This window comes from Chengkuizengella marina, assembly GCF_009910845.1.
GTDB lineage: Bacteria > Bacillota > Bacilli > Paenibacillales > KCTC-33759 > Chengkuizengella > Chengkuizengella marina.
Map to the genome: position 1 here is coordinate 1 of NZ_SIJB01000024.1, position 57,671 is coordinate 57,671.

The following is a 57,671-nucleotide window of genomic DNA, read 5'->3' on the forward strand; positions in this document are numbered from 1 at the left end:
TACCGTAAGGGGAGCATATCACTCTATAACGAGGCGTTTTTTTATAGTTAATTCCTAGTACTTTCAATAAAACGCATACATTAATTTCGTTGACAATTCATATAAACCAAGCTACAGTAAATATTAGTAAATTCATAGTATTCAGACTTCATCATTCTATCTTGGGAGGATTATAATGAGTGGAATTTGGATCGCTGTTTTTGGAATATTGATGTTCACAGTTGGTTATCGTTACTATTCCAAATTTGTAGCAGAAAGGATTTATCGTTTAGACCCTAATTATGAAACACCAGCACATAAGTTTCAAGACGGAGTAGATTTTGTTCCAACGAATAAATTTGTACTGTGGGGACATCACTTTACTTCTGTAGCTGGAGCCGCACCGATCGTAGGCCCAGCAATTGCAGTGTACTGGGGTTGGTTGCCTGCTTTAATATGGGTAACGTTTGGTACGGTTTTTGCAGCTGGAGTTCATGATTTTGGTGCGTTAGTATTGTCTGTCCGTAATAAAGGGCAATCCGTCGGTACGATAGCTAGCAAATTAATAGGTAAACGTGCAAAAACATTATTTTTATTCATTATTTTAATTCTAGTACTAATGGTTAATGCGGTATTTGCATGGGTTATATCTAGATTATTCATTTCATATCCTGCCTCAGTACTCCCCGTATTTCTTGAAATTCCTCTAGCAATATGGATTGGCTATAAGGTTTATAAGAAAAAAGGCAGCATGTTATTACCTTCCATTATTGCTTTAGCGGTTATGTATATAACAGCTGTTATAGCAAGCAATGTTCCAGCTTTACAAATTGATCTTGTTCATTACTTTGGGGGAGAAGAAAGTCAGACTTTGTTTGGATTAAATGGATTGTCCATGGCATTTTTTGTTTGGATAATAATACTTATGGTTTATGCTTACATTTCATCTACTCTTCCTGTTTGGAAGTTATTACAACCACGTGATTACATAAATTCTCATCAGTTAATAGTTGGTTTAGCAATATTGTACTTAGGTTTGTTATTTTCAAATCCAACTGTGACAGCACCGATGACCAATGGTAAAGCTGAGGTTTCTTGGTTCCCTCTTTTATTTATTACCATTGCATGTGGAGCCATATCTGGTTTCCATGGTCTTGTTTCCTCAGGGACTTCTTCAAAACAACTCAACAAGGAAACAGATGCTCGTTTTGTTGGATATTTTGGGGCTGTAGGAGAAGGTACATTAGCTTTAATTGCAATCATTGCTGTAGTTACATTCTTTGCAACCCCTGGTGACTTTACAGCAACTTATAGCAGCTTTCAAAATGCAAGTGCAGGAGGACTAGGTGCATTTATAGGTGGTGCAGGTCAACTTGCTACAGGTTTATTGATTCCTGAAGGTATTGCATCAACAATTGTAGCTGTTATTGTTGTAAGTTTTGCAGCTACAACGCTAGATACTTCAGTACGTTTAATGCGTTATATTATTGCTGAATTAGGTAGTGAATATAAAGTATCTGCATTAACTAAAACGCATGTAGCAACATCTATTGCTGTTATATCAAGTGCAGCACTAGTTTTACTTCCAGAAGGACCTAAAGGTTTTGGTTCAGGTGGCTACTTATTATGGCCTCTTTTCGGTACATCAAATCAATTACTAGCAGGTATAACATTATTACTAATATCAATTTGGTTAAAGAACCAAAACAGAAATTATCTAGTCACGTTAGCACCGATGATATTTTTATTATTTATGACTTTGTGGGCCATGATTCAGCAAGTTGTGTTTGACTGGTCAGGCCTTGGAGAAACAGAAGGAAATATGTTGCTCTTTATTTTTGGTTCTCTCATATTAGGATTTACTCTATGGATATTACTAGAGGCTATTTCTGCTCTTTCAACAAAAAACAAATTTTCAGATATAGATTATAAAGCATAATGTAAACAAAAACAGGATCAGACTATTCAATAACTGGTCCTGTTTTTTTAAAATAAATAAAGAAGGGGAGTTGAAATGAAAATTAAAAATTCCTTAAAAAAGCTAATGCAAGGATATGATGAGATGTTAAGTATATCTCATCGTACTGAAATAGCACGTGAATTAAGAGATGAAGATGATTTATTTTTATTTTTATGTTTTTCGGAAATGTTTGGTATTCCGAACCCAGCATTTTATTATACATTAGAGTTATATCCTTATATGCTTGAAAAATTTCATAAATGGCACCTTAGAATGGGGATGGATAATTCACCTCTAGATGGAGTTAGATGCTGTTAATTTTAATTGTAAGCGAAAGGTAAGGTAAACTGAATGAATCCATTGTTAAACAAAAAGATAATATTTGTCGGAGGCAAAGGTGGGGTTGGAAAATCTACGAGTGCTTCTGCTATTGCAGTAGGACTTGCGAATGCTAGAAAAAGAACACTTTTAATCTCTACAGATCCAGCACATAATACAAGTGATATTTTCCAGGTTAATATAGACAGTACTCCTACCAAAATATTTGAGAATTTATGGGCAATAGAAATAAATGCTGAAAAAGAAACTAAAAAATATATTAAACAAGTAAAAAAGAATATTCAAGATGTTGTGAAAGTAACCATGCTTGAAGAAGTACATCGACAGATTGATACTGCTGAAAGTGCACCAGGAGCTGAGGAAGCGGCTTTGTTTGATCGGATGGTTTCTATTATTTTAGAAGAACAAAATCAATATGATGTTTTAATATTTGATACGGCTCCGACTGGACATACGATAAGACTGCTTTCTTTACCAGAATTGCTTGGAGTATGGATAAATGGAATGCTGGAAAAAAGAAAATCAACAACAGATCGATATTCCAAATTATTAAATGATGGGGAACCGGTAGAAGATCCTATATATGAAGTTTTATTGAAGAGGAAAAAGCGTTTTTCTCGTGTACGCGATATTCTATTGGATGAGACTAGAACAGGGTTAGCATTTGTATTAAATCCTGAACGGCTACCCATTATAGAAACTGAAAAAGCAATTCATTTATTAAAAAAGTATGGTTTAAAAGTTCAATCACTTATCGTTAATAAAATTTTACCAGAGGATGTAGATGGACAGTTTTTACAACAAAGAAAAAGAATGGAGAAAAAGTATTTAAAAGAGATAGAAACACGTTTTAGTACACAATCAAAAATTTATGTTCCCTTGTTTGCCAATGATATTTCTACCATTAATGATATTCAAAAGATTACTTCTTTTGTAGTGAGTTAGCTTGATAATACCTAAGTAAGGTTTTTATATGTTGGAAATATTTAGTTGTTTAATAAAAGATTGAATGGGGTTACTCTAAATTTAGAAGTACAAAGTGGTAATTATATTTATAAAGAAGCATTTAGAATACAACTAGAAGGTGACACACACAATATGTACAAAATTTTCTTTTATCTAGTTCTTTTATTGGCTTTACCTTTTGTATTTGCAGCAGGAATTTTTCCTATTATAATTAGTTTGTTTTTTATTTCATTAGCCATCTTGATAGTTAAAATTATTTTGAAAGAGAAATAATTAAAAAAAACATATTCTCATTATCTAGTATGAGCTTTTAATATTTGTTTTTCATACATATAAAACTAATTTTTCAGTCTCTTAATAAAAGACATATAACATAACGGTAGCGCAATGATAGAGCAGACTACGTTATAAATAGTTTGAGCATGGGCTATCTGTTCTGATGGATTCGAAGAGATAGAAGTTGAAATACTCGCAAGCAACGACAGTAATGGGTAGAATAAAATAGCTCCTCCTACATTTAAAATAACATGTGACCATGCAACGAATTGTCCTGATTTACTACCTCCAATACTTGCAATCATTGATGTGACACATGTTCCAATATTTGCTCCAACAATAATGGCAATACCTAATTCAAGTGAAAAAGTATCTAATGTAATTAAACCCATTGTTATAGCAACCATTGCTGAACTACTTTGAATGATTGCGGTTATACAAGTACCTGCAATGATCCCCCATAATAAACTTTGTTGAGATTGTTCCAGAAACCAAGTGAACATGCCTCTTGATTGTAAAGCAGGCACCATGACTTGCATAATTTCCACACCTAATAATACACATGAAAATCCGATGATTGCCAAAGATAAGTATCTTAACATCAACACGGTATTCATGAAAATCGTTTTTTCTTGTTGTTGTTCTTTGAAAAACCAGCTGATCATCCAAACGATAAAAGACACAATAAGCATTGGGAATGCAAGGTGGCTAATATTTAACCCTATTAATTCCGTTGTAATACATGTACCGATATTTGTACCTAATATAATTCCTAATGTTCTAGGAAAGGTCATGATTCTTGCATTCACCATTCCAATCGTAATGACAGTAATCGCACTGCTGCTTTGTAAAAAAGCAGTTAAAGCAGTCCCCGTTACCATCCCCCTCAGTGGTGTTCTAGTAAACCGCTCTAAAATACTTTTAAGATGAGAACCGGCCCAGTTATGCAAAGCTAACTCCATTATTTTCATCCCAAATAAAAATAAACATAATCCAGTAAATAAAGGAAGTAATATATCATTTATCATTCTATGAAAATCCTCTCCAAAAAGATATACTTATAAAAGAACTTCAGCACCAGTACATCGTGTTCGTGTACTGGTTACTTAAATAAGCACTTCCTGTGCTGAAAGCCTATTGGTGGGGTGTAATTATATATATGAAAATGAATAGACAAGCATGACATTAACAACAAAACAATGAGAAAATATTACTAAATCAAATACATAAGTTAAAAGATAGTATTTTATTGAACTAGGGGGGATTTGGTTGTCAGTTCAATTTGTAATAGGAAGAGCAGGGACTGGGAAAAGTCAGTTTTGTGTAGATGAAATTTGTGAAGAGTTAAGAGAAAATCCAATTGGTGATCCTATTATTATGTTAGTCCCTGAACAGGTGAGTTTCCAAATGGAGCATGCAATTGTCACCTCACCAGATTTAACTGGTATGATGCGTGCTCAGGTGTTGAGCTTTCGAAGACTAGCTTTTCAAATTATGCAGGAGACAGGAGGTACTACACTCTCTCCCATTGATGATACTGGAAAAAAACTACTTTTATATAAAATATTAAAAGAACAAAATAGCAAGTTGAAATGTTTTCATCAATGTGCTAGACAGATTGGTTTTTTAGATGAGATCAATGAATTATTTAATGAATTTAAAAGATATTGTTTAAAATCTCGTGATATAAAAAATTATTTACACAAATTCGATGATTTGTTCAGTGGTAAAGAACAAACTTTTGAAGATAAATTACATGATATTTATTTGTTATATGAGCAATATGAGAACATGTTTCAATCACAGTATATTGATGCAGAAGACTATCTTGATATATTGGCTAATCAAATTAAAGATTCACAATACATACAAAAAGCAGAAATATGGGTAGATGGATTTCATGGTTTCACGCCACTTGAATATAAAATTTTAGGACAGATTCTTCAAACTGCAAAAAAAGTAAAGATAACATTAACAATTGATAAAAAATATCATGCACTTGATGAAGCAAAGGAATTAGATTTATTTCATCCTACAGCTAAAACAATGATTCAACTTCAGAAAATGATTGAGGAATTAAAACTTCAACAAGAAGAAACAATCACTTTAAATCAGACAAAACGTTTTATTCATAATGCACCTGTTTATCATTTAGAACAGCATTTTGCAACGGGTCTAAAATGGACAGGTCAAAATGTTGATGGACATATAGAAATATATGCTGCAGTTCATCGTAGAGCAGAAGTTGAAGGAGTAGCTCGTCAAATGGTCCGATGGGTTCGAGAGCAAAATTATCGATGGAAAGATTTTGCAGTATTAATAAGAAATATGCAAGATTATCAAGATATCTTCTCAACTACTTTTTCAGATTATGATATCCCATTTTTTATTGATGAAAAACGTGAAGTAATGAATCATCCAATAGTTGAATTCATTCGATCAGCATTAGAAATTGTGAATTATTATTGGAGATATGAAGCCGTTTTTCGTTGCATAAAAACTGGATTTTTCCAACAGATACAATCTGATGATGAAGAATATCAATATATTACATTTGACGAATTAGAGAATTATGTTTTAGCCTTTGGAATCCAAGGTTCTAAATGGACAGATAACATGCCTTGGGAATATAAAATTAAATCATTAGAAGATGAAGAACAGTTTACAAATGAAAAAGAAGAATCACAGTTTTTTAAACGTTTGAATTTGACAAAAGACTTAGTAGCACAACCAATCCTCCAGTTTCAAAATCAAATGAGTAAGGCTGTAAAAGTAAGTGAAAAAGTTTCAGTACTATTTGAATTGTTGGAATCCATGCAGATTTATGAGAGATTGGAGCAATGGAGTTTAGAGAGTATGGAGCAAGGTCAGGCAGAACAATCCAAAGTTCATACGCAAATATGGGGAAGTGTAATGGATGTGTTTGATCAGCTAGTAGAAGTGATCGGTGAAGAAGAAATCACAAACGAGTTATTTGCAGAGTTAATCGATACTGGATTAGAAGGGATAAAGATGGGACTTGTTCCTCCCTCTTTAGATCAAGTATTAATAGGAAGCATGGAGCGCACACGATCAAGTGATATTAAATATTGTTTTTTAGTTGGGGTGAATGATGGAGTATTGCCTGCTACAATGAAGGGAGACGGAGTGCTAACTGAACATGAACGTGAATATTTACTTGAAACCGGTATTGAATTAGCCCCCAATAGTAAAAAGAAATTAATGGAAGAGCAATTTTTAATATATACAACTTTAACAACGAGTAATGATAAGTTATGGATTAGCTATCCTATGTCTGATGAAGAAGGGAACGCTCTTTTATGCTCTGAGGTTATATTTAAAATCAAAAAAATGTTTCCTCATCTTGAGACAAAGCTTCTTTCAGCTGATCCAACTGCTTTAACAAAGATGGATGAAATCATCCCATTTTTTGAGCATCCAGACCGTGTTTTATCCTATTTGATGATACAATTACAGCAATGGAAAAATGGAATTCCGTTATCAGATATATGGCTGCAAGTTTTCCATTGGTTTCATACAAATGAAAAATGGAAAGGTAAATTACAACGTTTAAGTTACGGTGTTTTTTTTACTAATGAAGAACATTCTTTACCTATGGATACAGGTTTAAAAATATACGGGGATAAATTACATACTAGCGTGTCTAGAATGGAGAAGTTTATTTCATGTCCATATGCCCACTTTGTTTCTTATGGACTACGATTAAAAGAAAGGAAAATCTATCGTCTAGAAGCACCGGATATTGGACAACTATTTCATGCTGCGTTAAAGATGATATCTGAACAATTACTAGAGAGTAAGATGAAGTGGTCTGATTTAACTAGAGAGGACTGTATTTTACGTGCAGAACAATCCGTTAAGCTATTATCTCCCAAGTTACAGAGTGAAATCTTATTTAGCTCCAAAAGGTACCTGTACATTACAAAAAAATTAACGAACATTATTAGCAGAGCAACTATAATACTAAGTGAACAAGCAAAAAGATCAGATTTTGAACCGATTGGTTTTGAAATAGATTTTGGGTTAAACGGTATATTGCCTCCATTAAAGCTAGATTTAGTTCAAGGATATCAAATGGAATTAAAAGGGAGAATTGACCGTGTCGATCGTGCCTTCAGTGATCAGGGGGTTTTACTAAGGGTAATTGATTACAAATCTAGCGAAAAAGCATTAAATTTATCAGAGGTCTTTTATGGTCTTTCCTTGCAAATGTTAACTTATTTAGATGTAATTATTACACATTCTGAAAAATGGATAGGAGAGCAAGCTAAACCAGCAGGAGTATTATATTTTCATATACAAAATCCAATATTGAGTCTATCTAACCAACTTTCACCAGAGCAAGCAGAAAAGCAGTTATTTAATCGATTTAAAATGAAGGGGCTTTTGCTTGCAGATGAAGATATGGTGAAAAAGATGGACCTACAATTACAAAGTGGTCACTCTAACATGATTCCCGTTGCCGTTAAGTCTAAAGGTGGTTTTTATAAAACCTCTTCCGTAGTAGAAGAAAACCAATGGGAGCAATTAAGAGGTTATACAAGACAAATGATGGTCAGTATCGGATCAGAGATTATGAATGGAAATGTTGAAATCAAACCGTATCGAATGGCTAAGAAAATTGCCTGTACTTATTGTGAGTATAAATCTATTTGTCAGTTTAATACCTTATATGAAAATAATGAATATCGTGAATTACAAATGAAATCCAATGAAGAGGTACTAACAACAATAGAACAGGAGATTGAGGAAAGAGGTGAATCGAAGTGATATCAGTACCTAAACCAAAAGGTAGCTATTGGACAGATGATCAATGGTCTGCTATTTCAACAAGAGGAGACAATGTCCTTATTTCAGCAGCAGCAGGTTCAGGAAAAACAGCTGTTCTTGTAGAGCGAATCATACGTTTGATTTCTTCAGAAGCGGACGGTATTGATGTTGATCATTTACTTGTAGCAACATTTACGAAAGCCGCTGCTTCAGAAATGAGACATAGAATTAGAGAAGCACTGGAGAAAGAATTATCTAAAAATCCACAGTCAGATCATTTGAAGAAGCAGCTAACGTTAATTCATAAAGCCAATATTACAACTTTGCATTCTTTTTGTTTGGAAGTGATACAGCAAAATTTCCACTCTATTCAAATGGATCCCAAATTTAGAATAGGTAACGATACAGAAACAGAATTAATTAGACAGGAAGTTTTAGAAGACTTATTTGAAAGATATTATGAGAACAGTCATCCAGATAGTGATTTTTGGAAGCTTGTAGAAGCTTATACTGGAGAAAGGAATGATGATTTACTATTTCATTTAGTACTTCGTTTATATGATTACTCGCGAAGCCATCCATGGCCAGATCAATGGTTGCAACAAATGGCTAATCAATTTCAAACGGTAGGCACAAATCTTGAAGATGACAATATTGAATTTAGTCAGTTATGGATGCAAAGTTTAATGCAAAGTGTACAAATTGAACTGAAAGGTATTTTAGGTTTGTTAAAAGAAGCGCTAAAGTTGGCAAAAGAACCGAATGGACCTTTAATTTATGTGGATATGATTTTGGAAGATATTGAATTCGTAGACCAACTATTTTTGGATGCTAAAGATAGAGATTGGAAGCAATTATATCTTTCCTTTCAAAATATTCAATTTCCAAATCTCAAATCAACTAGGAATCAAGAAATAGATTCACAATTACAAGATCAAGTAAAGGAACTAAGAAATGAAGCGAAGAAACTAATTGGCGATATACGTGAAGAATTGTTTCAAAGATCACTAGAAACTTTTTATGAAGAGTTGAAAGAAGTTGCTCCATTAATGAAAGCACTGGTAAAATTGATCCAAGATTTTTCTGAGCAATATCAACTTGCTAAAGTAGATAAGGGGTTAGTTGATTATAGTGATCTAGAACATTATTGTTTACAAATTTTATGTGATGGAGATTCTGAACTTTATCATTTGCAGCCTTCTCAAATTGCATTGAATTATCAAAGTTATTTTGAAGAGGTATTAATAGATGAATATCAAGATACAAATATGGTTCAAGAAGCCATTTTATCTTTAATTTCAAAAGATAAACCAGGTAATCGATTTATGGTAGGGGATGTAAAACAAAGTATTTATCGATTTCGTTTAGCAGAGCCAGGTTTGTTTTTAGATAAGTATAAAAGATATGAGAGTGTGAATAAGAAAAGCCAATATCAAGACGGGATAAAGATTGATCTTTCAAAAAACTTTAGAAGTCGTAAAGAGATCATTAATGGCGTTAATTATATTTTCCAACAATTGATGAATGAATCTGTTGGAGAGATGACATATGATGAGAAATCTGCATTAATTTATGGTGAAGGTTTCTCTGAAATGAACCAGCTAGGACATACTAATTCATCGATTCAAATTCAGATGATTGATAGGTCTTTAGACGATCAACAACAGGACAACGAAAATGATGCAAATTTAAAACCATCTATAGACTCACAAGATGTTGAGACGGCTCAATTAGAAGTATTTCACATTATAAATCAAATAAAAAAATTAGTAGGTGGTAACGGAGCACCTTTTTATGTAACAGATAAACATGGAGATGAACGTCCAGCAACATATAAGGATATTGTAATTTTACTTAGATCAACTCAACAATGGTCTCCAATTTTTACAGATGAACTTAAAAAAGCAGGTATTCCTTGTTATGCGGATTTGGATTCAGGTTATTTTGATGCCGGAGAAGTAGAAGTAATATTGTCTGTCTTAAAAGTGATAGATAATCCATATCAAGATATTCCGTTAGCGGCAGTTTTACGTTCTCCAATCGTTCAACTTTCTGCTGATGATATGGCATTAATCCGTCTTTCTGATCCGAATAACTCCTATTTTGAAGCATTGAAGGCTTTTATAAATCAAAAGGAAAATAACGAACATGATCTAAAGAATAAGCTGGATCAATTTATGATTCAACTAGAAAGTTGGCGAATAAAAGCTAGACAAGGCTCTGTTTCAGAATTAATTTGGCACATATATCGTGAGACTATATTTTTCGACATGGTAGGTGGGATGCCAGGAGGGGTACAAAAACAAGCAAATCTACGTTTGTTATATGACCGTGCTAAACAATATGAGAAAACTTCTTTTAGAGGTTTATTCCGCTTTTTAAGCTTCATTAATCAAATGCGCGATAGAGGAGGAGACTTAGGGACTGCAATAGCAGTAGGAGAACAAGAAAATGTGGTTCGTTTAATGTCCATACATAAGAGTAAAGGGTTGGAATTTCCGATAGTATTTGTTGCTGGAATAAATAAAATGTTTAACTTTCAAGATTTACACAATCCTTTTTTAATGCATAAACAGTTGGGTTTTGGTCCTAAATATGTGGATATTATGAATAGAATATCTTACCCTACCTTACCTAGTTTAGCTATCAAAAGAAGACTGCAATTAGAAATGTTAGCTGAAGAAATGCGTATACTTTATGTTGCTTTAACACGTGCAAAAGAAAAACTATTTTTAGTAGGTACTATTAAACATTTAAAGAAGAAGTTATTGAAATGGAGTCCAATTATTGGAAGTGCTTCTTCACAGCTTCCTGATTATGTATTAGTCAGTGCTCGAAGCTATTTTGATTGGTTAGGTCCTGCATTAATACGTCATGATCATATGAAACCAATGAGGGAATTATTAGATCACCATTTGACCCCTAGATTCAAAGAAAATAGCTACAATTCAAAATGGGTGTTTGAGACTATGTCTACTCGTAATTTAATAGAGGAACAAAAAGAAAAGGATTTAATGACTGTATCTAGTTTAAAGTCTCTAACTCAGTTGCAAAACTATGAATATAAAACTGATCCATTCATAGCTGATTTATTATTTCATAAATTTAATTGGAAAGATGATAACAAATTATCTCAAACTTTGTTATCTAAAACCTCAGTTTCAGAAATGAAAAGGTTGACTGATTTAAAAATAGAAATGATGACTAGAAATGATGAAGAGATCCTATCAGCATCATTGTTAAAATCAATTCCTCAAAAAAATAATTTAAAAAGAAGACCTCGATTTATGGAACAAAAACAAGTGAATGCTGCAGAGAGAGGAACAGTGTATCATTCCATCATGCAGCACATTCCATTACAAAAAGTGATTACTTTAGAGGTAATACAACGAACTCTTGATGACCTACTAATGAAAAATATGATTTCTGCAGAGCAAAGTAAACTGGTTGATATTTCTGTTATTTATACTTTTTTTCAAAGTGATTTAGGTAGAAGGTTGAATTTGTCCAAAACCTTTTACCGAGAAGTGCCCTTTAGTTATGGAATACCTGCCAAAGATGTATATGTCACTCATGACTCTGTATCTTCTAGTGAAATAGTATTGATACAAGGGATTATAGATTGTTTATTTTTAGAAAATGACCACTTTATTCTTATCGATTATAAAACAGATGCAGTTTATGGAAATAAGTTAAATGAAATAAAAGAAAGATATAACATGCAAATTGAAATGTATACAAAAGCCGTTGAACACATATGGAAAATTCCTGTTTCTGAACAATATTTATATCTTTTTGATGGTGCACATACGGTAAAAATAAACTAGGTAAACACCCATTTTTTTTAATATAGTAGCCTTTTGCCCACAGGTGAATATCATGGTTGGTGTAGGAGGTGTTTACGAAAAATGAATAATACTAATGCTGGGGTATCGCCAATATCAAATAATAATGTAGGTCCGATCTCAAATAATGTAGGTCCAATCTCAAATCCTGGAGTATCTCCCACGACAAACGAAAACATAGCCCCGATATCAAAAAAAGGAGTATATCCAATATCAAATGAAAACATAGCCCCAATGTCAAAAGCAGGTGTAGCACCAGCACATATGAATGGTATGAAAGACGTTTGTTATCAAAATATGCATCGATATGTTATGGTTGAAATGATGGATGGAACTACTCAAGACGGATTTGTAGAATGTGTTGATGAGGAAAATTTATATTTGGCATGTCCAAACTGTGAGAATGTAATGGCAGCTGAAGAGATGATGATGCCAAATAATATGCATCATCATCAGCCTTATCATCACTCTCACCATATGAGACAATTTGGTTATGGTGGATTTGGATTTCCAGGGTATGGATTCGGATTCCCAGGATATGGTTTTGGCTTTCCATACGGTAGAAGATTAGGTTTCTTTAGAAGAAGATTTCCTTTTGGCTATATAAGAAGGTTCGGCAGATTACCGTATTATTGATAAGTTTAATTTTGAGAGATAACGTAATTCATGAGGAAAATTTAATAGTTAATTACTTTTTTAGAGATTAGGTCAATTTGATTTAGTCTCTTATTTTTTTATTTACGAATGATTTGAAGCATTGTAAAGTAAAATGTATAAGTCCTTATTTTGTAATTTATAGGAATATTGTATTAGAAGGAGAGAGCTTAATGGAACAATTTATATTAGCTTTGGATCAAGGGACAACAAGTACGAGAGCGATTTTATTTAACCATAAAGGACAAGTAGTTCAAACTGAACAAAAGGAGTTCACACAACATTTTCCAAAACCAGGCTGGGTAGAACATGATGCAAATGAAATTTGGGAGTCCAGTTTAGAAGTCATGAAGAATGTTATGACCAAATCAGACATAAATTCCTCACAAATTGCTGGTATAGGAATTACAAATCAACGAGAGACTGTAGTCGTATGGGATAAGCAGACTGGAAAACCAATATATCATGCAATCGTGTGGCAATCACGTCAAACTGATGAAATATGTGAACAATTAAAATCAGAAGGTTATGAAGATTTATTCTCAGCTAAAACAGGTCTCGTCATTGATCCTTATTTTTCAGGTACAAAGGTAAAGTGGATCCTTGATCATGTAGAAGGGGCACGAAACAAAGCGAGTCAAGGTGATCTATTATGTGGAACGATAGATAGTTGGCTGATTTGGAAGTTGTCCGGAGGTAAAAAACATGTAACGGACTATTCTAATGCTTCACGAACTTTAATGTACAATATTTATGAATTGCAATGGGATGATGAGCTTGTAGATATATTAAATGTACCTAAATCTATGCTTCCTAGAGTTTGCCCTTCTTCCGAGATTTATACAACTACATCTAGTGAACTTTTAGATGGATATCCTATCCCAATTTGCGGTGTTGCAGGAGATCAACAAGCTGCTTTGTTTGGGCAGGCTTGTTATAAGCAAGGCATGGTGAAAAATACCTACGGCACGGGATGTTTTATGTTAATGAACACGGGTGAAAATGCTGTGAAATCAAGTCACGGTTTACTTACTACTATTGCCTGGGGAATAGATGGAAAAATTGAATATGCACTAGAAGGAAGTGTGTTTATAGCAGGTTCTGCTATCCAATGGTTACGTGATGGATTGAAGCTGATTAAACAAACATCTGATTGTGAAGATTACGCCAGAAAAGTTGAATCAACGGAAGGAGTATATGTCGTACCTGCTTTTGTTGGATTAGGTACTCCTTACTGGGATAGTGATGTTAGAGGAGCAATATTTGGACTTACAAGAGGGACTGACAAAACACATTTGATCCGTGCAACATTGGAGTCTCAAGCTTATCAAACAAAAGATGTTTTAATGGCTATGGAAGCGGATGCAGGTATACTTGTAAATACATTAAGAGTTGATGGTGGCGCTGTTCAGAATAACTTTTTAATGAATTTTCAAAGTGATATTTTAGATGTACCTGTTGAACGTCCAATCGTAAGTGAAACAACGGCATTAGGTGCGGCTTATTTAGCAGGTCTTGCAGTCAACTATTGGAAAGATCAAGATGAAATATCGCAAAATTGGTGTCTGGATCAAAGCTTTCATCCTTCTATGAATGAGAACATGAGAAATAAGCTCTATAGTGGTTGGAAAAAAGCTGTTCGAGCTGCAATGGCTTTTAAATAAGCTGAATGTTAATTTGAAATCATGAACACTGCCGATTCTGGATACGTTTTAATTTCCTGCTCCTAAAGAAGAAGCTTGTTGCTAGTTAGGTTATATATTTTTACTCAAAAATTAGGTAGCTATTGCCTATAGGGAAGTGCATATTGGAATGAAGAGGTGAATAAGAATATTGTTAAGCAGCAAAAGGATGTAGGTATGAGATTTTAAATCAAACCTAATTCCATTGAGGAGTGACATCATGAAAGTCAGTGTAATTTTACCAATTTATAATGCTAAAAACTTGTTGAAAGCTAGTCTATTAACATTTACATACCAAGTACTTGAACATGATGATAGTTTTGAAGTGATTGTAGTAGATGATGGATCAACAGATGGTACAGATGAAGTTGTATCATCACTAGAATTAAATTATAAAATAGAATATATATACTTGCCAAGAACGGAAAAGTCTTCAAGATCAGCTGCAAGAAATAAAGGTATAGAAGTCGCAAGTGGTGATGTACTTTTATTTGTAGATGGTGACCATCTTGTACCTCCTAATTTTATAAATGAGCATTTAAGATTTCACAAAGTTTATGATAACTTTGCGATTATTGGCTTTCGTCAGTTTTTATCTAAAGGCGATATTCCAATGGATAAATTAAAAGAAGGTTTTTCAGTAAAAATGTTCCCACCCATAATAAAACTAGACGAAAGATTTCAAGTCGTTAATCAGTTTTCAGAGAACTTCAGTAATCTTGAATATATATGGTATTTATTTTGGACATGTAATTGTTCAGTTAAAAGAAATATAGTTGAAAAAATTGGTGGTTTTGATGAAGATTTTATACATTGGGGACTTGAGGATTGTGAATTTGGATACCGTCTGTACAAGCAAGGAGTAAGATTTGCATACAATCGTGAATCTATCGTTTACCATCAACACCATCCAGCTGATGAATTTGATAAAATACTAAAATGGCACCAAAACTACGATATTTTTAGGAGTAAACACCCAGATATAGAGGTAAAGATGCTGGAAATAGTCGATATTTATAATAATTTTATGAATAGAACAAAAACAATTCCATGGATTAATATGTATACCCGGCTAGAATATGCAGCTAGAGCATGGAACGGGAGGTTCCCTGATACTTCATCCCCTACTGTCTATCACTTAACTAGATATTTAGAGGAAACAATGATTAAAAGAATGTTTGAAGAAGCAGAACATAAAACAATACTAATCATAGATCATTCAAATGAATATATGTTAGATGTGATCATACAAATGCATGTATCCAAATTTGACATACTGTATTATAAAGGTAACAGGGTTCATTAATTTAATTTGTAATGCGTTATATATTCAGTTTATTAATTGAGTTTAAAACACATTTACCTATTACCATAAACACCTTCAGATTAACTTTTTAATGCATTTTCAAAGCCGTGTCAGCTGAACGTCCAATTATGAGTGAATAGCGGCATTAGGAACGGCTTATTTGGTGGATCATTCAGTCAACTATTGGAAAAGATCAGTGTCTTGTTCAGATTTTACTCCCAAATATTAATGAACAAACTAGAAATCAACTTTTATTAACCAATATTATCTCCTTTTTAGGTACCTAATGAATCATTTTTCATATATTAATATATAACATACCTCTTGTATCTTTGAATATGATTTATGGGTTTTTATTAAAACAAATATGAACTTTTGAGGCAGGGGAAGATAATATGGCTAGTGTTACTATCAGTCTTTGTATGATTGTAAAAAATGAAGAGGAAGTCCTTGGTCGATGTTTATCATCTGTCACTGATTTCGTAGATGAAATTATTATAGTGGATACCGGTTCATCGGATCGGACCAAAGAAATTGCAAAACAATACACGGATAAGATATATGACTTTGAGTGGGTAGATGATTTTTCTAAAGCGAGAAACTTCTCTTTTTCAAAAGCGACAAAAGATTATATTATGTGGTTAGATGCCGATGACATTGTACCAGAGGAAAGTCGATTACAAATATTGGAACTCAAAAACAATCAGATCGGCAATCATAAAATGAATTGTATTTTTATGGAATATCAATACTCATTTGATTCTGAAGGGATTTTAATATCCACTCACCGTCGAGAGCGTATGGTAAAAAGAAAATGTAATTTCAAATGGATAGGGTTAGTTCACGAGAGGCTTGAAGTTTCAGGAGATGCATTTATAACCAATATAAATATAAAACATATGAAAAACAAGCCTCATTCAAGTAACTATATTAAAATTTATGAAAAAGCAATGAAGCAAGGAAAGAAGTTAACTGCAAAAGATAAATTGCACTTTGCGAATGAATGTTTTGAATATAAACAATATAAAAAAGCAATGGAATTGTATGAAGCAGTATTGAACAGCAACACAGTAATTAAAAATGAACAAATTTATGTTTATTTAAAAATTGCTGATTGTCATATCCAGTTCAATGATCTAGATCAAGCGATTACAAGTTGCCTAGATTCTTTCAAATTAGATTCGCCTAAAGGAGAAGTTTGTTGTAGATTAGGTTATATTTATTTACTTAAAAACCAAATTCCTATGGCTATTGATTGGTATAAAATATCTTCCAACCTTGATGTTTCTGGTGAAAGCACCTATACACAACAACCTTGTTATACATGGCTCCCACACACACAGTTATGTGCTTGTTATGCGTTGTTAGGTGAATTTGAAGAAGCAAAAAAACATAATGATATTGCAGCTAAATATATCCCTAATAGTTCTTATGTTAACACTAATAAGAGGTTACTAGAGGAAATGAAGTCTATAGAGAACATATAAAAAATCATGCAAGAATTTACCTTATCAGATAAGGTTCAAAAGGATACTCCCCTATTTCGGGGAGTGAGGGGTAAAACCATATTTGTTTCTGACCATATTATTATTAGATGTAATCTTCAACTCTTGTAATGTGGCATGTTGATATGGCAAGATGAGAAAGAGTACCTGGTGAATCATTCATTAGGGTCACAATACCTTCTCCAACTTTTTCAACGATTCCCAAAGTGAAAAAAGTACCTCCAGCACTATCATATTCTAATCTCACTTTTTTTCCAGTCTTTGATAGCAATTCTTCTGTAGCAGGGTCTTCACAACAGCTACACTCGCCTTTTTTATCCACTCGTACTGGTTTTAAAGTAAGGTCAAAATTCGGATTAGACGCAGTTCTAACCCTATCTATTCCTACTGCAGTGACATTACATATTGGATACGTCCCTTCACTGGTTTTTGCTAAAAATTTATCTGCAGAATTGATTGTGACATAGACATCATTAAAAAGAGAAGTAGTGGCAATTGCTACGGCACCTTCACGATCCGTTAATTGCTCCATAACACATTGCATTGGACATACACAACAATCGCAGACACTTCTATCGAATTTACCCATGTTTTCACCTCCGTTCTAGATCAATTCCTGTTATATTATGTTATAAGTACTTCACAAGACTGTATGAATGCCCAATTAAATGTGTTCATATTATAAAATCCGCATTTGTCTGTGTTAAAGATATTGCTAGGTGTTTTTCTTAATTCTGGTACTTTAGTCATGAGTCCACTCCTTTTTATTTCGATTTGAATATATTAATGTATCATTTAAAACTTATAATTAGGAGTGGTATATATGACTGTTTTTAATGTGCCTGACCCAATTCCCACCATTACAGCTGCCCTTGCTATGGCAGGCCCAAATGACACAATTAGGATAGCACCTGGAACTTTTCCTGAAGCATTAGTCATTGGTGCTGGTAAAGATGGTATAAGAATCATAGGATCAGGAGTTAATAAAACGATTCTTGAGGGGAATAATGCTCTTAACACAGCATTTGATATTACCGGTTCACAATTAGTAACCATTGAATGCCTTACGGTGCAAAACTATACTAATGATGGGATTGAGATCAATACCAATAGTAACATTCTTAAAAATCTTTTAGTGACTGGAAATGGAGCCGAAGGAGTCCATATTACATCAGGAGGAACTCACAATCTTATCATGGACGTTGAATCTAGTGGTAACAATAATGATGGTATAGATATAGATACTAATTTTAATTATTGCATCAATTGTATCGTAAAAGACAATGGGTTTGATGGGTTTTCAATTACCGCTGATTGTAATTTTATATATAACAATACAGCGCAGGGAAATGGTGATGGGATTTTCACAACATCTACAGCAACTGATAATTTGTTTATAAATAACTGTCTAATCAGTAACACAGATTCTGGTTTAGATGCTGAAGGGGATGGGAATTTAATTTATTGTAATCAAGCCATAGGAAATACGAATTTTGGTTTTGAAATAGAAGAAAATAATTTAGTACTTGGCAATAAAGCAGCCAAAAATGGAACAGATGGAATTATGGCTGCTGATTTATCATCTGGGACTGATAATCGAATATTAAAAAATAAAATCATTCAAAATATGATGAACGGTATAAATATTACAGGTATAGATAGTATTATAGACAACAATTGTGTTGTAGATAATACTTTAGCAGGTATATTATTGTCGGCTACATCTGATAGTAATGGAGTCCGTTCAAATTGTTTAGAAGGAAATAACCCGGATATACAGGATGATGGAGGACCAGCTAATGTCATTGATGAAAATATATGTGAAACAAGTGTACCCGATGGACTTTGTGAAAACTGTGGATTCAACTCAATCAAAACAAAAGGTCGGTTTTTCCCCCCACATTTCAAATGATATAGTTTGCTGTATATCTGCATAAAATTAGCCGTCTGAACATACTCAGACGGCTAAATGAAGTTTAGAATATTATTTTTTGAAATTATAATTTCTGTTCACTTTTTTGGTTGCTTAAAAAGGATGTTGATTCCATTGTTGTCCGCCATCTAATGTTATGCATTCGCCATTCATATAAAGAGCCTTGTCTGAGAACATGAAATAAGCTAATTCTGCTATTTCTTCAGGTTTTCCAACTCTTCTTAAAGGAATACTGTTTAATGTTCTTTTAGCTGCAGCTTCAGATTGGAATAGTTTTTCAGCTCCACCAGTTCTTTCTATTGGTCCTGGTGCGATAGCGTTTACACGAATGCCATAACTTCTACCCCATTCAACAGCTAATGTTCTAGTCATAGCAAGTACCCCTGCTTTAGCTGACGCTGAATGAATCACTCCTGGACCTGCGTCCCAAGCATACGTTGCAACAATGTTCAAAATGCTTCCTTGCATATGTCTATCAATCCAATATCTGCCTACTGCTGAACTGCAATAAAATGTACCATTTAATACAATATTTATAACTGCATTCCAACCATTAACGGATAAATCTTCTGCCATACAAATGAAGTTTCCAGCGGCATTGTTGACTAGAAAATCAATTCTACCAAAAGCTTGATCTGTTTTTTGCACCATTTGATCCACTTGATCTGGTTCTCGAACATCCATTTGAATACATAAAACCTGTCCATCATAAGTTTCGATTTCTTTTTTTGTTGCTTCTAATTTCTCTAGAGTTCGTCCAGTGATAGCGACCTTAGCACCTTCTTGAGCAAATTTCTGTGCCATATGTTTACCCATTCCATTTGAACCACCTGTAACAATAACTACTTTATCTTTCATAGATATATTCCCCTTTCAATCTTGTTTATTTATTTTTAGAGAAAATTCTCAGAAGCCCTATGTTTAAGTATTTAATATAAATTATGACAAGAGACCAGAGTTTAAAAATTCCTGGTCTCATAGTTTTTATTTGTTTATTTACGAAATTGTTTTGGAATTTTTCGAGCAACATTTGTGTCTATGGCTGCTTCAATGACATTTCTTCTGACTTTTTCAACAACTTTTTGATTAAAAACACTAGGTATAATGTAATAACTGTTTCTTTCTTCATCAGTTATAACTGATGCAATTGCTTCAGCAGCAGCTAGTTTCATCTCTTCATTAACTTCAGTTGCTCTGCAATCTAAAGCTCCTCTGAAAATACCAGGGAAAGATAATACATTATTAATTTGGTTAGGATAATCTGATCTTCCTGTCGCCATCACACCTACGATGTCTTCAATTTCTTTAGGATCAATTTCAGGTGTAGGGTTAGCCATAGCAAAAACAATCGGATCTGCCGCCATGTTTTCAACATCTTTCCTCTTTAAAATTCCTCCAGCAGATAATCCAATAAACACATCTGCATCCTTAATGACATCACTTAAGCTTCCACTTAATTGATTAGGATTTGTATTATCAGCATACCAATTCCACATCTCGTTATTATAGGATTGACTATTAACTAGTGCACCTTCACGATCGACACCAATAATTTCTTTTACTCCTGCCGCCATTAATATCTTGCTGCATGCAATTCCAGCAGCCCCAATACCAGTAATCACTACTTTTATTTCATCTATTGATTTTTTTACAATTTTTAAAGCACTGATTAATGCAGCATATAATACTATCGCTGTTCCATGTTGATCGTCATGGAAAACAGGAATATCTAACTCTTCATTTAATCTAGATTCAATTTCAAAACAACGTGGTGACGAAATATCCTCAAGGTTGATACCACCAAATGTTGGTGACAATGCTTTTACTATCCTAATAATCTCTTCAGTGTCTTGCGTATCTAAACAGATTGGAAAGGCATCAACTTCAGCCAATTGTTTGAACAGCATCGCTTTACCTTCCATGACTGGCATGGCTGCATGAGGTCCGATATTACCCAAGCCTAGAACAGCACTACCGTCAGAAATAACAGCTACTGTATTTTTCTTAATGGTTAAAGTATGAGCTTTTTTCTTATCTTCATGAATGGCAGTACAGATTCGAGCAACTTCAGGAGTATATACACGGGATAAATCCTCACGATTTTTAATCGGCGTTTTTGGTTGCATTTGAATTTTCCCACCTAAATGCAGGAGAAAGGTTCGGTCTGATACGTGGATTAGTTTTGCACCTTTTAATAATTTTACGCGATCAATAATTTCATTAATTTGAGTTGTTTCTGTAACGGTAACTGTAAGATCTCGGACTGTGATTTGTCTATCAGTTTGTATGACATCAATCGCGATAACATCTCCACCTGATTCTGATATGGCTGTAACAACTCTACCAAATTTGATTTCTTCAGTATCCATTTCGATACGAAGAATAATGCTTTTCCCACCCAGGTCTCTACTTGACATGATGCTTTCCTCCTAATTCCAATCCATTAATTTTAAATAAAAATCACATATGTCTTTTTAAAATTTCTATTAAAAAATTCCTATTAGTCAATAATAAATAATATGGATTATATATATTATATAACATATATAACTAAATAATATCTAGTTGATTCTCCAAATTACTAATAGAACTAAAATATCAATATGAACAAAAATATTAATTGGCTTTAAAAATACGGAAAAATTGGACTCTGCTTGTATTTTTCGATATGATAAATATGCAAAATGTATGTAGGGGGTGAAACGAATGAGTTGTATTTTTTGTAAAATTGTTGAAGGGGAGCTTCCTTCAAAAAAGGTATTTGAAAGTGAACAAATTTTGGCTTTTCATGATATTCAACCAGAAGCACCTGTACATATATTGTTTATTCCGAAAAAACATATTCCGTCAATGAATGAAATAACACCAGAGGATGTAGATGCCATTTCTGAAATTCATTTGGCAATAAAAAAAGTTGCGAAAGAATTGAATGTAGATGAAAGTGGGTATAGAATCGTTAATAACTGTGGTGTTGACGGGGGACAATTAGTTCCACATTTACATTATCATTTACTTGGTGGAGACAGATTAGGACGTCTTAATCCAAAATAATTTGTTTTAACAAAAAGTGATAGGTTGACACTATCTTCTAATATAACATATAATTTTTATGATAAGCCGTTTTTATTTTGGACGGTCTGTTTGGAGGGAGGGAAAACTGGTGTCTGAAACTAAAGTTCGTAAAAATGAATCACTAGATGCGGCACTTCGTCGTTTTAAACGTTCAATGGCAAAAGATGGAGTGATCGCTGAAATAAAAAAACGTAAACATTATGAGAAACCTAGTGTTAAACGTAAAAAGAAATCTGAGGCTGCGCGTAAGAGAAAGTTCTAGGGGGATTTTTTAATGAGTTTAAGCGAAAGATTAACTACTGATATGAAGCAAGCAATGAGAGATAAAGAAAAATTAAAACTTACCGTTATTAGAATGATTCGTTCAGCAATCAAGGATCTGGAGATTAATGAACGAAGAACTCCAGATGATAACGATGTGCTTGCTATCATTACTCGTGAGATAAAACAAAGGAAAGATTCCCTCCAAGAATTTAAAAACGCAGGCAGAGATGATCTTGTAGAAAAATTAGAAGCAGAAATCAATATCATTAATGAGTACCTTCCGCAACAGCTAAGTGAAGAAGAAATTATCGAAATTGTTCAACAGACTATCCAAGAAGTTGGGGCTTCTTCAAAAGCGGACATGGGCAAAGTGATGAGTGCACTTATGCCCAAAGTAAAAGGTCGTGCTGATGGCAAAATAGTGAATCAAACTGTTCAAAAATTTCTACAATAAAAAAATTAATGAATTCAATTTTTTTTAAAAATAAGCAAAAGGCATCTCCTAAAGGAGGTGCCTTAGTTTATACTTTAAAATATATAGTGCTGCCAACAGTATATCAAATTAACAGCTAATCTCAGTTCATTTCCAATAGGATTTTTTTTGCAAATTACTTCATTGAAACCTTATCATTACATTTTCGTATTAGATATAGGTTATTATATTATTGAAAGGAGGATTACCAATGAAGCGGAATTTGTTTAGAGTTATATATATAAGCGCTTTAATTGGTTTCATATTATCATCTTTTATCTCAATACAAGCCAAAACAAATGATTCTACAAAAGATTTGGTTTATGTTATACCAATCGAACAAAGTATTGAGTCAGGTTTACAAAAGTTTTTAGAACGTGCTTTTGATGAAGCATATGAAAATGGTGCAGATCAAATCATTTTAACAGTGAATACATTTGGTGGGTTGATCACCGATGCAATTGATATCGGTGAAATGGTAAGAATAAGTCCTGTACCTATAACCGCTTATATCCAAGGAAAAGCACTTTCTGCTGGAAGTTACATCTCACTTAATGCTAATCAAATTATGATGCAACCTGGAAGTTCTATTGGTGCAGCTGCAGTTGTAGATCTTGCAGGAAATAAAATTGAGGATTCAAAGGTCATTTCTGGATGGTTGAGTCAAATGAAAGGTGCTGCAGAATTAAATGGTCGCAATCCTGAATATGCAATGGGTATGGTAGATGATAATCTGACTGTTAACGTTACTGAAATTAATCGCTCCTTTGGGAAAGGAGAATTGATCTCTTTTTCTGCTAAAGAAGCAGTACTAGCAGGGTATGCAGAAGGTGAAGCGACAAATATTAATGAAGTATTGGAGAACTTAAATATTGAGGATTACGAAATTGTAGAAATAAATCAGTCTCCTGCAGAAACTTTAGCAAGGTTTGTTACAAACCCTGTAGTGATGAGTTTATTATTACTAATTGGTCTAGTGGGCGTTGCATTTGAAGTGTTACTACCTGGTTTTGGATTCCCTGGGATCATTGGTGTAAGTGCTTTTGGATTATATTTCTTTGGTCATTATATTGCTGGGTTTGCTACGATAGAGCATGTACTTTTATTTGCAGCAGGTGTGGTATTATTACTAATAGAAATATTTGTTCCAAGTTTTGGGATTTTAGGAGTGCTAGGTATTGTTTCTTTAACAAGCAGTGTGATTTTGGCTGCATCTAATACAGGAAATGCGATGTTATCACTCATTATTGCTATTGTGACAGCTATTATTGTTATTGCTATCTCCATTAAGTATTTAGGTCATAAAGGAATTTGGAATCGTTTTATCTTGCGTGAATCTCTGACAAGTGAAGAAGGCTTTAATTCAACCGAATTACAGGAAAGTTTAGTTGGTGTTAAAGGGGAAACATTAACTCCTTTGCGTCCGTCTGGAATGGCTAGGTTACAAGATGAAAGAGTGGATGTAGTTACACGTGGAGAGTTTATTGACAGAAATGTAGAAGTCATTGTGATAAAAGTAGAAGGAACAAGAATTGTGGTCAGGGAAGTATAAGATAATTTCTTTAATTGATAACAAATGAAAGGCAATAACTTAAATGCCAAGATTACAATGGTAAATCTATATAAATTTTAGGAGGTAATTTTAATGGCAGGTCTAGACCCTTTAGTTATTTATTTAGTTATAGGTGCATTAGCTGTAATTGTTTTATCCGTATTTTTGAGTTTTGTACCCATTATGCTTTGGATATCCGCACTGGCTTCCGGTGTTAAAATCGGGATTTTCACTTTAGTAGCAATGAAAATTCGTAGAGTTATTCCAAGTCGTATAGTAAACCCTATGATTAAAGCAACAAAAGCTGGATTAGGGTTATCCATCAATCAATTAGAAAGTCATTATTTAGCTGGTGGTAACGTGGATCGAGTGGTAAATGCTTTAATAGCAGCTCAAAGAGCAAATATAGACCTTGTATTTGAAAGAGCTGCTGCGATTGATTTAGCTGGACGAGATGTATTACAAGCAGTACAAATGAGTGTTAATCCGAAAGTGATTGAGACACCGCTTGTAGCCGCTGTTGCAAGTGATGGAATTGAAGTTAAAGTTAGAGCTCGTGTTACTGTTCGTGCTAATATAGATCGTTTAGTTGGTGGTGCAGGTGAAGAAACTATTATTGCCAGAGTTGGTGAAGGAATTGTAACTACAGTTGGTTCAGCAAGTTCTCATAAAGAAACATTGGAGAATCCTGATACTATTTCTAGAGTAGTGCTGGAAAAAGGGTTAGATTCAGGTACAGCATTTGAGATTTTATCTATAGATATTGCTGATGTAGATGTAGGTAAAAATATTGGAGCAAATTTACAAACTGAACAAGCGGAAGCAGATAAACAAATTGCTCAAGCAAAAGCAGAAGAAAGACGCGCGATGGCTGTTGCTCAAGAGCAAGAAATGAGAGCAAAAGTAGAAGAGATGAGAGCTAAAGTAGTAGAAGCAGAATCCAAGGTACCACTTGCTATGGCAGATGCATTAAGAGAAGGGAAACTTGGTGTTATGGATTATATGAATTTGAAAAATATTGATGCTGATACAAATATGCGCGATTCATTTGGCAAATCTACAGACCCTGATAAAACGGAGTGATGACACATGGATTTTATGTTTATCATTGCGATTATAGCTATTGTTGTCATTAGTAATTTATTTAGAAAATTTAGTCAACAAGTGCAAACAAATAGAATGCCAACATTCGGTGGCTCTGATGATGGCGAAGGTCCGTTGAATTTAGAACCCATGGAAATGAATCAAAAGGCTTTAAAGGAAGACAGGAAAGTTGAACAACCAATTCACACTTTTAGTACAACAAATTTTGGTGATCACAAGGATTTGAAGGGAAATTATCAAACATCAAGTAGTGGATTTGGATATGAGAAATTGAATAAACCAATTGTAACACCTTCAAAAAAGAATAAAGTGATAGAAAACAAAGGCCTTGATCCTAATCAGGCTATCCAAGGAATGATGTGGTCTGAAGTTTTTGGGCCACCTAGAGCCAAAAAACCTTACTCTTACTACAAAAAGTAAAGTGTAATAATTCTGATTTCTACAAACAAGTAGAGGAAAATTGTATCCTTATATAGGATTATATTTTCCTCTATTTTTGTATTATCTTGTGTCATAATTCTTCATTCCGTTTCATATCGATTTGTATATGGTTATAGTTGTGTGCTGACCCTTTAAAGGAGGGGCTTTATGAGCCGCATTAAAAAAAAGTTTCGAAAATTCACAGCAAATGTTCTTGACTTACCAAAGGATGTCATATTTGATTTGCCAAGAATAACGATGATTGGAAACATGCAACTGTATGTAGAAAATCATAAAGGTGTTATTCAATTTACAAGTGATACATTAACTTTAAAGCTAGATGTAGGTAAGTTAGAAATTATAGGTAAAGATCTTGTGATTAGAGCCATTTTGACAGAGGAAGTTTTTATAGAAGGTGTGGTAGAAGATGTTAAATACATTCAGTAGGCACATTAAGAGTTTCAAGGGGGGATAAAGGTGCGGTACCAACTGATTACATATTTTAGGGGACATGTTAAAATTGTTGTAAGAGGGAAAGAAATTGAAAGATTTATGAATGAACTTATTCATAATAACATAAAAATATGGGATGCAAGAAGAGTATCTGAGAGTTCAATTGAATTTCATATTCATTTGAATGATTTTTTTAAGCTTCGCCCGCTTTTAAAAAAGACAGGCTGTAGAATGAATGTGAAAGAACGATTTGGTATACCATTTTTTTTAAATAAATTTATGAAGAGAAAATTTTTTATCTCTGGCATTGCATTGTTTTTAATAGGAATTTATATGTTATCAACGATGGTATGGGACATAGAAGTCATAGGTAACGATAGTTTGAGCACCGAACAAATTTTGCAAGAAGCAGAGGCATTAGGTATACATAAATATCAATTTAAATTTAAAATGGACGACCTAGATGTTGTTGCAAAGGAGTTAACAAAGAATTTGCCAGAGAGTAGTTGGATCGGTGTGACAATGAAAGGAACCAAAGTTCAGATAAAGGTAGTTGAGTCAACTATTCCAGAAGAGCTTCCTTTGCTGAATCCAAGGAATCTTATTGCAACTTCTGATGCCATTATTACTGAAATCTTTGCTGAAAAAGGGAACCCTTTAGTTAAGGTAAATCATCGAGTGAAAAAGGGGGATGTTCTTATTTCTGGTGTTATAGGTGATGAAGAGACTCAAGAAATTGTTGTCGCCAAAGGAAAGGTTAGAGGTTTGGTTTGGTATGAATATAATATAAAAGTTCCTTTAAAACAAGACGTAAAAGTGTATACAGGGAATGTTGTAGATAGGAAGTACTTAGTTTTTGGAAACAAAGCCTTAAAAATTATGGGTTTTGGTAGTTTGGAATTTGAAAAATCTGAAAATATACTGTCTAAACATATGCTAGGTTGGAGACAATATCCTTTACATATCGGTTGGATGGATGAAAAAGTGATGGAGTCTGAAGTAGTGGAAAGAGAATTGAATATGGAGGAAGCTCAATCTGTTGGAATCCAACAAGCAAAGTCAGATATCCTTTTTAGTACAGGAATTGATTCTAAAATACAGGCACAAAACATGATAAAAGTAAAAGAAAAGGATGGAATTGTATATATGAAAATCCTATTTGAAGTTGAGCAGGATATTATGACTGAACAACCTATTACTGAACTTAATGAAATATTTTAGAAGATAATGTTGCATTACTCTACAGTTATCAGATAAACTTGAACATATAGAGATAGTTCAAAAAGTCATAAAATGCATTTTACACTTACTAAGGAGTATGAGATATTTGATTGAACACAAGAACAAAGAATCCATAACATTAAAAGATACATCAGAAGCATTATCATTATTTGGACCACACGATAAATTTTTGAAAATTATTGAGCAACATAGTGATTCCAAAATAGTATCTAGGGAAGCTGAAATTTCTATTGAAGGAAATGCGAATGAAGTTGCCTATTTGAAACATTTATTTGACGCTTTACTTGATTTAATTCGAAGTGGATATACTCTTTCAGAAAGAGATATATTGTATGCGTTTGAATTAGCCAAAAAATTTCAAGCGGATCAGTTACTTGAATTATTCAAAAATGAAATTACTACGACCTTTAAGGGAAAACCAATTCACATTAAAACGATTGGACAGAACCACTATGTTTCTGCAATAAAAAAGAAGGACATTGTATTTGGGATAGGACCAGCTGGCACAGGTAAAACTTATCTTGCTGTAGCATTGGCTGTTAAAGCTTTAAAAATTGGTGATGTAAAAAGAATCATACTTACAAGACCTGCCGTTGAAGCAGGTGAGAGTTTGGGTTTTTTACCAGGAGATCTACAAGAAAAGGTAGATCCTTATTTAAGACCACTATATGACGCTTTACACGATATTTTAGGAGCAGATCAAGTTGTTAAAGCAATAGAAAGAGGAATGATTGAAATCGCTCCTCTTGCATATATGAGAGGACGTACATTAGATGACTCATTTATTATACTAGATGAGGCACAAAATACAACGCCTGAACAAATGAAAATGTTTTTAACTAGGCTTGGATTTGGATCCAAAATGGTTATCACAGGAGATAAAACACAAATCGATTTACCTAGAGGGAAAAAATCTGGTTTAATTGAAGCGGAAAAAGTACTAAAAAGTATTGATGAAATTGGGTTAATCCAATTTACAGAGCAAGATGTTATTCGCCATTCTTTAGTACAACAAATTATTGTGGCCTACCAAAACTATACGAATATGGAATAAGAGGGGCTGAACATTTCATGACTTCTGCAAAATCCAGTGAGAATAAACAAGCCTTCATCAATGGTTGGAAACAAAGTAAACTGGTTAGGGTGTTTCTTTACTTCATCTTAATGTTAGTTTTCTTTTTATCCTCCTATCAACATCTAATTGTCTCAGACAAAAATATGGGAGAAAATACTTCAGAGAAAGAAATAAATCAAGAAACTCCGATTTATTCTGAGTATTCTATAAATTCATTGGATTTTTTAGAGCATATTTTTGATAAGCTAGAGCAAATTAATTTAGATGCTACGTTTACTTATGAAGAAAAAACAGAAATTTATAAATTGTATTTTTTAGAAGAGTATAATAAATTTGTTGAAGATAACATAAAAACAATGCAGCAATCTGAAGATTCACTTGATGCAGCATTTATACAGGAAATAGAAAATCAACTTATAGATCAACAATATGATTTTCCTGTAGAGGCTTTTTTTAAACTTCCTCGTTTAAGTCAAGCAGAAATCATAAAGATGAGTGCTGTTGCTGAAAGTATCGTTAAAAATTTAATGAAAGAACAAATAAAAGAAGCAGATATCATGCGTGGAAAAGTTGCTGAGATGGTTAATGCTTCGAATTTAAGTGATGATGATTCAAGGGTGCTTGTTACAGAAATTGCTCGGTTTAGTATATTTCCTAATTATTTCTATGACGCTGCTGCAACAAAAGAAGCTTTGTCATCAACTAAAACGACAGAAACAAATTACTTGCAGGTTGTTGGATTAATTCTGCTTGTCATATTGTTTGTGGTCTTTTTATACATGTACATTAAACAAAGTAATTTACAAATACGAAATAATAATGTTCAATTATTGATGTTGGTATTTATATTTATCATTAATATGATGGGCATGAAGATCGTAGCTTTAGGACACAGTTTAGATTATCCATATCTTGGATTTTTAGCGCCTGTAGCATTGGGGAGTATGTTAATTGCAATTTTATTAGATTATAAACTTGCTTTTATTTCCTCTATTTTATTTAGTATTTTTGCCAGTATTATTTTTAATTTTGAAAATCAAATGTTTTTGTTTGATTATAGATATGGAATAGTTGCCTCGGTCATTTGTTTCACATCTATTTTTGCTGTGCATAAAGCAAGTCAGAGGTCGAGTATTTTAAAAGCGGGTATACTTATTACTATAGCTGCGTGTACAAGCATTACAGCTATATTTTTAATAACTAATGAGAACGTGATTTCAAATTATATATTTTCACTGACATTTGCACTTATGAATGGTTTATTGACAGCTGTCTTTGTAATAGGAATACTACCATTTTTTGAGGCAGCTTTTGGAATTTTATCACCTGTTAAATTAGTGGAATTATCTAACCCTAATCACCCATTGTTAAGAAAACTTTTAACTGAAACTCCAGGAACCTACCATCATAGTGTCATGGTTGCAAACTTATCAGAAGCTGCAGCAGAATCCATTGGAGCTAATGGTTTATTATGTAGGGTTGGTTCATTTTATCATGATGTAGGGAAAACGAAGCGACCAAATTATTTTATAGAAAATCAAGTAAATAGTGAAAATCCACATGATACGATAGATCCTGATTTAAGTAAGTCAATCATTATATCTCATGCCAGAGATGGAGTAGAAATGTTAAAAGAATACAAAATGCCTAAGGCGATCTGTGATATTGCAGAACAACACCATGGTACAACATTGCTAAAATATTTTTATTTTAAAGCAAAAAAACAACAAGAATTAACTGGGGAGTTAGAAGAAGAAGTCAAAGAATCCGATTTTCGTTACCCTGGACCTAAAGCACAATTTAAAGAGGCTGCAATTGTGGGCTTATGCGATTGTGTTGAAGCTGCAGTCCGTTCTTTATCAAATCCTAAAATGGATCAAATTAATACAATGGTTGATAAAATTATAAAAGATCGATTGGAGGATCAACAACTTAATGAATGTGATTTGACCCTCAAAGAAATAGATACTATTGCTAAATCACTAAAAGAAACATTACTTGGGATTTTTCATTCAAGGATTGAATATCCTGAATTACCAAGTCGAGATAAAAAAGGAGTTACAAAAGATGAAGCTACAGTTAGCATTTAGTAATGATCAGAACGAAATTGAAATATCAGAGGAATGGATACAACAATTAGAAGAGTTATTACAAATAGCAGGTCAATCAGAAAATATTTCATCTGGTGAAGTGACCCTAACTTTTGTCGACGATAAGTCTATTCATCAATTGAATAAGCAATACAGGGGCATAGATACTCCTACAGATGTTCTTTCTTTTGCAATGCAGGATTCTGGATTCGAAGAAACTGAGATTTTTTATGAGGACGATTTTGAATTTGATGAAGTAACTACCATGCTTGGAGACGTGGTTATTTCAGTAACTACAGCAAAAAGGCAAAGTGAAGAATATGGGCATTCTTTACAACGAGAAATCGGCTTTTTGTTTGTACATGGGTTTCTTCATCTAATAGGTTACGACCATCAGGATGAGCAATCTGAAAAAGAGATGTTTAATAAACAAGAACAAATTTTGCTAGAGGCAGGATTAACAAGATGAAAAGGTGGCTTCTTAGCTTTAAATACGCATATGAAGGATTAATATATGCTTTTTCTACGCAAAAAAATATGAGATTTCATTTTTTTGCAGCGATCATTGTACTTTTTCTTTCTTTATTTTTTGAATTATCTCAGTTGGAAATCCTCTTAGTTTGGATAGTAATTTGTTTAGTTATTGTAATGGAGTTAATTAATACAGCGATTGAAAAAACAATTGATCTCACTGTAAAAGAAATGCATCCTATTGCTAAAATTGCAAAAGATGTTGCCGCAGCTGCTGTACTAGTATCTGCGGTTTTTGCTGTTATTGTTGGTTTTGTTATATTTTATAATCCGATACTTTTATGGATCAATGGAAAGTTAGTGAAAACACATGAAATCAATAATGAAACAATCATAGTAGTGCTTAGCTTGGTGTTTTTGTGTACAATAGTATTTCAACAAACTATTTTCAGAAAGAAAAATAATACTCAAATTAATTTAATTTCAGCGTTAAATGCATCAATACTTACAATGATTATGATAAGTGATGCAAATGTTATTCATATAATATTGACATGTTGTATATCTATACTGCTTGTATCAGGTTTATTAGGTCAAAAAGAGGTCACGGTTCGTTCAATTTTAAATGGTACCATATTAGGAATCTTTCTGACATTGTTTATTTATTTTTGTGTATAGGGTAAAGTAAAAAATAAGATATTTGGAGGAGAATAATTTTGGATAAAGAGAATTTAATTAAAAAAGCAATTGAAGCTATGGATAGTGCATATGCTCCGTATTCCAATTTTAGAGTAGGTGCTGCATTATTAAGTGATGATGATGTCATACATATCGGTTGTAATGTAGAAAATGCTGCTTATGGACCTACTAATTGTGCAGAAAGAACTGCGCTGTTCCGTGCGATTGCGGATGGATATAAACCTAAATCATTTAAAGCGATAGCTGTGGCAGGAGATACAAAAGATCCAATAAGCCCTTGTGGTGTGTGTAGACAAGTATTAGTGGAGTTATGTTCTGAAAAAATGCCAGTGATTTTAGTGAATTTGAGAGGTGATCAATTGGAGACAACTGTTTCAGAATTGTTGCCAGGAGCTTTTCATATTTAGGAGGAATGGAGTTACATTATGAGTAAATCACATAAATCGGGGTTTGTATCTATTATAGGTCGACCTAATGTTGGTAAATCTACTTTTTTAAACCAAGTGATTGGACAAAAAATAGCCATCATGTCAGACAAACCTCAAACAACTAGAAATAAAATTCAAGGTGTATATACACAAGAGGATACACAGATTATTTTTATAGATACACCAGGAATTCATAAACCTAAGTCTAAATTAGGTAGATATATGCTAAGTATTGTGGAAAATACTTTAAGTGAAGTTGATGTTATTTTATTTTTGGTGGATGTAGAGCAAGGGATAGGACAAGGGGATCGATATATTATAGAACAACTAAAATCAGTCAAAACCCGTGTGATTTTAGTTTTAAATAAAATAGATCTTGTTCATCCAGAAAGCCTATTACCCATTATTACCACTTATAAAGATTTGTACGACTTTGCAGAAATCGTTCCAATTTCAGCTAAAATGGGGAACAACATAGAACCTCTATTAGATCAGATAAGGAAGTATTTACCAGAAGGTCCACAGTATTATCCTGAAGATCAAGTAACGGATCATCCAGAGCAGTTTATTTGTGCTGAATTAGTACGTGAAAAGCTTTTAGAGGTAACAAGAGAGGAAGTACCACATTCTATTGCTGTACAAATTGAACAAATGAAAAAAGATGACAATGGTGTTGTGCATATATCTGCATTAATCTATGTAGAAAGAAAATCTCAAAAAGGAATAATTATTGGTAAACACGGTGCTGTGCTAAAAGAAATTGGCAGGAAATCAAGACAGGACATGCAAAGATTATTAGGCTCAAAAATATTTCTTGAGCTTTGGGTAAAGGTGAAAAAAGATTGGCGTAATCAGGATGTAGTATTAAAGGATTTAGGATTCCATCATGATTAAAGACTTTTAAAATTTTCACTTTTTAACGAACATCAATTTTTCTGTCTTTAAGCAAGGGTTCAATAATTTGGAACGAATTACTTCGGATATTCTTTTCATAAATGTTTAAGCTATAATAGACATCAATTATTTCACGACATAGCCACTGAAAGGAATGACTACCATGCGAGATTTTTCGTGGAAGTATTTTATTAACACTGGAGATGTCGACGCCTACTTATTATACAAAGAAATTCATGAACAAGATGACGAAGAGCCTAATCAGGAAGAAGTTCAGGATGATGCATGGAGTGATTAATTAGGGAAGAGGAAGAAAGATGTTATATAAAGTTGAAGGTATTGTCATCCGTACAGTTGATTATGGTGAAGGCAACAAAATTATTGTTATATACACAAAAGAAATGGGGAAACAGAGTATTATGGCTAGAGGGGCGAAAAAATTAAAAAGTCGCCTTTCTAGCATTACTCAGCTATTTACTTACGCTGAGTATACATACTATAAAAAAGGAAAAATGGGGACGCTGAATGATGGGGAAGCCATAAGATCCTTTCATGATTTAAATTTGGACATATTTAAATCTACATATGCTGCTTATCTTGTTGAATTAGTTGATCGCATGATGGATGAACACGAGGGTAGTTCTTATATTTTTGAGCAATTATTAGCTTCTTTGGAATTTATAGAGGAAGGAAAAGACCCACAAATCATCACTCATATATTTGAGATGAAAATGCTTGAACTAGCAGGTTATTCTCCAGTTTTAATAGAGTGCATAGCCTGTGGTGATCAATTAGGTGACAGTTCTTTTTTTTCAGTTACTCTCGGAGGTACACTTTGTTATAAATGTAAATCTAAAGAGCAAAATGTAAAAAAAATAAATATTAGATCTTTAAAGTTACTCCGATTGTTTCAAGAGATGAATATAAGAAGGCTGGGGAAAATAAATATCTCAGATCCAATTAAAAATGAAGTGAAATTGTTGATGCGTGACTTTATGGATACACATGTAAATATTAATTGGAAGTCTAGATATGTGATGGACCAAATAAACAAAACTACTTCAAATCATTTAGAACAAAAAAAGTAAAGAAAAGTCAATAGGTGAGGGAAACATCATAATTTGACTTTTAATTTATGCCGTAATATACTAATAATTAAATGTTTTTTAACTTAATAGATACAAAGAAGGAAAGAAGTAACCAAAATGGTTTGTATAGCGAGTCAGGGATGGTGGAAGCCTGATCAAAGTGTTTGGTGAACGGCGTTCTGGAGTATCTTATAATAAAGTGGGTAGTTGTAGTGAATGAACTATCAATTAGGGTGGAACCGCGGGTATCATCTCGTCCCTATGTCAATTTATTGACATAGGGATTTTTTTGTTTATTCTCACTAAAATGAAGAAAAATGAATTGATACTTTCATTTGTGAACTAATTTTAATGTTGTTCAATTAAGAAGGAGAGTGGTTTTGTTGAATTTTCAAAATATGATTTTAACGCTACAACAATTTTGGTCTGAGCAAAATTGTATTATTGTTCAACCTTATGATGTTGAGAAAGGTGCAGGAACTTTAAATCCTATGACATTTTTGCGTAGTATTGGACCAGAACCCTGGAACGTGGCATACGTTGAGCCGTCTAGAAGACCTGCAGATGGTCGATACGGTGAGAATCCAAACCGTTTATATCAGCATCATCAATACCAAGTTATTATGAAACCTTCTCCTGACAACATTCAAGAAATTTATTTAAAAAGCTTAAAAAAGTTAGGAATTCATGCTGAAGATCATGATATTCGTTTTGTTGAAGATAATTGGGAACACCCTGCTTTAGGAGCATGGGGGTTAGGTTGGGAAGTTTGGTTAGATGGAATGGAAATCACACAATTTACATATTTTCAGCAAGTAGGCGGGATTGATATGAACCCTGTTGCAGTGGAAATTACGTATGGGTTAGAACGTCTTGCATCCAATATTCAAGATAAAGAAAACGTGTTTGATTTAGAATGGGTTAAAGGCGTGAAGTATGGAGATGTTTTTCTTCAACCTGAGTATGAGCACTCGAAATATACATTTGAAATATCAGATACTAAAATGTTATTTACTCTATTTAATATGTATGAAGAGGAAGCTAAAAAGTCATTGGAGCAAAATTTAGTTTTTCCTGCTTATGATTATGTTTTGAAATGTTCACACACATTTAACCTGCTTGACGCAAGAGGAGCTATCAGTGTAACAGAACGTACAGGTTATATTACAAGGGTAAGGAATTTATCAAGATTATGTGCATCAACCTATTTACAAGAAAGGGAACGCTTAGGATTTCCACTTTTAAAGGATGAAGGGGTGAGCAGCAATGAATAAGGATCTATTGATTGAAATTGGAATGGAAGAGATTCCTTCCAGATTTATTCGTGATGCTGTTAATTTACTAGAGAAAAAAATAAAGGAATGGTTAACCGAGTCTAGAATTGAATTTTCAAGTACTAAAATTTACGCTACTCCACGTCGATTAGCTGTCATTGTTAATGATGTATCACCAAAACAATCAGACCTTAGAAGTGAAGTGAAGGGACCTTCAAAAAAAATTGCTCAAAACGATCAAGGTGAATGGAGTAAAGCTGCATTAGGTTTTGCTAGAAGCCAAGGAGTTGAGCCATCAAGTTTGTTTTTTAAAGAGTTAAATGGTGTAGAGTATGTCTATGCTGTTAAAAATGAGATAGGTATTGAAACAAAAAATATATTATCTGAGGGCATCAGTAAGATTATTACTTCAATGGTTTATCCTAAAAATATGCGTTGGGGAAAGTATGATTTAAAATACGTTCGCCCCATTCGATGGCTTGTTACTCTATATGGTGATCAAATAATTCCAATGGAAATCACTGAAGTACATGCTGGTAGAAAGTCAAGAGGACACCGTTTTCTAGGAGGAGATGTAAACATAAATCTACCATCTACGTATATATCACAATTAAAAGCGGAATATGTATACGCAGATATAGAGGAGAGACAGAAGCTGATTGTTGAACAAATTGAAGCATTAGCTCAAGATAAAAACTGGCTAATATCTGTTAAAGAAGACTTATTAGAAGAAGTGCTTTTTTTAGTTGAATACCCAACTGTGCTTTTTGGATCGTTTCAACCTGAATATTTAGAAATACCTCAGGAAGTATTAATTACATCAATGAGAGAACATCAGCGTTATTTTCCTGTTTTTGATAAAAATAAAAAATTATTACCACATTTTGTAACAGTTAGAAATGGAGATAAGAAGTCTTTAGATGTAGTAGCAAGAGGTAATGAAAAAGTATTAAAAGCAAGACTAGCAGATGCAAGATTTTTTTATCAAGAAGATCAAAACTTTCCAATTGAGAAAGCTTTAGCTAAATTAGAGAAAATTGTATACCATGAAGAACTGGGTACGGTTGGAGATAAAGTGAGAAGAATCCGTTTAATATCGGATCAAATTTCTAAGTATTTATCTACAGATGATAAAGTGAACGAGCAAGTGACAAGAGCTTCTACTATTTGTAAATTTGATCTTGTAACCCAGATGGTTTATGAATTTCCAGAACTACAAGGGGTAATGGGGGAAGATTATGCACTAAAGGCTGGAGAAGATCCAGTTGTATCAAGAGCTATTTTTGAGCATTATCAACCTAGATTTTCTGGTGATTCATCACCTAAATCCATGGTTGGTGCAATTATAAGTATTGCAGATAAAATGGATAGTATTATCGGTTGTTTTTCTATTGGTATAATTCCTACTGGTTCTCAAGATCCATATGCGTTGCGTAGAAGCGCAGCCGGGATAGTTCAGATCATATTGGATCATGATATAAATCTCAATTTATCTAATTTATTTGAAATTTGTATTGAAGTATACGAAGAGAATAATCTCTTAAAAACGGAAATTTCAGATCTTCGTTCAAAATTTTTGGAATTTTTCTCATTAAGAATTAAAAATGTACTTACAGATATGAATTTAAGATATGATGTGATTGATGCTGTAATGGAAACTGACATTAACAATATTCCATCTGTTATAAGACGAGGCAAAGCATTGATGGATTTTGTAGAACAGAGTAATATTAAACTCATTATAGAATCCTTTAATCGTGTAAATAATTTAGCTTCAAAAGCAGATAACAAAATAATTAAACAAGAGTATTTTGAAGAAATAGTAGAGATAGAACTATTTAACATGTGGGAACAAATGCATCCTTCACTTATAGAAAAATTAGATGCATCATTAGAATTTGAAGCACTAGAAATGTTAAAACAATTGCAAGCTCCAATAACTGCTTTTTTTGAAAAAGTCATGGTAATGAGTGAAAACGAAAAATTAAGAAGAAATCGATTAGCTCTACTAGCTAATATATCTTCTGATATTATTAAAATTGCTGATTTTCAAAAAATCGTTTTATAAAATGAAACCATCATAGTATCTATATATGTGAAATAAAAACAAGGATAACATTGTATGTCACAAATAGAGGATTTTCTATTTATTTCTCGTATATAATAAACTTAAAAGCGATTTTAAATAGAAATTGGTGATTAACAATTAATAATATTTGTATTTATGTTGATGCTGATGCGTGTCCTGTGAAAAACGAAATAATCAAACTTGGTAAGTTATTTGGAATAAAGATTGTGATGGTTGCTTCTTTCGATCATTCATTAAAAAGTGAAGAAGGAGTGGAGAATATTCAGGTTGACCGTTCTGATCAATCAGCAGACTTATACATTTCAAATCATATTTCTGCAAATGATATTCTAATTACACATGATTTTGGTTTAGCATCTATCTGCTTGGGAAAAGGAGTTAAAGTAGTCTCACCACGTGGTAAATTTTATTCTATCCAGTCTATTGATTTTTTATTGGAAAACAGACATGAAAGTGCTAAAAAGAGAAGAAATGGTCAATACGGCAAAGGGCCAAAACCATTTACAAGAGAGGATCGAAATATTTTTCTACAAACAATGACAAAATTTTTAAAAGATTTGCAGGAGATTTAATCTAAGTATCGAAATATAAATTGTTAATAATAGGTGAAGGTGGTTAAGTGTCAAATTTTGGTATTCCTGATGAAATTATTGAAACCGTCTTAAAACAGAATGATATTGTAGATGTAATTAGTAAGTATGTCCAATTATCAAAGCAAGGAAAAAATCTAAAAGGACTTTGTCCGTTTCATTCTGAAAAAACGCCTTCATTTACAGTTTCACCCGATAAACAAATTTTCAATTGCTTTGGTTGTGGAATTGGTGGTAATGTAGTTAAATTCATGATGGAAATTGAAAATTATTCTTTTCCAGAGGCAATTCAACAATTGTGTGAAGATGCAGGCATTACTTTTCAATGGCACAATCAGAACGAGCATCCAGAAGAGCAAAAAGATAAGTCTGATTTACTAAGAGCACATGAGTTATCTCAAACTTTGTTTCATTATATATTAAAAAATACTGCACATGGAAAAATTGCTTTAGAATACTTGAACAATAGAGGTTTCTCATTAAAACTTATGAATCAATTTCAAATCGGTTATGCCCCATCGATGCGAAATACCTTGACTGAGTTTTTGCATAAAAGAGATTTTTTACTACCCTTGATGGAACAAGGTGGACTTTTGTCTAAAGCGGGTCAGCAGCAGTATGTAGATAGATTTCGGGATCGTATCATTTTTCCTATTACAAATGCAAGAGGTAAAGTCATCGCCTTTGCAGGGAGAGCTTTAGGGGATGGTCAACCAAAATATTTAAATTCACCCGAAACCATTCTATTTAATAAGAGTAAAACATTGTATAACTTTTATCAGGCAAAAACAGAAATTAGACGAACTGGGCGTATTGTTTTATTTGAAGGGTATGCAGATGTGATCAAAGCGTGGAGCGCAGGTGTATTGAATGGAGTAGCAACAATGGGAACTGCTGTTACAGGCGAACATGCAACCACATTAAAGCGATATGCTGATCAAATTATTTTGTGTTTTGATGGAGATGAAGCGGGTCAAACAGCAGCCATAAAAAATCTATCGATATTAGAAAAAATGAAATTTCAAGTTTATGTTGCTATGCTTCCTGACCAAATGGATCCTGATGAATATATTACAGCTCATGGTTCAGATCGTTTTAAGAAAGAAATTGTTGACAATGCTGTTACTGCTACAAAGTATAAAATGTTGTACTTAAGAAAAGAATTTAGGCTAAATGATGCAAATGAAAGATTACGTTATATTCGGTCCACTTTAAAAATAATAGCAGAACTTGAATCACCCACTGAAAGAGAACATTATTTAAAAGAAATAACAAATGATTTTGATTATTCATTTGAATCTTTAAAACAAGAAATGTTTGAGATCAGACAGGAAGCAGAAAAAAAACGCTTTAAAGGGGATAATAACGTAAATCGGTGGAATAATGTAATGAATGGAAGAGGCAAGGAGGTTGTCCCTTCACTATTACCTGCTTTTCATAATGCGGAAAAGAATTTATTAGCCATTATGATGCATAGTCGAGACATAACGACTTATGTAGAAAACGAGATAGGTGATCAGTTTAATGTTGAAGTTCATGGAGCTATAGCAGCTTATTTATATGCATTTTTTGCTCAACATGAAAAACCTGACATTAGTAAATTCTTAACAATGCTGCGAAACGATGAACTGGAAAATGTAGCTAGCTCAATTTCACTAATAGGCGATCATCATGCTACAAATTCTAAAGTTATTGATGATTACATTAAACAAATCAAAAAAAATTCACAAAAGCATATTATAAAACAAAAGAGAATAGAGAGAGATGAAGCAGAACGAGCAGGAAATTATATACGGGCTGCAGAAATAGGAAAAGAGATTATAACCCTAGAGAGAAACCATAAATTAAAAGGCTAAAAGAGCAATCTAGGGAGGAGGGAGTTGGATCAAATGACGAACGATCAACGAACTCAAATTGACGATACTGAATTAAGCTTGGATCAAGTGAAAGAACAGTTAATTGATTTGGGTAAAAAACGTTCATCACTTACTTATAAAGTTATTATGGAGAAATTATCTCCATTTGACCAAGAACCAGAACAAATTGATGATTTTTTCGAACATTTATCTGAATTAGGTATTGAAATTGCAAATGAATCTGACGAGAATATATCTGCTTCTGCTTCAGGAGCGAATCAACAAGATGATTTTACATTGGATGATGACTTATCATTACCGCCAGGAATAAAAATTAATGACCCAGTTCGTATGTACCTAAAAGAAATAGGACGTGTACCATTATTATCTGCTGAAGAAGAAGTGAATTTAGCTATTCGAATTGAAGAAGGTGATGAGGAAGCCAAAAAAAGATTAGCTGAGGCAAACCTTCGACTTGTTGTTAGCATTGCTAAAAGATACGTTGGTCGTGGAATGTTATTCTTGGATTTAATTCAAGAAGGGAATATGGGTTTGATTAAAGCTGTTGAAAAATTTGATCATACAAAAGGTTATAAATTTAGTACTTATGCAACTTGGTGGATCCGTCAAGCCATAACACGTGCAATTGCGGATCAAGCTAGAACGATTCGAATACCTGTACATATGGTTGAAACGATTAATAAGTTAATACGTGTTTCACGCCAGTTGCTACAAGATTTAGGTCGTGAGCCTGCACCAGAAGAAATTGCTAAAGAAATGGAATTAAGTACAGATAAAGTACGTGAGATTATGAAAATTGCACAGGAACCGGTCTCCTTAGAAACACCTATTGGGGAAGAAGATGATTCACACCTTGGCGACTTTATTGAGGATCAAGAAGCATTAGCGCCTTCTGATGCTGCAGCGTATGAGTTACTGAAGGAACAGTTAGAAGATGTTCTTGACACATTAACAGAACGTGAAGAAAATGTATTACGCTTAAGATTTGGATTGGATGATGGTCGTACAAGAACTTTAGAAGAAGTTGGAAAAGTGTTTGGAGTTACTCGTGAACGTATTAGACAAATTGAAGCCAAAGCCCTAAGAAAACTTAGACATCCAAGCCGAAGTAAAAGATTAAAGGATTTTCTTGAATAATTTATGTGTTTTATAAGACCTTTCTGCTTGCAGTGAGGTCTTTTGTTTGCACTTAAGAACGATAAAACTTTGATGTGAATATATAGCATTCACAACTTTTCGTTCATATTTAGTTTAACTCTTTTCCATTTTTATTGCAAATTTTTAAAAAAATGTTTTTTTATAATTTTATTTCTAGAAAAGATAAAAGATTGAAAAAAAGATGGAGTTGTCCCTATGATAATATTATCTCAAAGACTAAAAAAAATAGCAGATAAAATACTGCCTAATAGTAAATTAGCAGATATTGGTTCAGATCATGCTTTATTACCTACTTACTTAGCACAGAAAAATCGAATCCAATGGGCAGTAGCGGGTGAGGTTAATAAAGGTCCTTATGAAGCTGCAAAAAAACAAGTTGAAAGTTCAAATTTACAAGACATGATAAAAGTAAGGTTAGGCAATGGATTAGAAGTACTTGATAAAGAGGAAGTAGATACGATTGTGATTGCAGGAATGGGTGGAGGATTGATTGCAAATATCTTAAATCAACCTTTTGATTATACTGGTGTAAATCGATTAGTTTTACAGCCAAATGTAGCAGAAGATAAGGTAAGGCGCTGGTGTATAGATCATAACTGGCATTTAATTGAGGAAGATATTTTGGAAGAGGATCGTAAGATTTATGAAATTTTAGTGGCAGAGAGAAGTGAAGATGCTTACAGGTATAATCAACAAATATTCTCCGACGAAATGTATAAAATGGATTGTCATATTCAGCTCACACGAAAATTAAAAATACTAATGGGACCACATTTGCTAAATAACGCGTCTCTTGTTTTTATAAAAAAATGGAATATGGAAATTGCAAAAAGAGAAAAGGTAATTGAACAATTATCACAATCAAATTTACATGATGCAGTTAAAAAGAAACGTGTATTCTCAGAAGAAGTTGATCAATTAAAGGAGGTACTTAAATGTTTGCAAAAGGACAAACAATAACTCAAATCTTAGAGCAATGGACACCTAAATATTATGCGGTTCCTGATGATAAGATTGGTTTGCAACTGGGAACTTTAAATAAAATTATAAAAAATGTGATGGTAACTTTGGATGTAACAGAACAAGTTGTTGAGGAAGCAATTGAAAAAGATATTCAATTGATTATTGCCCATCATCCTATTATTTTTAAATCATTAAAACATATTCAAACAGATCTACCTGCAGGGAAAATTTATGAAAAATGCATCAAAAACGATATTGCTGTGTATATAGCCCATACGAATCTAGACGTTGCAGAAGGCGGTATTAATGATATGATGGCAAATGAATTGGAATTAACCAGCCTCTCACCTCTTGAAGAAGTGCATACTGAAAAATTAAGTAAACTAGTTGTTTTTGTGCCGGAAGAAGCACATCACAATGTATTGGAAGCTATATTTGCTGCTGGTGGAGGATGGATAGGTGAATACAGTCATTGCAGCTTTAATATTAAGGGACAGGGTACATTTTTAGCACAAGATAATACAGACCCTTATGTAGGAGAAAAAGGGAAACTAACAAAAGTAAATGAAATTCGTATTGAGACTATTGTACCTCAAAATATTCAGAGAAAAGTAGTACAAGCTATGCTTAAAGCACACCCTTATGAGGAAGTTGCCTATGATTTATATCCCATGGATTTAAAAGGAAAGTCCTTTGGTTTAGGTAGGATAGGACGTTTACCTGAAAAGAAAACATTAGCTGAATTAGTATCTACTGTAAAAGAAAAATTTGAAGTACCTATGGTAAGAATTGTCGGAGATTTAAATAAGCCAATAAGTAAGGTAGCTGTTCTGGGGGGATCAGGAAGTAGATACGTACAACAAGCAAAATATGCTGGTGCTGATGTTTTAATTACTGGAGATATCGATTTTCATACAGCTCAAGATGCTTTAGCAGATGGCTTATCTATTATAGATCCTGGACATCATGCTGAAAAAATAATGATCAAACATGTTTCTGATTATTTGCTTGCAGAATTGGCTACAAAAAAAATAAGTACCAATATAATTCAATCAAACACAAATACTGAACCATTCATATTTTTATAAATAGATGCAAGAAATTCAATAAAAAAGGATAAAATTATTAATAAATTTTAGAATGTAAAAAATTTCTATAATTTCAAAAATCAAGTGCTTGTTATTTGTCAATTCAATCTGTTATACTTATCTTCGTGACGGAAAGTTTGACGAACAATCGCTGGAGATGAGATATTCTCTAGAGGAAAGTCCGGGCTCCATAGGGCAGGGTGCTGGATAACGTCCAGTCAGCGCGAGTTGAAGGATAGTGCCACAGAAATGGACCGCCGATGGCATACATTGTATGCACAGGTAAGGGTGGAACCGTGGTGTAAGAGACCACGAGGATTTATGGTGACATATTTCCTGGTAAACCCCACTTGGAGCAAGACCTAATGAAATGCAGTGATAGGATAATCACAACCTTAGCCCGAGGTGCATTTAGGTTGGTCGCTTGAGCTGTATAGCAATATACAGCCTAGATAGATGATTGTTACTTCATTGGTGGGAGGGTTGACCCCCATTAATACCACTGGAAGGCACAGAACCCGGCTTATGGCAAACTTTCCAATATTAGGTCGTTAAAAGGGAGTGGATTAATCCACTCCCTTATTTTTTTATTTTAAAAATTTATAAATTTTTCCAGTACTTACCTTACTGTAGAAGGAGTTTTATTAGGATAAAGTGACTCAATTAACCTTTGAAACCAAGATTTTTTCTTATTTACTTGTACTGATTGATTTCCACCTGCATTTTCTAATGCATTTTCTACATGAATTAATCCGAATCCGTAATAACTATCTTTTCCAGCATCACCTAAATCTACAGCGGTATTTCTAATTATCTCCATTACTTCTACATTTTTTAAAGTTGGGTTTAATGAGCGAATCATAGCTGCTAATGCAGACACATGTGGGCTAGCCATAGAGGTACCGGATAATGCAGCATATTGATTATCAGGATATGTGCTTGCGATACTAACACCTGGTGCCATTACATCTAAATAATCGCCATAATTTGAAAAATTAGCCTTATTTGATGATTCATCTGTTGCTGATACAGCAATCACTTCCGGATATGCAGCTGGATAGCCTGGTTGATTCGTATTATCGTTTCCTGTAGCAGCAATCAACACAACATCTTTATCATAAGCATATTTTATTGCATCATGGAGAAACTGAGTCTCTGCATAATTACCTAGACTCATATTAATTACTTTCGCTCCTTGATCAGTTGCCCATATAACACCTTGAGCTACTGCATAAGTACTACCAGCTCCGGTTGAATCAAGTACTTTAATTGGCATAATTTTATTATACCAGCTCATTCCTGCAATTCCTTCAGAATTATCTACAGTGGCAGATATAATCCCTGCAACGTGTGTTCCGTGTCCAACATCATCCAAAGGTTGTGTCTCTTCTTCTACGAAATTAGCGCCTTCTAATAATTTACCTTGTAAATCAGGATGTTTTATATCTACACCAGTATCTATAACTGCTACGGTAATTTGATCACTCCCTTTACTTAAATCCCAGCCTTTTAAAGTATCAATATTAGGGAGATTCCACTGATAAGGATCATATAGAACATCGTTAGGTTCATTTTCTGTTGATCTTTGAGTTGTTTCATTGGTCATATATAAATAATGCGGTTCTGTATATTCCACATTCCATTTGTTAAAATAACTCATCATTTGTTCTGCGTCCAAAGTACTTGAGCTAAATACATAAGTATATCCTAACTTTTTCATAGAAGTAGCCTGAATATCAGATTGAATTTGTCTTAAGTCTGATTGTGTAGGTTGGTTTTTAAATTTGACTACGATTTCTTTCAAGTGATAGTGGCTTGTTCCCACATTTTCTTCAGGGTGATCTACTTTAACATCTTGAAGTGTATTGGAATCTACGGATTTTATACCGTATCTTTTATCACTTGGATATGGAACTATTCTTAAATTTTTTCTTTGCTCGATGGCTATCTGATTTAGAAAATCTTGTTTAATGACTCCAAATAATGCTGAATTTTTTTCTTTAGATGGTATTGCTAAAACAAAATACTTATTTTTGCCAACTTGAAATGTTTCAGACTGAAAAAGTTTATTCTCTTTTATAACTTTTTTTCCTTCACTGATTAATGGTAATACTTTATTTTTCAAATTTTCATTTAGATTACCTATTTTTACTGTTTTACCTGTTTTGCTTTGATCCATCCAAATAACTTGAACCACATTGGAATGATTTTCTTTCATCTTAGATAAGATTTCTTTTTTATCTTTAAAGTTATTATTCAAGTTTTTCAAACTTTGAGTGAAATGCCTTGTGCATTGGATGCGACATAGCTCATTTGTTTTGCTAACATCTTGATTCATTAATGCTTCTTTTATTTGTATTTCTGAACTTTTATTCATCTGTATCATATTTTCATCATTTTTTTGATCACCAACTGGAAATATTAACAACCCAATTACTGTTAAAATGAAAACAGGAAATGCAATTTTAGCAAATTTCATATGAAACCCTCCTAAAATATATTGAAAGTTTATTGATGTAGGTATAGAATATCTTTAGATTCTAAAAAAAACAGTTCTTTTATTCATTTTCATTTACATGAATTACATGAAAAGCTATGCTATCTATGGTACGATTGAAATGTAGTCATTTATAGGATGGTTGTCACTTTAAGGAGGATCTATTTTTATGACTAAAGACAATGTAAAAAATTTATGTGAAATTACAAAAGAAAAATTAAAGGGAGTAATTGATCAAACAGAAGATTTTTTAAATCATCATTCACTAGATCAACTAAATAAAGACAATGATCATGAAATGAAACAGTTTTATCGAGACATATTATCTGACCTTAGACATCTATTAGTGTTTTCAGAAGTTTCCTATGAAAAAATTGGAATATGCTTACGAAGACCTAATTTTAACTTAGATTTCTCCGAAAAGGTTTTGTTTGATGTTTACCATAAGTGTATAACCTCATTTTTCTATCCTAAGTATGAATGTTATGCAGAGGATGGCAGATATGCATATACAGGTCAAGATGCAATTCGATTTAGAAAAAAACCAACAAGAGAATTGAGAGATCTTATACTTGGGTTATCTAAAACATTTGAGGAATTACGTGATGATCTTGCATTTTATGAAACAGATTACATGACCGAGAAAAAATTACAAGGTAAAAGTGTATAAAAAATAAAAAAATATTACAAACCATCCTACCATAAAGGATGGTTTTTTTTCTTTTTCTCTAGAATTTTCTTGTTTGGGAACATCCATATTTAATGTAATTTTTTATGGGTAAATTTATTAAGTATAGATCATCATCAATACGGAAAAATAATAATGGGGGTGATTATAATGCCGCAAGTAAAATGCAGCGTGGCAAATTGTCAATATTGGGCAGCAGGTAATAACTGTAATGCAGATCAAATTAATATTGAAGTAGATGAACATGCAAATATGAATTTTAATGAAGAGTTCGCAGGGGAAAATTTTAATTCTAATCATCAGGATAGAGCTTCTAAGGAATCAAATACGTGTTGTCACACATTTAAAAAGAAGTCGTAACATTTTCCTGTTGAAAGGAGGTAGACATGAACAGAGAAAACAAAAACATGGACACTGAAAATAATAATAAACGAAATCAAATCGACAATAATCTAAATAATGAATCAACTGATGAAGAATATGCTGCAGAGTATGCTCCTTTTAATGTAGCTAATTACAATAATGGGGAACGCAGTGAAACTATTCAATCTGATGTTGAAGAGGCAAGAGATGTAGGTGCTAACACAACATTAGGAATTATATCACTTGTATTTGCACTTGCATCATGGTTTATTTATCCCTTGATTTTAGGTCCAGCAGCAGCAGTATTTGGTTTTGTTGCATGGTATCAAGGGAGTCGCACTTTAGGCGGTTGGGCCATTGCACTGGGAGTTATTGCTTTTTTAGCTTATATGGTATTACCTTTGTACACCTAGGCTACAAAAAAACAAACCCTTATCATGGGTTTGTTTTTTTGTCCCGAAAAAGTAATCGGATTAATCTTCAAAGAATGACTTCACTTTTTTGGGTGTATTAGTGTAAAATCGTTGAAGGAGTGAAATCATGTGTTTTAAAGGGGTATATAAAAATGTATTATTTTGACCACTCTGCAACAACACCTCCATTTAATGAGGTGACAGATACTGTTGTTGAGGTTATGAAAAATTATTATGGTAATCCATCTTCACTTCATCAATTAGGTATAGATGCAGAACAGTTATTGAAAAGGGCCAGAAATGTAATTTCAGAATCTTTAGGTGTAAATGGGGAACAGCTTATATTTACATCCGGTGGGACTGAGAGCAATAACATGGCAATTAAAGGGGTGGCATTACAATATCAAAATAGAGGGAAGCACTTAATTACGACAGAAATTGAACATGCCTCCGTGTATGAAAGTTTTAAACAACTTGAAAAAGCCGGTTATCATGTAACTTATTTACCTGTTGATCAAACGGGTCAAGTCTCAATAGAAGATTTAGAACATGCTCTAACTGATGAAACAATCTTAGTGAGTATCATGCATGTAAATAATGAGGTCGGAAGAATACAACCCATTAAAAAAATGGCTAGTTTATTAAAAAAACGTAAACGTATTATTTTCCATGTTGATGCGATTCAAAGTGTTGGTAAAATACCTATACATCCAGAAGATTGGGGAATAGATTTAATGAGTGTTTCTGCTCATAAGTTAAATGGTCCTAAAGGAGTGGGGGTATTATACTATAGGGATGGAATCAAATTGTATCCTTTATTGACAGGCGGTGGACAAGAAGCGGGATATCGTTCTGGAACTGAAAATGTTCCATTGATTGTAGGTATGGCTAAAGCAATAAGAATTTCAATGGATAAGCAGACGATTAATTTAGAGCATTTATACCGTTTAAGAAAAAAATTAACGGACTTTATCATTCAAATTCCAGAACTACACCTAAATGGTTCAACTAATCCTGAACATATGGCACCTCATATCGTACATTTTTCATTTACAGGAATGAAATCTGAAGTGATTGTCCATGCATTAGAAAAAAAAGGTATTTATGTATCAACACGTTCTGCTTGTGCTTCTGGGGAAAGTAAAGCAAGTCGAGTATTAAGTGCTATGGGAGTATCTGAACATAATGCAAATAGTGGCATACGAATTAGTATGTCTGCTCAACAGACCACTCAAGATATTAATATATTGTGTAAACAGTTAAAACAAGTTGTGCATGATTATAAAGGGTTTATAAAATAGGGGGATACAATAAAATGAAGCCAGATTATATATTACTGCGTATGGGAGAACTTACACTCAAAGGTAGAAATCGAAATGTGTTTGAGAATAGAGTTCTTACTCATATTAGAGATTTTTTGAAATCATATCCTAATATACAAATTATAAAAAACTATGGTAGAGTATATATTCAATTAAATGGAGAGCCATTTGAAGGCATTTCACAGCAACTAAAAAAAATTTTTGGACTAGTATCTTTTAGTCCAGTGAAAAAAGTAGACACAGAGCTTACAGCAATGAGAAAAGTAAGTTTAGAATTAATGAATAACATGGTACCAAAGCCAACTACTTTTAAAGTTAATGTTCGTAGAACCTATAAACAGTATCCGCATGACTCTCAAGAACTTAATCACTTAATAGGAGGTTATGTGTTACATCATACCCCAGGATTAAAAGTAAATGTGCATAAACCAGATGTGATTTTAAAAGTAGAAGTGAGAGAAGAAGGAACTTTTATTTATTCTGAGACAATATCTGGACTCGGTGGTTTTCCTCTAGGAAGTAGCGGAAAATCCATGTTGATGTTATCTGGGGGGATTGATAGTCCTGTTGCAGGTTACTTAGCTATGAGACGGGGTATGAAATTAGAGGCAGTCCACTTTCATAGTGCTCCATTTACTAGTGAACGTGCAAAACAAAAAGTGCTTGATTTAGCAAAGCAGTTAACGAACTACTCTGGAAAAATCAAAGTGCATATTGTACCATTTACTGACATTCAAACACAGTTAAATGAACATGCTAGAAAGAATTTAATTATTACATTCATGAGAAGAGCGATGCTTAGAATTACAGAAAAACTAGCTGAGAAAAATGATAATCTGGGTATCATTACTGGGGATAACTTAGGTCAGGTGGCAAGTCAAACTTTATCTAGCTTGAATGTAATTGGGCGAGCGACTGGAATGCCCATTTTGCGCCCATTAATTACGATGGATAAAAATGAAATCATTAAAATTGCAAAAGATATTAATACATTTGAGACTTCCATACTTCCCTATGAAGATTGCTGTACTATATTTCTACCTAAAAATCCAGCTACAAATCCAAATTTAGGATTAGTGGAGAGGATGGAGAAATCGATGGAATGGCTTCCGCAATATATTGAAAATGCAGTGGAAAAAACGGAAACCATCATCGTTTCTAATCAAAAAGAAGAAAGATTAAGTCATTTATTTTGAGCCTTTTAACTGGGCTCTCTTTTTTTCTTTACTTACGTTAACTAACTTACCTATGGCAATTACACCGATAACGATTGCAGCAACAATGGTCCACTTTAGAATAGCATTGTTTTCAAAATAGTGTATTAGCTGTGGTTCATCAGTTATCATTTTTGCTGCTGTGTAAGCTAAAATACCAGACCCGAAGTAAATGATTATTGGAAATCGATCAATTAATTTGATAAATAAGGTACTGCCCCATACAATAATTGGGATACTAATGATTAATCCCAATACAACGAGAATAAAGTCTCCTTCTGCTGCTCCTGCCACAGCGATCACATTATCAAATCCCATCGATGCATCTGCAACTACAATGGTCCATACAGCTGCCCACATACTTTTTGCTGCATTCACATCATGATCACTGTCTTCAACCAGAAGTTTATATGCAATCCATATTAATAATAAGCCTCCAACGAGTAATAACCAAGGGATTTTTAGTAACCACACAACAAACACTGTTGCCACAACACGTATGCCTATAGCACCTGCAGTTCCTAAAATAATTACTTTTTTTTGTTGTTTTTGTGGTAAGTTTCTTGCAGCTAATCCAATAACGATTGCATTGTCACCAGCTAAAACTAAATCAATAAAAATAATGGTGATAAGTGCTGACATAAATTCAAATGTAAAAAAATCCATTCCATTACGCTCCTTCAGTTTTATTTCATCGTAAGAGTCAAAATAAAAAGACCCTTACCATGGTATTGGTAAAGGTCTTGCTAACAACATATTGTTGCCAACAAAGCCGGGGAAAATTTTCCCGAAATGACGACTTTGTTGTGATAGCTACTCCCCTAAACTCATTACAACTATTATAAATGAATGTTAATTTATTCGTCAAGAAAATCTAGGACAACTTTAATACATGAATCTCTTTTTATTGAATAAACATGTACAAACTGTAATAGGTGGTGTAATGAGTGGTAGAAAATATATTCATTATGATAGAAATCATTGTTATTAATATCGTATTAAGTGGAGACAATGCAATTGTCATTGCATTAGCAAGTAAAAACCTACCTCAAGAACAGCAAAAAAAAGCAGTTTGGTGGGGAGCCATGGGTGCAGTTTTTCTTCGTTTAGCTTTAACTGTAGGTGCAGTTTTTCTTCTCAATATTCCATATATACAGGCCATTGGATCAGGACTTTTGTTATACATTGCAATCGCTCTATTGATCAATGATAATGACCATTCTGTTAAAGAGGTTTTTTCACTTGGAGCAGCGATTTGGACCATTGTCGTTGCTGACTTTGTGATGAGTTTGGATAATGTGTTAGCAATAGCTGCAATTGCTCAAGACGATTATATATTGTTGTTTTTGGGAATCGGAATGAGCATTCCTTTAATCGTTTGGGGCAGCACGGTTTTTATGAAACTGTTAGAGAAATACACGATTTTTGTTTATCTTGGTGCAGGAATATTAGGATATACTGCTGGTGAAATGTTATTAAATGATCAAAAAGCAATTGAACTGCTAAGAGATGCTCATCATTCAATACATTGGTTTATTCCTGCGTTTTGTACGACTGTTGTATTGTTTGCGGGATTTTTATTTAAGAAAAGATAAAATATATATTTTTAAATGATAAATTTTACAAATAACATAGTCAATTATAAATACTTAACCAACCAACCTTTTACTTTAATTAATGAGGTTGGTTAGTTTAATGTGTAGGATATAGGTATTTAGGATTTAATACATTTAGAACGTTTAAAAGCAACTTTTCACCCAACATTTAGTATATAATCAGAAATGAATTGAAAAACATAAAAAATGGATGATATCAATCCCTTAATCGATTATTAGGTGCAAAAAATTAAAGAAATAAATTTGGGGAGGGAATATACAATAATGGGAAGGAATCGTGCAACGTTAGGTTTGTTGATTATAACAATAGGTATAATACTAATTTTATTCAAATTAAATACTTTTGATTTTGTTTTTGATTTCTCATGGCCGTTAATATTTATATTTGTTTCTATTGTATTTCATGTATTATTTTTCATAAGGACCTTTCCATCAGGTGTTCTAATTCCTGGTGGTATTCTAGGAACTTATGGATTGCTGTTTCTATTTCTGAATATAACGAATTGGGAATATTTACAGTATTTATGGCCCATATTCATTTTTGGTGTTGCGGTTGGCTTATTTGAATATTATTTCTTTAGTAGACAAAATCCAAAAGATGCACTTACAGCTGGATTTGTTTTAACAATTATATCCATTGTATTCATGGTATTTACTCTATTGTATACGATAGGAATTTACCTTTTAGCAGGTATTTTAATTCTCTTTGGAACTTGGATGATTTTTGGGAGAAGATGATTTAAAACATTGCTTTTTATTGTTTCACATAATATAATGTATTTAGCTTAAAGCGTCGGAATATGTCCGACGCTTATTTTATGAAAAAATAAACAATTTTTATGTTGAACTCATACAGATTGTTACTATACAGTGGAGGGAAAAAACAAACATGTTTAACAGAGAAATGATCAGAAATATTGCAATAATTGCGCATGTTGATCACGGGAAAACGACTTTAGTGGATAAATTATTACAGCAGTCTGGTGTTTTTCGTGAAAACGAAGCGATTCAAGATAGAATGATGGATTCTAATGATCTGGAAAGAGAACGTGGAATTACAATCCTTGCAAAAAATACTGCCATTGAATATAAAGATTATTTAATAAATATAGTAGATACACCAGGTCACTCTGATTTTGGTGGTGAAGTGGAACGAATTATGAAAATGGTTGATGGTGTTTTATTAGTTGTAGATGCATTTGAAGGATGTATGCCTCAGACTAAATTTGTACTCAAAAAAGCTTTGGAACAAAACTTAACACCTATTGTAGTTTTAAATAAAATTGATCGTCCAAATGCTCGTCCTGCAGAAGTGATTGACGAAGTTTTAGAGTTGTTTATTGAACTAGAAGCTTCAGATGAGCAGCTAGATTTTCCTGTAGTTTATGCTTCAGCATTACAAGGAACTTCAAGTTTAGATGCAGATAAACAAGAAGATAATATGCTTTCTATGTTTGAAACCATTACAGAGCATATACCTTCACCTAAAGAAAGTATTGAGGAACCTTTGCAATTTCTTGTTACTTTGATGGATTATAATGAATATTTAGGTCGAATTGGTGTAGGGCGTGTAAATCGAGGAAAAATTTCTCAAGGTCAAGTTGTTACTGTGATCAATAGAGAAGGTAAACATAAACAAGCACGTATTGAAAAATTATTTGGTTTCCAAGGGTTAAAACGAGTTGAGATTCAAGAAGCAGGTGCCGGTGATATTATTGCAATCGCTGGTATTAAGGATATCAACATTGGGGAAACGATTGCAGATTCGAATAATCCTGAAGCCCTTCCTGTGCTTAAAATTGATGAGCCAACCCTTCAAATGACATTTCTAGTAAATAACAGTCCTTTTGCAGGTAAAGAGGGCAAATATGTAACATCAAGTAAACTTCGCGAACGACTGTATAAAGAAATTGAAACGGATGTTAGTTTAAAAGTAGAAGATACTGATAGTCCAGATGCGTTCATCGTATCAGGAAGAGGAGAACTTCATTTAGGTATTCTGATCGAAAATATGCGAAGAGAAGGTTTTGAGTTGCAAGTTTCTAAACCTGAAGTCATCATTAAAGAAATTGATGGTGTAAAATGTGAACCAATGGAACATCTCTTAATTGACGTACCTGAGGAAAGTATGGGTGCTGTAATGGAGAGTCTGGGGACGCGTAAAGCTGAAATGCAGAATATGATCAATAATGGAAATGGACAGGTACGTCTTGAATTTATGATTCCAGCTAGAGGGTTAATTGGATATGGAACAGAGTTTTTAACAATGACTCGAGGATATGGAATTATGAATCACTCCTTTGAACGATATGCTCCTTATGCTGGTCAAGGGGTTGGTGGTAGACAAAAAGGTGTACTGGTATCAACAGAAACTGGAGTAAGTAAATTATATGGTATTTTGAATGTAGAGGATCGTGGAACTTTATTCTTAAAACCAGGTACAGAAATATATGAGGGCATGATTGTTGGTGAACATACAAGAGATAATGATATCGTTGTAAATATTTGCAAAGAAAAAGCATTAAACAATATTCGAACAGCAAATAAAGAAGAAACTGTTAAAATGAAAACACCACGTATTTTTTCATTAGAGGAAGCATTAGAATATCTGAATGAAGATGAGTATTGTGAAATCACACCAGAATCTATCCGTTTACGTAAAAAGATCTTAAATAAAAGTGAACGTGAGCGTGCCGAGAAGAATCGTAAACTAGCAAAAGCTAATGTTTGATGAATGATTTGTTATAGTAAGGAGGGGTTTAGATGTTTTTGTTAACAGCTGAACCAGTAGATATTCAGCCCATTGATTGGGGGGCATTTGTCCAAGATCATTGGTACAAATATATTATCATTTTTATATGTCTTATTTATGTATTTAACAAGGTGTTCAGAGTGAAAAAGTTGCCAATTTTAAAAGACTTGGTTATTTATTCAATCATTGCACTATTTTCATTTATTTTATTAATATTTGAAATTGATGTAGGATTACCTATTATTTTAAGTCTAATGATTGCAGTTGCACTCATGTTCATAGTTCGAATACGTTATTTTTTCGAAGATCGTAAAAATAGAAATTAAATGTTTTAAAAGATAGGAATGTTTAAATTATGAATTTACAGGACGCTTTTTTTAACTGGTTGCAAATGAAAGTAGTATATAAAGCACGTCCAAACGACGCCTCTGCTTTAAAAACATTAGAATTTTTTGAATCCATTCTTATAGAAGACCATCATCTGACAAACATTGATTTGTGTTTGTCAGATGATGAATTGATGTATCAAGTTACATATACTCAAAAAGGTGAAGATAAAACTAAAAAGTTTGATCGAGAAATAGTGGATCAACTATTAGAAGAAATTAATTCAAACCCCAAATATAATTAGTGATCTGGTTTGGTGAAATATCCTATGTTATAATTTACCTGAGATGTGATATATAGATAGGAGGGTTGGATAATGACAGATATGATGTCCGAATTAAATGAAACGATATTTTCTCAACTTCAAAAAGAAAAACTAGTTTTGTTACATACAGTTGATGATGAGTCGGGGACACCAACAAGCAGTGTGATTTCTTGGACTTACGCAATGGATCCAAAAACAGTACGATTTGCCGTTGATCAACGCTCTAGAATTGTAAATAACGTAAAAAACAATAAGCTTGTGTCTTTAACATCCTTCGTTTCTGCAACGGTATATGAAATTGCTGGCTCAGCTGAGATTATAACAGAAGAAATGGAAGAAGTACCATTTAAATTAGCTTGCATAGAGATAAAAATAAAAAGTGTAAGAGATGTGATGTTTTACGGAGCTCGCATTTCTACTGAACCTGAATATGAAAAAACTTATGATAAGAGGGCTGCAGAAAAGCTGGATAATCAAGTTTTTGAAGCAATTAAAAAGAGCTAAGTAAAAGGAGATTGGTCATTTAACCAATCTCCTTTTTTATTTAAGTATTATAAAGTCAACTTACTACATATATGTCTAATATTAGGTTACTCAACTTTTATTGATGGGAGTTAAGTTGATTATTATTCGTTTCATTCTTTGGTTTGTTCATTTGCCGATATTGTTGATTTTGTATTGCATTCTTTGGAAACTGTGGAATAACACGACCTACGATATCAGCTAATTCTTCAGCAAAACCAGAGATTGGTTTACCTTTCATGATATCGTTCCTAATTTCTTTAATTCTAACATTTAAATCCATGTCAGCTGTAATAACTGCATTTGCACCATAAGGATCTTTACTTAAAGCTTCTGCAACAGAGTATTTTACACTTCCAACTTTAGATCTCTCTAATGACCCATCAATATCTATACCTACAAGTGCTGTATCTCCAATGACTACTATATTTACTCCATTCACTTCTGGTATAGAAAGAGTTAGTGTTTCTAATCTTTTTGTCACCTCTGCATGATTCATATTTTTATTTTCTGATGAAGTTTGGAGTTCTTTGACAGTTTGTTTATCAGAATAATTTTCAGTTGATTGTTGATTGCAACCTAAAAGTATACACAATAAACTCAAAAACAAAAATAAAGTTCTCATAGCTATCTTCCCTTCAGTGAATTTTCATTTTACTTGTAATCCTTGGCAAGTAAAAGAGATTTTAAATGCTCTGATTTATATTTAGTTTGTCCTCTAGATTGTTATCTATGTATTTCCTACTTTGAACTCATTTAGCGGAGGAGATTTTTATGAAAAAGATATATGTGTTAGATACAAATGTTCTTTTACATGATCCAAATGCACTTTTTAACTTTTTAGAACATGATGTAATTGTTCCAGCTATTGTATTGGAGGAAATCGATTCTAAGAAAAGAAATGCAGATGAAATTGGAAGGAATGCTAGGTATGTATCGAGATTGTTAGATGGATTTAGAGAAAAAGGAAAACTTCAAGAAGGAATTTCATTAGAAAATGGTGGGCGACTAAAAGTAGAACTCAATCATCTTAGTTTTTTCAAAATGAAAAATACATTTGCTGAAATAACCAATGATAATCGTATATTGGCAGTAGCATTGAATTATAAATTAGAGGAGGAAGAAAAATCAAGTCCTAAATCTGTAGTATTAGTAAGCAAGGACACTCTTGTAAGAATAAAAGCAGATGTTTTGGGAATAAAAGCAGAGGATTATTTATCTGATCGGATTGAAAAAACAACGGATTATACAGGTTACAATACTTTGAATATACATCCTTCCATTATTGATGAGTTTTATACTTTCAGGAATATAACGATTGATCATTTAAAATTTAAACATAAATTAAATCCACATGAATTTGTCATATTAAAAGATGAGTTAGGGACTTCGAAATCAGCCCTTTTAAAAGTAGATGATCAAGTCAAAAAATTAGACGCTTTATATTTGAGTAATGATCCAATTTGGGGAATTGCTGCAAGAAATGTGCAACAAAGAATGGTTTTAGAGTTATTATTAAATGATGATATTCCGCTTGTAACTATTACAGGTAGAGCAGGTACGGGTAAAACTTTACTGGCACTTGCTTCCGGACTATTAAAAGTAGAAGATGAGAACAAATATAAAAAATTACTTATTGCAAGACCTGTTGTACCCATGGGTAAGGATTTAGGATATCTTCCAGGTGAGAAGGAAGAAAAATTACGACCTTGGATGCAACCTATTTATGATAATCTTGAATTCCTATTCAATACCAAAAAGTCAGGTGATTTAGATAAAATTTTAGCTGGATTAGGAAGTATTCAAGTTGAAGCATTAACCTATATACGAGGACGTTCAATTCCTAACCAGTTTATCATTATTGATGAAGCTCAAAATTTGTCTAAACATGAAGTGAAAACCATATTATCACGTGTAGGTGAGGGAAGCAAAATTGTTCTAATGGGTGATCCTGAACAGATTGATCATCCTTATTTGGATGCTTCTAGTAATGGTTTAACACATGTAGTTGAAAGATTTAAAAATGAAGCGGT

52 protein-coding genes, 1 other RNA gene and 1 other annotated feature (1 of these 54 running past the window's edge) are annotated in these 57,671 nt (G+C 33.1%); of the genes, 46 read left to right on the forward strand and 7 right to left on the reverse strand.

The window, feature by feature from the left end:
* Nucleotides 1–175: 175 nt before the first annotated feature.
* From ERL59_RS10405 to ERL59_RS10415, 3 genes are all read left to right on the forward strand, one after another.
* On the forward strand, nt 176–1,918 hold the full coding sequence (locus tag ERL59_RS10405; RefSeq protein WP_160646158.1) for a carbon starvation CstA family protein: 1,743 nt from the start codon (nt 176–178) through the stop codon (nt 1,916–1,918).
* A gap of 75 nt (nt 1,919–1,993) precedes the next feature.
* Entirely contained in the window at nt 1,994–2,257 is a 264-nt protein-coding gene (locus ERL59_RS10410; protein ID WP_201763531.1) for a cory-CC-star protein, read from the forward strand.
* A 33-nt stretch (nt 2,258–2,290) separates the two neighbouring features.
* On the forward strand, nt 2,291–3,223 hold the full coding sequence (locus tag ERL59_RS10415; protein WP_160646159.1) for an ArsA family ATPase: 933 nt from the start codon (nt 2,291–2,293) through the stop codon (nt 3,221–3,223).
* A 359-nt stretch (nt 3,224–3,582) separates the two neighbouring features.
* On the opposite strand, the gene ERL59_RS10420 is transcribed toward ERL59_RS10415, so the two are convergent.
* Nucleotides 3,583–4,548, reverse strand: coding sequence for a Na/Pi cotransporter family protein (locus tag ERL59_RS10420; RefSeq protein WP_160646160.1), 966 nt, complete (start codon nt 4,546–4,548; stop codon nt 3,583–3,585).
* Nucleotides 4,549–4,789: 241 nt separating this feature from the next.
* Here ERL59_RS10420 and addB point away from each other — a divergent pair, with 241 nt between their 5' ends.
* The 6 genes from addB (at nt 4,790) to ERL59_RS10450 (ending at nt 17,285) form a co-directional block, all read left to right on the forward strand.
* Nucleotides 4,790–8,311, forward strand: coding sequence for a helicase-exonuclease AddAB subunit AddB (addB, locus tag ERL59_RS10425; protein WP_160646161.1), 3,522 nt, complete (start codon nt 4,790–4,792; stop codon nt 8,309–8,311).
* On the forward strand, nt 8,308–12,138 hold the full coding sequence (gene addA / locus ERL59_RS10430) for a helicase-exonuclease AddAB subunit AddA (RefSeq protein WP_160646162.1): 3,831 nt from the start codon (nt 8,308–8,310) through the stop codon (nt 12,136–12,138). Before addB ends, addA begins: the two co-directional genes overlap by 4 nt.
* An 81-nt stretch (nt 12,139–12,219) precedes the next feature.
* Nucleotides 12,220–12,792: a hypothetical protein gene (locus tag ERL59_RS20765; RefSeq protein WP_201763532.1), complete on the forward strand. Its 573-nt coding sequence runs from the start codon at nt 12,220–12,222 to the stop codon at nt 12,790–12,792.
* Between the two features lie 191 nt (nt 12,793–12,983).
* Nucleotides 12,984–14,474 carry a glycerol kinase GlpK gene (gene glpK / locus ERL59_RS10440; protein WP_160646163.1) on the forward strand — a complete coding sequence of 497 codons (1,491 nt, stop codon included), beginning with the start codon at nt 12,984–12,986 and terminating at the stop codon, nt 14,472–14,474.
* A 238-nt stretch (nt 14,475–14,712) separates the two neighbouring features.
* Nucleotides 14,713–15,798 carry a glycosyltransferase family 2 protein gene (locus ERL59_RS10445; RefSeq protein WP_160646164.1) on the forward strand — a complete coding sequence of 362 codons (1,086 nt, stop codon included), beginning with the start codon at nt 14,713–14,715 and terminating at the stop codon, nt 15,796–15,798.
* A gap of 395 nt (nt 15,799–16,193) precedes the next feature.
* A complete protein-coding gene (locus tag ERL59_RS10450) occupies nt 16,194–17,285 on the forward strand; it encodes a tetratricopeptide repeat-containing glycosyltransferase family 2 protein (protein ID WP_160646165.1) in 1,092 nt (363 codons plus the stop codon).
* Between the two features lie 103 nt (nt 17,286–17,388).
* Here ERL59_RS10450 and ERL59_RS10455 read toward each other — a convergent pair whose 3' ends face one another.
* Nucleotides 17,389–17,892 carry a hypothetical protein gene (locus tag ERL59_RS10455; RefSeq protein ID WP_160646166.1) on the reverse strand — a complete coding sequence of 168 codons (504 nt, stop codon included), beginning with the start codon at nt 17,890–17,892 and terminating at the stop codon, nt 17,389–17,391.
* Nucleotides 17,893–18,126: 234 nt separating this feature from the next.
* Here ERL59_RS10455 and ERL59_RS10460 point away from each other — a divergent pair, with 234 nt between their 5' ends.
* A complete protein-coding gene (locus tag ERL59_RS10460) occupies nt 18,127–19,215 on the forward strand; it encodes a right-handed parallel beta-helix repeat-containing protein (RefSeq protein ID WP_160646167.1) in 1,089 nt (362 codons plus the stop codon).
* Nucleotides 19,216–19,329: 114 nt separating this feature from the next.
* On the opposite strand, the gene fadH is transcribed toward ERL59_RS10460, so the two are convergent.
* Both fadH and ERL59_RS10470 read right to left on the reverse strand, forming a co-directional pair.
* Entirely contained in the window at nt 19,330–20,094 is a 765-nt protein-coding gene (gene fadH / locus ERL59_RS10465) for a 2,4-dienoyl-CoA reductase (RefSeq protein WP_160646168.1), read from the reverse strand.
* Between the two features lie 134 nt (nt 20,095–20,228).
* A complete protein-coding gene (locus ERL59_RS10470; RefSeq protein WP_160646169.1) occupies nt 20,229–21,653 on the reverse strand; it encodes an NAD-dependent malic enzyme in 1,425 nt (474 codons plus the stop codon).
* Between the two features lie 289 nt (nt 21,654–21,942).
* On the opposite strand from ERL59_RS10470, the gene ERL59_RS10475 reads away from it, so the two are divergent.
* The 24 genes from ERL59_RS10475 to rnpB all read left to right on the forward strand — a co-directional run bounded on the left by ERL59_RS10475 (nt 21,943) and on the right by rnpB (nt 44,140).
* On the forward strand, nt 21,943–22,287 hold the full coding sequence (locus tag ERL59_RS10475; RefSeq protein WP_160646170.1) for a histidine triad nucleotide-binding protein: 345 nt from the start codon (nt 21,943–21,945) through the stop codon (nt 22,285–22,287).
* A gap of 109 nt (nt 22,288–22,396) precedes the next feature.
* A complete protein-coding gene (gene rpsU / locus ERL59_RS10480) occupies nt 22,397–22,570 on the forward strand; it encodes a 30S ribosomal protein S21 (RefSeq protein WP_160646171.1) in 174 nt (57 codons plus the stop codon).
* A 12-nt stretch (nt 22,571–22,582) separates the two neighbouring features.
* Entirely contained in the window at nt 22,583–23,026 is a 444-nt protein-coding gene (locus tag ERL59_RS10485) for a GatB/YqeY domain-containing protein (protein WP_160646172.1), read from the forward strand.
* Between the two features lie 229 nt (nt 23,027–23,255).
* On the forward strand, nt 23,256–24,596 hold the full coding sequence (locus tag ERL59_RS10490) for an NfeD family protein (RefSeq protein ID WP_160646173.1): 1,341 nt from the start codon (nt 23,256–23,258) through the stop codon (nt 24,594–24,596).
* A 93-nt stretch (nt 24,597–24,689) separates the two neighbouring features.
* Entirely contained in the window at nt 24,690–25,679 is a 990-nt protein-coding gene (gene floA, locus ERL59_RS10495; protein WP_160646174.1) for a flotillin-like protein FloA, read from the forward strand.
* Nucleotides 25,680–25,685: 6 nt separating this feature from the next.
* On the forward strand, nt 25,686–26,120 hold the full coding sequence (locus ERL59_RS10500) for a hypothetical protein (protein ID WP_160646175.1): 435 nt from the start codon (nt 25,686–25,688) through the stop codon (nt 26,118–26,120).
* A gap of 168 nt (nt 26,121–26,288) precedes the next feature.
* A complete protein-coding gene (gene yqfC, locus ERL59_RS10505) occupies nt 26,289–26,567 on the forward strand; it encodes a sporulation protein YqfC (protein WP_160646176.1) in 279 nt (92 codons plus the stop codon).
* A gap of 30 nt (nt 26,568–26,597) precedes the next feature.
* Nucleotides 26,598–27,794: a sporulation protein YqfD gene (gene yqfD / locus ERL59_RS10510; protein ID WP_160646177.1), complete on the forward strand. Its 1,197-nt coding sequence runs from the start codon at nt 26,598–26,600 to the stop codon at nt 27,792–27,794.
* A gap of 97 nt (nt 27,795–27,891) precedes the next feature.
* Complete coding sequence (locus ERL59_RS10515; RefSeq protein WP_160646178.1) at nt 27,892–28,869, forward strand: PhoH family protein; 978 nt, start codon at nt 27,892–27,894, stop codon at nt 28,867–28,869.
* Between the two features lie 17 nt (nt 28,870–28,886).
* Complete coding sequence (locus ERL59_RS10520) at nt 28,887–30,980, forward strand: HD family phosphohydrolase (RefSeq protein WP_160646179.1); 2,094 nt, start codon at nt 28,887–28,889, stop codon at nt 30,978–30,980.
* A complete protein-coding gene (gene ybeY / locus ERL59_RS10525; RefSeq protein ID WP_160646180.1) occupies nt 30,958–31,449 on the forward strand; it encodes an rRNA maturation RNase YbeY in 492 nt (163 codons plus the stop codon). The genes ERL59_RS10520 and ybeY overlap by 23 nt, the downstream gene beginning before the upstream one ends.
* Complete coding sequence (locus ERL59_RS10530) at nt 31,446–32,129, forward strand: diacylglycerol kinase (protein ID WP_160646181.1); 684 nt, start codon at nt 31,446–31,448, stop codon at nt 32,127–32,129. The genes ybeY and ERL59_RS10530 overlap by 4 nt, the downstream gene beginning before the upstream one ends.
* 38 nt (nt 32,130–32,167) lie before the next feature.
* Nucleotides 32,168–32,557, forward strand: coding sequence for a cytidine deaminase (locus tag ERL59_RS10535; protein WP_160646182.1), 390 nt, complete (start codon nt 32,168–32,170; stop codon nt 32,555–32,557).
* A gap of 18 nt (nt 32,558–32,575) precedes the next feature.
* Nucleotides 32,576–33,472 carry a GTPase Era gene (gene era / locus ERL59_RS10540; protein ID WP_160646183.1) on the forward strand — a complete coding sequence of 299 codons (897 nt, stop codon included), beginning with the start codon at nt 32,576–32,578 and terminating at the stop codon, nt 33,470–33,472.
* 163 nt (nt 33,473–33,635) lie between these two features.
* Nucleotides 33,636–33,770, forward strand: a complete 135-nt coding sequence (locus tag ERL59_RS10545) for a YqzL family protein (RefSeq protein ID WP_160646184.1) — start codon at nt 33,636–33,638, stop codon at nt 33,768–33,770.
* Nucleotides 33,771–33,789: 19 nt separating this feature from the next.
* Nucleotides 33,790–34,560 carry a DNA repair protein RecO gene (recO, locus tag ERL59_RS10550; protein WP_160646185.1) on the forward strand — a complete coding sequence of 257 codons (771 nt, stop codon included), beginning with the start codon at nt 33,790–33,792 and terminating at the stop codon, nt 34,558–34,560.
* 86 nt (nt 34,561–34,646) lie between these two features.
* Nucleotides 34,647–34,824, forward strand: a binding site (T-box leader).
* A 119-nt stretch (nt 34,825–34,943) separates the two neighbouring features.
* Complete coding sequence (glyQ, locus tag ERL59_RS10555; RefSeq protein ID WP_160646186.1) at nt 34,944–35,834, forward strand: glycine--tRNA ligase subunit alpha; 891 nt, start codon at nt 34,944–34,946, stop codon at nt 35,832–35,834.
* Complete coding sequence (gene glyS, locus ERL59_RS10560) at nt 35,827–37,902, forward strand: glycine--tRNA ligase subunit beta (protein WP_160646187.1); 2,076 nt, start codon at nt 35,827–35,829, stop codon at nt 37,900–37,902. Before glyQ ends, glyS begins: the two co-directional genes overlap by 8 nt.
* Nucleotides 37,903–38,039: 137 nt before the next feature.
* Complete coding sequence (locus tag ERL59_RS10565) at nt 38,040–38,495, forward strand: YaiI/YqxD family protein (protein ID WP_160646271.1); 456 nt, start codon at nt 38,040–38,042, stop codon at nt 38,493–38,495.
* Nucleotides 38,496–38,542: 47 nt separating this feature from the next.
* On the forward strand, nt 38,543–40,369 hold the full coding sequence (gene dnaG / locus ERL59_RS10570; protein ID WP_160646188.1) for a DNA primase: 1,827 nt from the start codon (nt 38,543–38,545) through the stop codon (nt 40,367–40,369).
* A 33-nt stretch (nt 40,370–40,402) separates the two neighbouring features.
* On the forward strand, nt 40,403–41,527 hold the full coding sequence (gene rpoD / locus ERL59_RS10575) for an RNA polymerase sigma factor RpoD (RefSeq protein WP_160646189.1): 1,125 nt from the start codon (nt 40,403–40,405) through the stop codon (nt 41,525–41,527).
* Nucleotides 41,528–41,743: 216 nt separating this feature from the next.
* Nucleotides 41,744–42,508, forward strand: a complete 765-nt coding sequence (locus tag ERL59_RS10580) for a tRNA (adenine(22)-N(1))-methyltransferase (RefSeq protein ID WP_160646190.1) — start codon at nt 41,744–41,746, stop codon at nt 42,506–42,508.
* The gene (locus tag ERL59_RS10585; protein ID WP_160646191.1) at nt 42,484–43,599 is read left to right on the forward strand and encodes a Nif3-like dinuclear metal center hexameric protein; all 1,116 of its coding nucleotides are present in this window, start codon (nt 42,484–42,486) and stop codon (nt 43,597–43,599) included. The genes ERL59_RS10580 and ERL59_RS10585 overlap by 25 nt, the downstream gene beginning before the upstream one ends.
* 132 nt (nt 43,600–43,731) lie before the next feature.
* An RNA gene (rnpB, locus tag ERL59_RS10590) (RNase P RNA component class A) lies at nt 43,732–44,140 on the forward strand.
* A gap of 78 nt (nt 44,141–44,218) precedes the next feature.
* Here the strand turns inward: rnpB and ERL59_RS10595 are convergent.
* Complete coding sequence (locus ERL59_RS10595) at nt 44,219–46,078, reverse strand: S8 family peptidase (protein ID WP_160646192.1); 1,860 nt, start codon at nt 46,076–46,078, stop codon at nt 44,219–44,221.
* 187 nt (nt 46,079–46,265) lie between these two features.
* Here ERL59_RS10595 and ERL59_RS10600 point away from each other — a divergent pair, with 187 nt between their 5' ends.
* The 5 genes from ERL59_RS10600 to thiI all read left to right on the forward strand — a co-directional run bounded on the left by ERL59_RS10600 (nt 46,266) and on the right by thiI (nt 50,078).
* Nucleotides 46,266–46,766, forward strand: a complete 501-nt coding sequence (locus tag ERL59_RS10600) for a YpuI family protein (RefSeq protein ID WP_160646193.1) — start codon at nt 46,266–46,268, stop codon at nt 46,764–46,766.
* A 168-nt stretch (nt 46,767–46,934) separates the two neighbouring features.
* Complete coding sequence (locus tag ERL59_RS10605; protein ID WP_160646194.1) at nt 46,935–47,144, forward strand: DUF1540 domain-containing protein; 210 nt, start codon at nt 46,935–46,937, stop codon at nt 47,142–47,144.
* 26 nt (nt 47,145–47,170) lie between these two features.
* Nucleotides 47,171–47,560 carry a DUF4190 domain-containing protein gene (locus tag ERL59_RS10610; RefSeq protein ID WP_160646195.1) on the forward strand — a complete coding sequence of 130 codons (390 nt, stop codon included), beginning with the start codon at nt 47,171–47,173 and terminating at the stop codon, nt 47,558–47,560.
* Between the two features lie 152 nt (nt 47,561–47,712).
* Complete coding sequence (locus tag ERL59_RS10615) at nt 47,713–48,861, forward strand: cysteine desulfurase family protein (RefSeq protein ID WP_201763534.1); 1,149 nt, start codon at nt 47,713–47,715, stop codon at nt 48,859–48,861.
* A gap of 14 nt (nt 48,862–48,875) precedes the next feature.
* Nucleotides 48,876–50,078 carry a tRNA uracil 4-sulfurtransferase ThiI gene (thiI, locus tag ERL59_RS10620; RefSeq protein ID WP_160646196.1) on the forward strand — a complete coding sequence of 401 codons (1,203 nt, stop codon included), beginning with the start codon at nt 48,876–48,878 and terminating at the stop codon, nt 50,076–50,078.
* Here the strand turns inward: thiI and ERL59_RS10625 are convergent.
* Entirely contained in the window at nt 50,070–50,762 is a 693-nt protein-coding gene (locus tag ERL59_RS10625) for a TerC family protein (protein ID WP_160646197.1), read from the reverse strand. The genes thiI and ERL59_RS10625 overlap by 9 nt on opposite strands.
* Before the next feature lie 281 nt (nt 50,763–51,043).
* Between ERL59_RS10625 and ERL59_RS10630 the strand changes: the two genes are divergently transcribed.
* The 6 genes from ERL59_RS10630 (at nt 51,044) to ERL59_RS10655 (ending at nt 55,620) form a co-directional block, all read left to right on the forward strand.
* Nucleotides 51,044–51,691 carry a TerC family protein gene (locus tag ERL59_RS10630; RefSeq protein WP_160646198.1) on the forward strand — a complete coding sequence of 216 codons (648 nt, stop codon included), beginning with the start codon at nt 51,044–51,046 and terminating at the stop codon, nt 51,689–51,691.
* A 285-nt stretch (nt 51,692–51,976) separates the two neighbouring features.
* Nucleotides 51,977–52,450 carry a hypothetical protein gene (locus ERL59_RS10635; protein ID WP_160646199.1) on the forward strand — a complete coding sequence of 158 codons (474 nt, stop codon included), beginning with the start codon at nt 51,977–51,979 and terminating at the stop codon, nt 52,448–52,450.
* Nucleotides 52,451–52,601: 151 nt separating this feature from the next.
* Entirely contained in the window at nt 52,602–54,443 is a 1,842-nt protein-coding gene (gene typA / locus ERL59_RS10640; RefSeq protein WP_160646200.1) for a translational GTPase TypA, read from the forward strand.
* Nucleotides 54,444–54,475: 32 nt separating this feature from the next.
* Entirely contained in the window at nt 54,476–54,790 is a 315-nt protein-coding gene (locus ERL59_RS10645; RefSeq protein ID WP_160646201.1) for a YlaH-like family protein, read from the forward strand.
* A gap of 29 nt (nt 54,791–54,819) precedes the next feature.
* Nucleotides 54,820–55,095: a hypothetical protein gene (locus ERL59_RS10650; RefSeq protein WP_160646202.1), complete on the forward strand. Its 276-nt coding sequence runs from the start codon at nt 54,820–54,822 to the stop codon at nt 55,093–55,095.
* A 72-nt stretch (nt 55,096–55,167) separates the two neighbouring features.
* Nucleotides 55,168–55,620: a pyridoxamine 5'-phosphate oxidase family protein gene (locus ERL59_RS10655; protein ID WP_160646203.1), complete on the forward strand. Its 453-nt coding sequence runs from the start codon at nt 55,168–55,170 to the stop codon at nt 55,618–55,620.
* A 97-nt stretch (nt 55,621–55,717) separates the two neighbouring features.
* Here the strand turns inward: ERL59_RS10655 and ERL59_RS10660 are convergent, their stop codons facing one another.
* Nucleotides 55,718–56,263: a YhcN/YlaJ family sporulation lipoprotein gene (locus ERL59_RS10660; RefSeq protein WP_160646204.1), complete on the reverse strand. Its 546-nt coding sequence runs from the start codon at nt 56,261–56,263 to the stop codon at nt 55,718–55,720.
* A gap of 149 nt (nt 56,264–56,412) precedes the next feature.
* Here ERL59_RS10660 and ERL59_RS10665 point away from each other — a divergent pair, with 149 nt between their 5' ends.
* Nucleotides 56,413–57,671, forward strand: partial view of a PhoH family protein gene (locus ERL59_RS10665; protein WP_160646205.1) — the 5' portion only. 70 nt of this gene lie beyond the right edge of the window; 1,259 of the gene's 1,329 nt are visible here — the first part of the coding sequence; it begins with the start codon at nt 56,413–56,415; the stop codon falls past the right edge of the window.

Excerpts from the sequence above, each read along its gene's own strand:
- ERL59_RS10520 (WP_160646179.1), top strand. The coding sequence starts at position 28,887 with ATGACTTCTGCAAAATCCAGTGAGAATAAACAAGCCTTCATCAATGGT.
- ERL59_RS10660 (WP_160646204.1), bottom strand. The coding sequence starts at position 56,263 with ATGAGAACTTTATTTTTGTTTTTGAGTTTATTGTGTATACTTTTAGGT.
- ERL59_RS10445 (WP_160646164.1), top strand. The coding sequence starts at position 14,713 with ATGAAAGTCAGTGTAATTTTACCAATTTATAATGCTAAAAACTTGTTG.
- yqfC (WP_160646176.1), top strand. The coding sequence starts at position 26,289 with ATGAGCCGCATTAAAAAAAAGTTTCGAAAATTCACAGCAAATGTTCTT.
- ERL59_RS10500 (WP_160646175.1), top strand. The coding sequence starts at position 25,686 with ATGGATTTTATGTTTATCATTGCGATTATAGCTATTGTTGTCATTAGT.
- era (WP_160646183.1), top strand. The coding sequence starts at position 32,576 with ATGAGTAAATCACATAAATCGGGGTTTGTATCTATTATAGGTCGACCT.
- ERL59_RS10490 (WP_160646173.1), top strand. The coding sequence starts at position 23,256 with ATGAAGCGGAATTTGTTTAGAGTTATATATATAAGCGCTTTAATTGGT.
- ERL59_RS10650 (WP_160646202.1), top strand. The coding sequence starts at position 54,820 with ATGAATTTACAGGACGCTTTTTTTAACTGGTTGCAAATGAAAGTAGTA.
- ERL59_RS10455 (WP_160646166.1), bottom strand. The coding sequence starts at position 17,892 with ATGGGTAAATTCGATAGAAGTGTCTGCGATTGTTGTGTATGTCCAATG.
- ERL59_RS10530 (WP_160646181.1), top strand. The coding sequence starts at position 31,446 with ATGAAAAGGTGGCTTCTTAGCTTTAAATACGCATATGAAGGATTAATA.
- ERL59_RS10405 (WP_160646158.1), top strand. The coding sequence starts at position 176 with ATGAGTGGAATTTGGATCGCTGTTTTTGGAATATTGATGTTCACAGTT.
- floA (WP_160646174.1), top strand. The coding sequence starts at position 24,690 with ATGGCAGGTCTAGACCCTTTAGTTATTTATTTAGTTATAGGTGCATTA.
- ERL59_RS10410 (WP_201763531.1), top strand. The coding sequence starts at position 1,994 with ATGAAAATTAAAAATTCCTTAAAAAAGCTAATGCAAGGATATGATGAG.
- ERL59_RS10625 (WP_160646197.1), bottom strand. The coding sequence starts at position 50,762 with ATGGATTTTTTTACATTTGAATTTATGTCAGCACTTATCACCATTATT.
- ERL59_RS10470 (WP_160646169.1), bottom strand. The coding sequence starts at position 21,653 with ATGTCAAGTAGAGACCTGGGTGGGAAAAGCATTATTCTTCGTATCGAA.
- ERL59_RS10460 (WP_160646167.1), top strand. The coding sequence starts at position 18,127 with ATGACTGTTTTTAATGTGCCTGACCCAATTCCCACCATTACAGCTGCC.
- ERL59_RS10415 (WP_160646159.1), top strand. The coding sequence starts at position 2,291 with ATGAATCCATTGTTAAACAAAAAGATAATATTTGTCGGAGGCAAAGGT.
- glyS (WP_160646187.1), top strand. The coding sequence starts at position 35,827 with ATGAATAAGGATCTATTGATTGAAATTGGAATGGAAGAGATTCCTTCC.
- ERL59_RS10615 (WP_201763534.1), top strand. The coding sequence starts at position 47,713 with ATGTATTATTTTGACCACTCTGCAACAACACCTCCATTTAATGAGGTG.
- ERL59_RS10420 (WP_160646160.1), bottom strand. The coding sequence starts at position 4,548 with ATGATAAATGATATATTACTTCCTTTATTTACTGGATTATGTTTATTT.
- ERL59_RS10600 (WP_160646193.1), top strand. The coding sequence starts at position 46,266 with ATGACTAAAGACAATGTAAAAAATTTATGTGAAATTACAAAAGAAAAA.
- thiI (WP_160646196.1), top strand. The coding sequence starts at position 48,876 with ATGAAGCCAGATTATATATTACTGCGTATGGGAGAACTTACACTCAAA.
- ERL59_RS10585 (WP_160646191.1), top strand. The coding sequence starts at position 42,484 with ATGTTTGCAAAAGGACAAACAATAACTCAAATCTTAGAGCAATGGACA.
- recO (WP_160646185.1), top strand. The coding sequence starts at position 33,790 with ATGTTATATAAAGTTGAAGGTATTGTCATCCGTACAGTTGATTATGGT.
- ERL59_RS10475 (WP_160646170.1), top strand. The coding sequence starts at position 21,943 with ATGAGTTGTATTTTTTGTAAAATTGTTGAAGGGGAGCTTCCTTCAAAA.
- rpoD (WP_160646189.1), top strand. The coding sequence starts at position 40,403 with ATGACGAACGATCAACGAACTCAAATTGACGATACTGAATTAAGCTTG.
- ERL59_RS10485 (WP_160646172.1), top strand. The coding sequence starts at position 22,583 with ATGAGTTTAAGCGAAAGATTAACTACTGATATGAAGCAAGCAATGAGA.
- ERL59_RS20765 (WP_201763532.1), top strand. The coding sequence starts at position 12,220 with ATGAATAATACTAATGCTGGGGTATCGCCAATATCAAATAATAATGTA.
- ERL59_RS10580 (WP_160646190.1), top strand. The coding sequence starts at position 41,744 with ATGATAATATTATCTCAAAGACTAAAAAAAATAGCAGATAAAATACTG.
- typA (WP_160646200.1), top strand. The coding sequence starts at position 52,602 with ATGTTTAACAGAGAAATGATCAGAAATATTGCAATAATTGCGCATGTT.
- ERL59_RS10655 (WP_160646203.1), top strand. The coding sequence starts at position 55,168 with ATGACAGATATGATGTCCGAATTAAATGAAACGATATTTTCTCAACTT.
- glpK (WP_160646163.1), top strand. The coding sequence starts at position 12,984 with ATGGAACAATTTATATTAGCTTTGGATCAAGGGACAACAAGTACGAGA.
- fadH (WP_160646168.1), bottom strand. The coding sequence starts at position 20,094 with ATGAAAGATAAAGTAGTTATTGTTACAGGTGGTTCAAATGGAATGGGT.
- ERL59_RS10605 (WP_160646194.1), top strand. The coding sequence starts at position 46,935 with ATGCCGCAAGTAAAATGCAGCGTGGCAAATTGTCAATATTGGGCAGCA.
- ERL59_RS10450 (WP_160646165.1), top strand. The coding sequence starts at position 16,194 with ATGGCTAGTGTTACTATCAGTCTTTGTATGATTGTAAAAAATGAAGAG.
- ERL59_RS10610 (WP_160646195.1), top strand. The coding sequence starts at position 47,171 with ATGAACAGAGAAAACAAAAACATGGACACTGAAAATAATAATAAACGA.
- ybeY (WP_160646180.1), top strand. The coding sequence starts at position 30,958 with ATGAAGCTACAGTTAGCATTTAGTAATGATCAGAACGAAATTGAAATA.
- ERL59_RS10635 (WP_160646199.1), top strand. The coding sequence starts at position 51,977 with ATGGGAAGGAATCGTGCAACGTTAGGTTTGTTGATTATAACAATAGGT.
- ERL59_RS10595 (WP_160646192.1), bottom strand. The coding sequence starts at position 46,078 with ATGAAATTTGCTAAAATTGCATTTCCTGTTTTCATTTTAACAGTAATT.
- ERL59_RS10545 (WP_160646184.1), top strand. The coding sequence starts at position 33,636 with ATGCGAGATTTTTCGTGGAAGTATTTTATTAACACTGGAGATGTCGAC.
- ERL59_RS10645 (WP_160646201.1), top strand. The coding sequence starts at position 54,476 with ATGTTTTTGTTAACAGCTGAACCAGTAGATATTCAGCCCATTGATTGG.
- ERL59_RS10515 (WP_160646178.1), top strand. The coding sequence starts at position 27,892 with ATGAGATATTTGATTGAACACAAGAACAAAGAATCCATAACATTAAAA.